Origin of the sequence: Pseudomonas sp. UBA6276, from assembly GCF_002438365.1 — a bacterium.
Classification (GTDB): domain Bacteria; phylum Pseudomonadota; class Gammaproteobacteria; order Pseudomonadales; family Pseudomonadaceae; genus Aquipseudomonas; species Aquipseudomonas coleopterorum.
Genome location: NZ_DJUS01000056.1, coordinates 1 through 50,738, shown reverse-complemented (window position 1 = coordinate 50,738; position 50,738 = coordinate 1). Strand labels below are relative to the sequence as shown.

44 protein-coding genes, 1 tRNA gene and 2 pseudogenes are annotated in these 50,738 nt (G+C 62.9%); 8 read left to right on the top strand and 39 right to left on the bottom strand.

Annotation, left to right across the window (positions count from 1 at the left end):
- Positions 1–138: 138 nt before the first annotated feature.
- Positions 139–741 carry a lipopolysaccharide kinase InaA family protein gene (locus B2V21_RS06610; protein WP_056845335.1) on the bottom strand — a complete coding sequence of 201 codons (603 nt, stop codon included), beginning with the start codon at positions 739–741 and terminating at the stop codon, positions 139–141.
- Between the two features lie 262 nt (positions 742–1,003).
- Between B2V21_RS06610 and msbA the strand changes: the two genes are divergently transcribed.
- Positions 1,004–2,812, top strand: a complete 1,809-nt coding sequence (gene msbA, locus B2V21_RS06605; protein ID WP_049862460.1) for a lipid A export permease/ATP-binding protein MsbA — start codon at positions 1,004–1,006, stop codon at positions 2,810–2,812.
- A 394-nt stretch (positions 2,813–3,206) separates the two neighbouring features.
- Positions 3,207–4,628, top strand: a complete 1,422-nt coding sequence (hldE, locus tag B2V21_RS06600; protein WP_049862459.1) for a bifunctional D-glycero-beta-D-manno-heptose-7-phosphate kinase/D-glycero-beta-D-manno-heptose 1-phosphate adenylyltransferase HldE — start codon at positions 3,207–3,209, stop codon at positions 4,626–4,628.
- Positions 4,629–4,864: 236 nt separating this feature from the next.
- Here the strand turns inward: hldE and B2V21_RS06595 are convergent, their stop codons facing one another.
- From B2V21_RS06595 to B2V21_RS06580, 4 genes are read right to left on the bottom strand one after another with little or no spacing between them, the layout of a single operon-like run.
- Complete coding sequence (locus B2V21_RS06595; protein WP_049862458.1) at positions 4,865–5,830, bottom strand: hypothetical protein; 966 nt, start codon at positions 5,828–5,830, stop codon at positions 4,865–4,867.
- A gap of 41 nt (positions 5,831–5,871) precedes the next feature.
- Positions 5,872–6,684 carry an aldo/keto reductase gene (locus tag B2V21_RS06590; RefSeq protein ID WP_049862457.1) on the bottom strand — a complete coding sequence of 271 codons (813 nt, stop codon included), beginning with the start codon at positions 6,682–6,684 and terminating at the stop codon, positions 5,872–5,874.
- Positions 6,681–7,856 (bottom strand): NAD(P)/FAD-dependent oxidoreductase, encoded by a 1,176-nt coding sequence (locus B2V21_RS06585; RefSeq protein ID WP_286916381.1) that lies wholly within the window; start codon positions 7,854–7,856, stop codon positions 6,681–6,683. The genes B2V21_RS06590 and B2V21_RS06585 overlap by 4 nt, the downstream gene beginning before the upstream one ends.
- Before the next feature lie 42 nt (positions 7,857–7,898).
- Positions 7,899–8,231 (bottom strand): DMT family transporter, encoded by a 333-nt coding sequence (locus B2V21_RS06580; RefSeq protein ID WP_286916380.1) that lies wholly within the window; start codon positions 8,229–8,231, stop codon positions 7,899–7,901.
- 145 nt (positions 8,232–8,376) lie between these two features.
- On the opposite strand from B2V21_RS06580, the gene waaA reads away from it, so the two are divergent.
- Entirely contained in the window at positions 8,377–9,648 is a 1,272-nt protein-coding gene (gene waaA / locus B2V21_RS06575; protein WP_286916379.1) for a lipid IV(A) 3-deoxy-D-manno-octulosonic acid transferase, read from the top strand.
- 63 nt (positions 9,649–9,711) lie between these two features.
- Positions 9,712–9,873, top strand: coding sequence for a YqaE/Pmp3 family membrane protein (locus B2V21_RS06570; RefSeq protein WP_082223739.1), 162 nt, complete (start codon positions 9,712–9,714; stop codon positions 9,871–9,873).
- 50 nt (positions 9,874–9,923) lie between these two features.
- On the opposite strand, the gene B2V21_RS06565 is transcribed toward B2V21_RS06570, so the two are convergent.
- The 8 genes from B2V21_RS06565 to B2V21_RS06530 form a co-directional block, all read right to left on the bottom strand.
- On the bottom strand, positions 9,924–11,753 hold the full coding sequence (locus B2V21_RS06565; RefSeq protein WP_286916378.1) for a S9 family peptidase: 1,830 nt from the start codon (positions 11,751–11,753) through the stop codon (positions 9,924–9,926).
- Positions 11,719–12,879: a pyrroloquinoline quinone biosynthesis protein PqqE gene (gene pqqE, locus B2V21_RS06560; RefSeq protein ID WP_056845284.1), complete on the bottom strand. Its 1,161-nt coding sequence runs from the start codon at positions 12,877–12,879 to the stop codon at positions 11,719–11,721. The genes B2V21_RS06565 and pqqE overlap by 35 nt, the downstream gene beginning before the upstream one ends.
- Positions 12,833–13,126, bottom strand: coding sequence for a pyrroloquinoline quinone biosynthesis peptide chaperone PqqD (gene pqqD, locus B2V21_RS06555; protein ID WP_049862451.1), 294 nt, complete (start codon positions 13,124–13,126; stop codon positions 12,833–12,835). The genes pqqE and pqqD overlap by 47 nt, the downstream gene beginning before the upstream one ends.
- Entirely contained in the window at positions 13,123–13,875 is a 753-nt protein-coding gene (gene pqqC, locus B2V21_RS06550; protein WP_049862450.1) for a pyrroloquinoline-quinone synthase PqqC, read from the bottom strand. Before pqqC ends, pqqD begins: the two co-directional genes overlap by 4 nt.
- Positions 13,876–14,004: 129 nt before the next feature.
- A complete protein-coding gene (gene pqqB, locus B2V21_RS06545; protein WP_286916377.1) occupies positions 14,005–14,916 on the bottom strand; it encodes a pyrroloquinoline quinone biosynthesis protein PqqB in 912 nt (303 codons plus the stop codon).
- A 79-nt stretch (positions 14,917–14,995) separates the two neighbouring features.
- Complete coding sequence (gene pqqA / locus B2V21_RS06540; protein ID WP_008365141.1) at positions 14,996–15,067, bottom strand: pyrroloquinoline quinone precursor peptide PqqA; 72 nt, start codon at positions 15,065–15,067, stop codon at positions 14,996–14,998.
- 130 nt (positions 15,068–15,197) lie between these two features.
- Positions 15,198–17,651 (bottom strand): pyrroloquinoline quinone biosynthesis protein PqqF, encoded by a 2,454-nt coding sequence (pqqF, locus tag B2V21_RS06535; RefSeq protein ID WP_286916376.1) that lies wholly within the window; start codon positions 17,649–17,651, stop codon positions 15,198–15,200.
- A gap of 208 nt (positions 17,652–17,859) precedes the next feature.
- Positions 17,860–18,024 (bottom strand): hypothetical protein, encoded by a 165-nt coding sequence (locus tag B2V21_RS06530; protein ID WP_286916375.1) that lies wholly within the window; start codon positions 18,022–18,024, stop codon positions 17,860–17,862.
- Positions 18,025–18,113: 89 nt separating this feature from the next.
- Between B2V21_RS06530 and B2V21_RS06525 the strand changes: the two genes are divergently transcribed.
- Positions 18,114–18,869, top strand: a complete 756-nt coding sequence (locus B2V21_RS06525) for a hypothetical protein (RefSeq protein WP_286916374.1) — start codon at positions 18,114–18,116, stop codon at positions 18,867–18,869.
- Positions 18,870–19,147: 278 nt separating this feature from the next.
- Here the strand turns inward: B2V21_RS06525 and B2V21_RS06520 are convergent, their stop codons facing one another.
- From B2V21_RS06520 to B2V21_RS06430, 19 genes are all read right to left on the bottom strand, one after another.
- Complete coding sequence (locus B2V21_RS06520) at positions 19,148–20,230, bottom strand: polysaccharide biosynthesis/export family protein (RefSeq protein ID WP_049862447.1); 1,083 nt, start codon at positions 20,228–20,230, stop codon at positions 19,148–19,150.
- A gap of 87 nt (positions 20,231–20,317) precedes the next feature.
- A complete protein-coding gene (locus tag B2V21_RS06515) occupies positions 20,318–21,517 on the bottom strand; it encodes a glycosyltransferase family 4 protein (protein WP_056845288.1) in 1,200 nt (399 codons plus the stop codon).
- Positions 21,495–22,568 carry an acyltransferase family protein gene (locus tag B2V21_RS06510; protein WP_122743274.1) on the bottom strand — a complete coding sequence of 358 codons (1,074 nt, stop codon included), beginning with the start codon at positions 22,566–22,568 and terminating at the stop codon, positions 21,495–21,497. Before B2V21_RS06510 ends, B2V21_RS06515 begins: the two co-directional genes overlap by 23 nt.
- Complete coding sequence (locus tag B2V21_RS06505) at positions 22,565–23,674, bottom strand: glycosyltransferase family 4 protein (RefSeq protein WP_286916373.1); 1,110 nt, start codon at positions 23,672–23,674, stop codon at positions 22,565–22,567. The genes B2V21_RS06510 and B2V21_RS06505 overlap by 4 nt, the downstream gene beginning before the upstream one ends.
- Positions 23,675–23,789: 115 nt before the next feature.
- Positions 23,790–25,070, bottom strand: coding sequence for a hypothetical protein (locus B2V21_RS06500; RefSeq protein WP_286916372.1), 1,281 nt, complete (start codon positions 25,068–25,070; stop codon positions 23,790–23,792).
- Between the two features lie 29 nt (positions 25,071–25,099).
- On the bottom strand, positions 25,100–26,371 hold the full coding sequence (locus B2V21_RS06495; RefSeq protein WP_282348083.1) for a hypothetical protein: 1,272 nt from the start codon (positions 26,369–26,371) through the stop codon (positions 25,100–25,102).
- 22 nt (positions 26,372–26,393) lie between these two features.
- The gene (locus B2V21_RS06490) at positions 26,394–27,632 is read right to left on the bottom strand and encodes a glycosyltransferase family 4 protein (protein WP_286916371.1); all 1,239 of its coding nucleotides are present in this window, start codon (positions 27,630–27,632) and stop codon (positions 26,394–26,396) included.
- Positions 27,629–28,633, bottom strand: coding sequence for a glycosyltransferase (locus tag B2V21_RS06485; protein WP_056845294.1), 1,005 nt, complete (start codon positions 28,631–28,633; stop codon positions 27,629–27,631). Before B2V21_RS06485 ends, B2V21_RS06490 begins: the two co-directional genes overlap by 4 nt.
- Positions 28,634–28,672: 39 nt before the next feature.
- Positions 28,673–29,185 (bottom strand): transcription/translation regulatory transformer protein RfaH, encoded by a 513-nt coding sequence (rfaH, locus tag B2V21_RS06480; protein WP_056845295.1) that lies wholly within the window; start codon positions 29,183–29,185, stop codon positions 28,673–28,675.
- The gene (locus B2V21_RS06475; RefSeq protein ID WP_082484745.1) at positions 29,182–29,967 is read right to left on the bottom strand and encodes a WbqC family protein; all 786 of its coding nucleotides are present in this window, start codon (positions 29,965–29,967) and stop codon (positions 29,182–29,184) included. The genes rfaH and B2V21_RS06475 overlap by 4 nt, the downstream gene beginning before the upstream one ends.
- Before the next feature lie 26 nt (positions 29,968–29,993).
- Complete coding sequence (locus B2V21_RS06470; protein ID WP_049862438.1) at positions 29,994–32,210, bottom strand: polysaccharide biosynthesis tyrosine autokinase; 2,217 nt, start codon at positions 32,208–32,210, stop codon at positions 29,994–29,996.
- On the bottom strand, positions 32,207–32,656 hold the full coding sequence (locus B2V21_RS06465) for a low molecular weight protein-tyrosine-phosphatase (RefSeq protein WP_286916370.1): 450 nt from the start codon (positions 32,654–32,656) through the stop codon (positions 32,207–32,209). Before B2V21_RS06465 ends, B2V21_RS06470 begins: the two co-directional genes overlap by 4 nt.
- Before the next feature lie 7 nt (positions 32,657–32,663).
- Positions 32,664–33,590 (bottom strand): glycosyltransferase family 2 protein, encoded by a 927-nt coding sequence (locus B2V21_RS06460; protein ID WP_286916369.1) that lies wholly within the window; start codon positions 33,588–33,590, stop codon positions 32,664–32,666.
- Positions 33,587–35,119, bottom strand: coding sequence for a lipopolysaccharide biosynthesis protein (locus B2V21_RS06455; RefSeq protein WP_286916368.1), 1,533 nt, complete (start codon positions 35,117–35,119; stop codon positions 33,587–33,589). The genes B2V21_RS06460 and B2V21_RS06455 overlap by 4 nt, the downstream gene beginning before the upstream one ends.
- Positions 35,120–35,156: 37 nt before the next feature.
- Positions 35,157–36,272, bottom strand: a complete 1,116-nt coding sequence (locus tag B2V21_RS06450; protein ID WP_286916367.1) for a DegT/DnrJ/EryC1/StrS family aminotransferase — start codon at positions 36,270–36,272, stop codon at positions 35,157–35,159.
- Between the two features lie 55 nt (positions 36,273–36,327).
- Positions 36,328–37,098, bottom strand: a complete 771-nt coding sequence (locus tag B2V21_RS06445; RefSeq protein ID WP_049862433.1) for a hypothetical protein — start codon at positions 37,096–37,098, stop codon at positions 36,328–36,330.
- Between the two features lie 738 nt (positions 37,099–37,836).
- The gene (locus B2V21_RS06440; protein ID WP_286916366.1) at positions 37,837–38,619 is read right to left on the bottom strand and encodes a carbon-nitrogen hydrolase family protein; all 783 of its coding nucleotides are present in this window, start codon (positions 38,617–38,619) and stop codon (positions 37,837–37,839) included.
- Positions 38,620–38,648: 29 nt separating this feature from the next.
- A complete protein-coding gene (locus tag B2V21_RS06435) occupies positions 38,649–40,331 on the bottom strand; it encodes a flavin monoamine oxidase family protein (RefSeq protein WP_286916365.1) in 1,683 nt (560 codons plus the stop codon).
- Between the two features lie 141 nt (positions 40,332–40,472).
- Entirely contained in the window at positions 40,473–40,928 is a 456-nt protein-coding gene (locus B2V21_RS06430) for an Lrp/AsnC family transcriptional regulator (protein WP_286916364.1), read from the bottom strand.
- Between the two features lie 329 nt (positions 40,929–41,257).
- On the opposite strand from B2V21_RS06430, the gene B2V21_RS06425 reads away from it, so the two are divergent.
- The 3 genes from B2V21_RS06425 to B2V21_RS06415 all read left to right on the top strand — a co-directional run bounded on the left by B2V21_RS06425 (position 41,258) and on the right by B2V21_RS06415 (position 44,249).
- The gene (locus tag B2V21_RS06425) at positions 41,258–42,694 is read left to right on the top strand and encodes a DUF2723 domain-containing protein (RefSeq protein WP_286916363.1); all 1,437 of its coding nucleotides are present in this window, start codon (positions 41,258–41,260) and stop codon (positions 42,692–42,694) included.
- 107 nt (positions 42,695–42,801) lie between these two features.
- Positions 42,802–43,053: a helix-turn-helix transcriptional regulator gene (locus tag B2V21_RS06420; protein ID WP_056845303.1), complete on the top strand. Its 252-nt coding sequence runs from the start codon at positions 42,802–42,804 to the stop codon at positions 43,051–43,053.
- Positions 43,053–44,249 carry a type II toxin-antitoxin system HipA family toxin gene (locus tag B2V21_RS06415; RefSeq protein ID WP_056845304.1) on the top strand — a complete coding sequence of 399 codons (1,197 nt, stop codon included), beginning with the start codon at positions 43,053–43,055 and terminating at the stop codon, positions 44,247–44,249. Before B2V21_RS06420 ends, B2V21_RS06415 begins: the two co-directional genes overlap by 1 nt.
- Here B2V21_RS06415 and B2V21_RS06410 read toward each other — a convergent pair.
- The 7 genes and pseudogenes from B2V21_RS06410 to B2V21_RS21570 form a co-directional block, all read right to left on the bottom strand.
- Positions 44,230–44,367 (bottom strand): hypothetical protein, encoded by a 138-nt coding sequence (locus B2V21_RS06410; protein WP_376787138.1) that lies wholly within the window; start codon positions 44,365–44,367, stop codon positions 44,230–44,232. The two genes, B2V21_RS06415 and B2V21_RS06410, sit on opposite strands and share 20 nt — an antisense overlap.
- Before the next feature lie 40 nt (positions 44,368–44,407).
- The gene (locus tag B2V21_RS06405; RefSeq protein WP_122743257.1) at positions 44,408–45,223 is read right to left on the bottom strand and encodes a formate/nitrite transporter family protein; all 816 of its coding nucleotides are present in this window, start codon (positions 45,221–45,223) and stop codon (positions 44,408–44,410) included.
- 172 nt (positions 45,224–45,395) lie between these two features.
- Positions 45,396–46,244 carry a Brp/Blh family beta-carotene 15,15'-dioxygenase gene (locus tag B2V21_RS06400; protein ID WP_286916362.1) on the bottom strand — a complete coding sequence of 283 codons (849 nt, stop codon included), beginning with the start codon at positions 46,242–46,244 and terminating at the stop codon, positions 45,396–45,398.
- A gap of 2 nt (positions 46,245–46,246) precedes the next feature.
- On the bottom strand, positions 46,247–46,939 hold the full coding sequence (locus tag B2V21_RS06395; RefSeq protein ID WP_192001452.1) for a bacteriorhodopsin: 693 nt from the start codon (positions 46,937–46,939) through the stop codon (positions 46,247–46,249).
- A 299-nt stretch (positions 46,940–47,238) separates the two neighbouring features.
- Positions 47,239–47,315, bottom strand: a tRNA-Ile gene (locus B2V21_RS06390).
- 14 nt (positions 47,316–47,329) lie between these two features.
- Positions 47,330–50,284: pseudogene (locus tag B2V21_RS06385) on the bottom strand (sensor domain-containing protein); the annotation flags it as partial.
- A gap of 367 nt (positions 50,285–50,651) precedes the next feature.
- Positions 50,652–50,738 (bottom strand): annotated as a pseudogene (locus B2V21_RS21570) (RNA polymerase sigma factor RpoD); the annotation flags it as partial.

The window sequence follows — 50,738 nt, the reverse complement described above, 5'->3', positions numbered from 1 at the left end:
CCGCTGCTACAGGGGGTGTGTTCTTGCGGGTACGCCGCGTGCGCCGCTGATGCGGGGGGTGCGGATTTCAGGCGGGCACCGCGATCCCCTGTAGCAGCGGTGCAAGCCGCGTCCGGCCATACTTCGTTGGGCCTGGTGTTATTTCAGAACGGCTTTGTTCAGCTCCGCCAACGGGAAACACGCGGTCAATCGCTCGCGCTCCAGGTAGCGGGAGAAATGCTCCAGATTGCGCTTGATCAAGCGCCTGGACAAAGGCCCTCGCGTGAAGCTCATGTCGGCCATGTCGATCAAGCCCAATGCCCCTTCGGGCGTGACGATCACATTGCCCAGGTGCAGCGAGCGGAAATACACCCCGCAGCGGTGCAGCTGGCGGACCAGGGCGATCAGTGGCTCAAGGCTCTCCTGCCAGGTGAACTCGGCAGTGTCCATCAACTGGCGCAGATTCCTGCCGGGCAAGGGCTCGTACAGCACGGCCGTCATGCCGGGCTTGTCCAGACGGTAGTGCTGCAGCACCTTCAAGGTCGGCACGCCCAGTTGCTGAAGACGCTGGGCATTGGCGATGAAACGCGCCGAATAAGGACGCAGCAACGCCGAGGAAAACAGGCGTTTGCGACGGAACAGCTTGAGGATGTTCCCGTCCGCGAGCAGGTACACTTTCGCGCCATGGCTGTCGGCCTCCAACACCTTGGCGCCAGCGGTCAGCGTGTCAAAAGCGGCCTGAGGAAGGCGGGTGCATTGCATCGTGATAAAGCCTTGATTGAAGAGGGCGGTTGGCATGATGCCCAAAAGCGGCGGCATGTTCTACCGCCAGGCCCACGGCAGTGCCTGGTTCGCGGCCACGGACCGCTCCTACGGGGGCAGTGTTTCTGTAGGAGCGGCCATTGGCCGCGAACCAGGCGCCGCGGTGTGTCAGGCAGACCACAGCGCGCCCTTTGCGGCCACGGACCGCTCATACAGGCCCCTGTGATAAAGTTCCCGTTCTACGCCAACAGTGAGTTAGACGATGAGTGATTCACCGCGCCCAGCGGAACAGGATTCAAGCCTGAAAATCTATTTGCGACTGCTCAGCTACGTTCGCCCCTACGTGGGCATGTTCCTGATCAGTATCCTAGGTTTCGTGATCTTCGCCTCGACCCAGCCCATGCTGGCCGGGATCCTGAAGTACTTCGTCGACGGCCTGAGCAATCCCGAAGCGGTGCTGTTTCCCAACGTGCCCTACCTGCGCGACCTGCAACTGCTGCAGGCGGTGCCGATCCTGATCGTGCTGATCGCCGCCTGGCAGGGTCTGGGTTCCTACCTGGGCAACTACTTCCTGGCCAAGGTATCGCTGGGGCTGGTCCACGACCTGCGTGTGGAGCTGTTCAACAAACTGCTGGTGCTGCCCAACCGCTACTTCGACACGCACAACTCCGGCCACCTGATCTCGCGCATCACCTTCAACGTGACCATGGTCACGGGCGCTGCGACCGATGCCATCAAGGTGGTGATCCGCGAAGGCCTGACGGTGGTGTTCCTGTTCATCTACCTGATCTGGATGAACTGGCAACTGACCTTGGTGATGCTTGCCATCCTTCCGCTGATTGCGGTCATGGTCGGCAGCACGAGCAAGAAATTTCGCAAGCAGAGCAAGAAGATTCAGGTCGCCATGGGCGACGTGACCCACGTGGCATCCGAAACCATCCAGGGCTACCGGGTGGTCCGCAGCTTCGGCGGCGAAGGCTACGAGCAGACCCGTTTCGCCAAGGCCAGCCAGGGCAATACCGACAAGCAATTGCGCATGACCAAGACCGGCGCGATCTACACGCCGATGCTGCAGCTGGTGATCTACACCGCGATGGCCGTGCTGATGTTCCTGGTGCTGTACATGCGTGGCGACGCCACTGCCGGTGATCTGGTGGCCTACATCACCGCAGCCGGTTTGCTGCCCAAGCCGATACGCCAGCTGTCCGAAGTCAGTTCCACGGTGCAGAAGGGTGTTGCCGGTGCAGAAAGCATCTTCGAGCAATTGGACGTTGCCCCCGAGCTGGACACCGGCACGGTGGAACGCGAGCGCGTCAGTGGCCTGCTGGAAGTGCGCAACCTCAACTTCACCTACCCCGGCACTGATCGGCAGGTGCTCAACGACATCAATTTCACTGCCAAACCGGGGCAGATGATCGCTTTGGTAGGGCGATCGGGCAGTGGCAAGTCGACTTTGGCCGGGCTGATCCCACGCTTTTATCATCACAACGAAGGCGAAGTGCTGCTCGATGGTGTGGAGATCGCCGATTATCAGTTGCGCAATCTGCGTCGGCACATTGCGCTGGTGACCCAGAGCGTGACGCTGTTCAACGACAGCATCGCCAACAACATCGCCTACGGTGATCTGGCCGACGCGCCGCGCGAGGACGTGGTGGCGGCTGCGGCAGATGCCTATGCCAAGGAGTTCGTCGATCGCCTGCCCGAAGGGTTCGACACGCAGGTCGGCGAGAACGGCGTGCTGTTGTCCGGTGGTCAACGCCAGCGCCTGGCGATCGCTCGGGCGCTGCTCAAGAATGCACCCGTGCTGATTCTCGACGAAGCCACCTCGGCGCTGGACACCGAGTCGGAGCGGCATATCCAGGCAGCGTTGGACCACGTCATGAAGGGGCGAACCACCTTGGTGATCGCCCACCGCTTGTCGACCATCGAGAAGGCCGACCAGATTCTGGTGATGGACCAGGGCCGCATCGTCGAGCGCGGCACCCACGCCCAGTTGCTTGCGCAGAACGGCTATTACGCCAGACTGCACGCCATGGGCCTGGACGAGCCGGCGAAAACCGACATCACCTGACCCCCTGTTTGCTCTGCCGGGCAGGGCACGGCACGTGGTCTGTGAGAGCGGAACTGTGAGAGTGGGGCTGTGGGAGTTGGGTTGTGGGAGCGAGACTGTGGGAGCGGGTCTCTGCCCGCGAAGGCCTCACCGCGATCTGCCTGCCCTACCGCGTCGTCTTCTTCGCGGGCAGAGCCCGCTCCCACAGGGGCGGGCCGGGCACGGCATTTGGTCTGTGGGAGCGGGTCTCTGCCCGCGAAGGCTTCACCGCGACCTGCCTGCCATACCGCGTCGCCTTCTTCGCGGGCAGAGGGCTCGGCCGCCCGCCCCGCTCCCACAGTAAGGGCAGGGGCGGGCCTATCGGGTGCTTGCGTGTTAATATCGCCGCCCTGTTCATTTTGTATGTGGGTTGCCCATGAAGTTATCCATGCCGCGATTCGAATCGGCCCCTGTATTGGTGGTCGGCGATGTCATGCTCGACCGTTACTGGCATGGCGGTACTTCGCGCATTTCCCCGGAAGCGCCGGTCCCGGTGGTCAAGGTCGAGCAGATCGAAGACCGTCCTGGTGGTGCCGCCAACGTCGCGTTGAACATCGCAGCCTTGGGCGCACCGGCTTCCCTGGTCGGCGTGACCGGGACCGACGAAGCCGCCGACAGCCTGAGCGACAGCCTCAAGGCCGCCGGCGTCACCGCGGTGTTCCAGCGCATTGCCCACCAGCCGACCATCGTCAAGCTGCGGGTCATGAGCCGCCATCAACAATTGCTGCGCATCGATTTCGAAGAAGCGTTCGCCACCGACCCAGCGGCGCTGGCCGCTGAGGTCGACGCGTTGCTCGACGGCGTCAAGGTGCTGGTCCTGTCTGACTACGGCAAAGGCGCCCTGAGGAATCACCAGGCGCTGATCCAGGCGGCGCGTGCACGCGATATCCCGGTGCTGGCCGACCCAAAGGGCAAGGACTTTTCGATCTATCGCGGTGCCAGCCTGATCACGCCCAACCTCAGTGAATTCGAAACCATCGTCGGCGGCTGTGCCGATGAGGCGGACCTGGTGGCCAAGGGCGCCACGCTGATGCGCGACCTCGAGCTGGGCGCCTTGCTGGTGACCCGCGGCGAGCACGGCATGACCCTGTTGCGCCCCGAGCATCCTGCCTTGCACTTGCCTGCACGAGCTCGTGAAGTGTTCGATGTGACCGGCGCCGGGGATACGGTGATTTCCACGCTGGCGGCGGCCATCGCAGCAGGTGAAGAACTGCCCCATGCCGTGGCGCTGGCCAACCTGGCGGCGGGTATCGTGGTCGGCAAGCTGGGGACCGCGGCGATCAGCGCGCCTGAACTGCGCCGGGCGATCCAGCGCGAGGAAGGTTCGGAGCGTGGTGTGTTGAGCCTGGAGCAGTTGCTGCTGGCGATCGACGATGCGCGTGCGCACAACGAGCGCATCGTGTTCACCAATGGGTGTTTCGATATTCTCCACGCCGGTCATGTGACGTACCTGGAGCAGGCCCGTGCCCAGGGTGATCGTCTGATCGTGGCAGTCAACGATGATGCTTCGGTAAGCCGCTTGAAAGGGCCGGGGCGACCGATCAACAGCGTCGACCGGCGCATGGCCGTGTTGGCGGGGCTGGGGGCGGTGGACTGGGTGATCAGTTTCGCCGAAGGTACACCGGAGAACCTGCTGACCCATGTGCGTCCGGATGTATTGGTCAAAGGCGGTGATTATTCGGTGGATCAGGTGGTAGGCGCCGACATCGTCAGTGCTTATGGCGGCACGGTGAAAGTGCTGGGCCTGGTGGAAAACAGCTCGACCACCGCCATCGTCGAGAAAATCCGCAGCCGTTGAAGCGTCGGGTTTTACCGCGTTCCCGCAAATGCACCGCGTCCACCGCCGACGCGGCTCGCGCCGCTGCTACAGAGACCGCATCCACCGCCGGCGCAAGCCGCGGTTTCCTAGGCACACCGCAAGTGCCGCCCCACGGTTCCAGCCCACACCCCCTGTAGCAGCGGCGCAAGCCGCGTCCGGCCACATCGCGGTTTCCCAGGCACACCGCACGACGGTAGCCGGTCGGGACAATGGGATTACTTGTGCAGACCGCTGCGCACCTTACGCACCAATACTCGCGCCTTGACCTTGAATTTCTCCAGGCTGGTACGTGGCTTCTTCGGGATGGCGAGGCCTTTTTCCGCCACCCAGTCACGCCACCGCACACGCTCGTCGCGTACCAGCCAGCCATCCTGTGCGGCGAAGCTCTCGGCCAGATAAACGCCCCGTGTGCTGGCAGCGTGCAGCTTGTCCTTCTTCAACGTGTACAGCTCGGCGACCGGCTGCCCGTCCTTCAAAGGAATCAGGTACAGGTCAGGCTTGCTGCGGCTCAGGCGGGTGATCAATTCGCCCTTTTCCAGCCGCTCCTCGACGTGGAACAGGCTCAGCCCCTTGGCCTGCGGCGGCACTTCCAGACGCAAGTCGTACACCAGCTGCAACGAAGCGGTCGGTACATGCACATACGCTCGTGGCCGTTCGATCAGGTTCAGGCTGCCGCACTTCACCGGCCGCGCCGCACCGGAGCGGGTGCTCAAGCGAAAGGGCAATTTCTCCTGATAGCGCAAGACCTGGTCATACGGTGTCGGCAGCCAGGTATCGTTGAAACGCCCGCCTAGCCAACCTTCCGACGTCTCCAGCAGGCATTCTTCGGCAATTTCCTGAATGGCCGTGTGCAGCGGCAGGTTCACTTCATGAGCCGGCACATAGCCAGAGATCAGCTTGAGCACCACGTCGCCGCGGTCTTCGCGGCGCTGGCGCACCAGCACCCAGTAGTCGCGGCCACGCCAGTTCAGGGTCAGCCGGACCGACACGCCGAGGTTGGCCAGTTCCACGCGAAAGCGTTCGCTGTCATTCACCTCGACCGGTTTGCGCCGCTCCAGGGTCTGGGCAAAATTCAACGGCATGCCCACGGCTTCATAGCTCAGGGCTTCGGGCGTGGCATCGACGGCAAGGGGCAGGGTCTTGAAATTGCCTGGATTCTTTCGGGTCAGGGTACGCGGCATTACGGCTCCTTCTTGCGTCGGGGTCGGCCGCGTCGGCGGCGTCAATTCCTGAGTAGCACGGCAGCGGCTGTCGCTACGTTGTGGGACAGGTGCAGCGGATTTATCGTTCCGACAATAGCACTGGCAACGCCTGGGTGAGCAAACAGCAGCTCGAAGCTGGCGCGCACCGGATCCACGCCCGGAGCCAGGCAGGCATGACCGCTGGCCAACGCCTTTTTCACCAGAATGGCCTTGCCGTGGGCGGCCGCGTAGTCGAGCACCGGGCGCTCGGACTGCTCGTTCAGGTTGTAGGTGACCATGGCGCAGTCCCCGGTTTCCAGGGCTTTGAGCCCGCCCTGCACGGTTTTGCCGGAAAAGCCGAAGCCGCGAATCTTGCCTTCGGCCTTCAGCGCCGCCAACGTCTCGTACACCTCACAGCCTTGGAGAATATCCAGATCGTTACCGTCCGAATGCACCAGCAACAGATCGATGAAGTCTGTTTCCAGGCGTTTCAAACTGCGCTCCACCGAGAAACGCGTGTGCTCGGCGCTGAAGTCGAAGCGTGACTGGCCCGATTCGAATTCTTCACCGACTTTGCTGACGATCACCCAGTCCTGCCGCTGACCCCGCAGCAGCGGCCCCAGGCGCTCTTCGCTGATGCCATAGGCCGGCGCGGTGTCGATCAGGTTGATGCCCAGCTGACGTGCCTGACCCAGCAACATGCGCGCGGCGCTGTCGTCGGGGATGGTGAAGCCGTTGGGGTATTTCACCCCTTGGTCGCGGCCCAGTTTCACCGTACCCAGGCCCAGGGGGGAAACCCGCAGGCCGGTGTCGCCCAGCGGGCGGTGCAGGTCGTGCAGGGTGGGCAGGCTCATGGCAGCAGTTCATCCCAGACAGGTGTGGCCAGGGCCGGCTTGGGCAGCTCTGGCAGGGGAGCATGGCTGTGCGGTGCAATGCCATCGCGCTGCAGGGCAGCGATGACGCGGTCGGCGAAATCCGGCGCCAGGGCCAGCTTGGTCGGCCAACCCACCAGCAAGCCGGGTTGATCGGCCAGAAACGCATTGTCCGGGCGCACCAGCCCGGATTGAGCGGGCTCGGCGCGATTGACCCGCAAGGTGGCCCAGCGCAGCTGGCTTTGATCGACCCAGGGCAGCAGTTGGCCGATTTCCTTCTGGGCAGCGGCGATCTGCTGCGCCGGATCGCGAGCCACGCCATCGGCTTCGGCGATCTCGCCACCCAGGTACCAGACCCATTGGCCGTCGGCCCCCGGATGGGTGGTGACGGTGATGCGCGGCTTCGGCCCGCCGCCCAGGCAATGGGCGTACAAGGGTTTCAGGTTGGCGCCCTTGGCCAGCACCATGTGCAGTGGTCGCCGCTGCATCGTGGGTTGTTCGACGCCTAGTTCCGCCAGCAGGGCCTGGATGCCTTCGCCGGCGCTGAGCACCACGCGCTGGGCGCGAATCACCCGGCCGTCAACGATCAGTCCGGCCAGCCGGTTCTGGTCATACAGTGGCACGATCCGCTCACCCGCCAGCAGCCCATCGCCGGCCAGCTCGGCGAGCCGAGCGACCAGGCTGGGCACGTCCACCACCAGCTCGGCCAAGCGATAGACCTTGCCCTTGAACGCGCGGTCCTGCAGAGCGGGCGGCAGTTGCTCGCCCTTGACCTGATCGACCCGGCCGCGCACGGCCTTGCTGGCGAAGAAGCTGGTGAGGTTGCCCGCCAGGGTGCCCGGCGACCACAGATAATGCGCCTCGGACAGCAGGCGCACGCCCGAAAGGTCCAGTTCGCCCTGGCCAGCCAGTGCTTCGCGCCAGCGGCGCGGCATGTCGGCGATGGCTTCGGAGGCGCCGGTCAGCGCGCCATGCAGGGCGTATTTGGCACCGCCATGAATGATCCCCTGGGCCTTGAAGGTCTGCCCGCCGCCCAGGCGCGCGTTCTCCACCAGCACCGTCGAATAGCCCAGGGCGCGCAGCCGCGCGTTGAGCCAGAGCCCGGCGACACCGGCGCCGACGATGACGATATCAGTGGACAGTTCAGACGGCATTGCAGACCTCGCAGGCTAGGACAGGCGGGGGAGTATACAGCCTCAGTGCCCGGTGGTTTTCGAGAACAGCTGGATCACCACCACGCCCAGCACGATCAGCGACATGCCGAGCATGGCCGGCAGGTCGAGCTTCTGCCCGTAGATGAGCAGGGCGGCGATGCTGACCATGACGATGCCCATGCCCGCCCAGATGGCGTAGGCGATACCCACCGGCACCGTGCGCACCACCAGGGTCAGCATCCAGAACGCGATGCCATAACCGGCCACCACCAGAAACAGCGGCAGCGGTGTGCTGAACCCTTTGACTGCCTTCATGGAGACAGTGGCGATCACTTCGGCGCAGATGGCGATGGCAAGAAAAGCATAGGCGTTCATGGTGGGGCTCCTGTTCGATGCAGGCATTCTAGGCGATGCACGGCCGGCGCGGGTTCGTCCATTTCGAGTGGCCACCGGGCAATCGGTTCGTAGGGTTGCGGCGGGCACTTGGTCAAGGATCATGACCTGAGTACACTTCGCCGCCATGAACAGAACTCTCTACACCTTGCTGTTTCACCTGGGGCTGCCGTTGCTGGCCGTGCGTCTGTGGCTGCGGGCGCGCAAGGCGCCGGCCTACGGGCAACGCCTGGGCGAGCGTTTCGCCTACCGGCTGCCGCCGATGCAGCCGGGGGGTATCTGGGTGCATGCCGTGTCGGTGGGCGAAAGCATTGCCGCCGCACCCATGATCCGCCAGTTGCTGCTGCGCCATCCCGAGCTGCCCATCACCGTGACCTGCATGACCCCGACCGGGTCGGAGCGCATCCAGGCACTGTTCGCTGGCGAGCCGCGCATCCAGCATTGCTACCTGCCGTACGATCTGCCGTGGGCATCCGGCCGATTTCTCGACCATGTACGACCGCGCCTGGCCGTGATCATCGAAACCGAGCTGTGGCCCAACCATATTCACCAGTGCGCCCGGCGCGGCATTCCGGTCGCATTGGCCAATGGCCGGCTCTCCGAGCGTTCGGCCAGGGGCTATGCACGTTTCTCTCGGTTGACCGCGCCAATGCTGGCGGAAATGAGCCTGCTGGCGGTGCAGACGCAAGTCGAAGCAGAGCGTTTTCTGGCATTGGGTGCGCGCCCCGAATGTGTGCAGGTGACCGGCTCGATCAAGTTCGATCTCAACGTCGACCCTGGCGTGCCTGTCCGCGCCGCTCGGTTGCGCGAACAGTGGCAGGCGAGCGAACGTCCGGTCTGGATCGCTGCCAGCACTCACGAGGGTGAAGATGAGGTGATCCTGGCCGCCCATCGTCAGTTGCTCGCCAGCCACGCCGATGCCTTGCTGATTCTGGTCCCGCGGCACCAGGAGCGTTTCGCTTCGATGCATGCGTTGTGCAAGGCCCAGGGTTTCACCACGGTGCAGCGCTCGCTCGATCAGCCGGTCACGGCGGCAACCCAAGTGCTGCTGGGCGATACCATGGGCGAGTTGCTGTTCCTCTATGCCCTGGCGGACATCGCGTTCGTCGGCGGCAGTCTGGTGGCCAATGGAGGGCACAACCCATTGGAGCCTGCCGCGCTGGCCAAGCCGGTGCTGAGCGGGCCGCACATGTTCAACTTTCTCGAGATCGGCGCGATGCTGCGCGAGGCTGGTGCATTGGTCGAGGTCGACGATGCACAGGGTCTGGCAACGGCAGTGCGACAGTGGATAGAACTGCCGCGTGATGCGGTGCGCAGCGGAGAGGCCGGGCTGGCCGTGATGCGCGCCAACCAAGGCGCGTTGAAGCGTCTGCTCGATGCCCTCGACGCCAAGCTTTAGCGCCACGCGGAACGCCGGGGGCGGCCCGAGGTCTGTTATGCATCGACCTCAAGGAGCTGCACCATGGACATCATTCGCATCATTTTCGCCATCCTCCTGCCGCCTGTCGGCGTGTTCATGCAAGTGGGCTTCGGTGGCGCTTTCTGGCTGAACATCCTGCTCACGTTGCTGGGCTACATCCCCGGCATCATCCACGCGGTGTACATCATCGCCAGCAGAAAGTAACAGCGCTGTTACCGGTGGGTTCGTCCTTCGACGAGCGCACCGGCACCCGTTCAGAGCAGGTCGACCAGCCCGCGGTCATCCTCCTGCATCACCTGCAGATAGAACCGCCACTCATGCTCCAGCGCATGTGCAAGGTTCGCGGCGTTGCGAAAGCCATGCCGCTCTTCGGCATAATAATGCGCCTCGACCGGTATGCCGTTGGCCTCCAACGCAGCCACCATGTCGCGGGTCTGCTGCGGCACGACCACCACGTCCAGCTCTCCCTGAAAGAAGATCACCGGCGCGGTGATTCGGTCCGCATGCAGCAGCGGCGTGCGGTCGGCGTAGCGCTGGTGGTCGATGTCCGGGTCGCCGATCAGCCAGTCCAGGTAATCGTTCTCGAACTTGTGGGTGACGCGCCCCAGAGCAGCCGGATCGCTGACCCCGTACTGGCTGGCGCCGGCGCGGAACACCTTGGCGAACGCCAGAGCGCACAACACCGTATAGCCACCCGCGCTGCCGCCACGCACGAACGCACGGTGCGGATCGATGCGGCCTTGAGCGGCCAGGTACTCGACCACAGCGCAGGCATCCTGCACGTCGGTTTCGCCCCAGCGCAGATGCAGGGCGTGTCGATAGGCGCGGCCATGGTTGCTGCTGCCGCGATAGTTGAGGTCGGCGACGGCAAAGCCGCGTTGAGTCCAGTATTGAATGCGCGGATCGAACACCGGATAGCACGCCGACGTCGGCCCGCCGTGGATGAACACCACCAGAGGCGGATGCCGCTCGTCGCTCTGTGCCGCGTAGAAGAAGCCGTGTGCCTGCTCGCCGCCGCTGGGGTAGCTGAGCGGGTGCGGCAGGCTGACCTGCTCGGCCGGCAATGGCGAATAGCCGCCCGCCAGGGTGCGTACGCTGTGGTCGTGGCGGTCGATGGCGATCACCGCCGATGGCTGCACCGGCGAGCCAGCGATGGCGTAGAGGTGATCGGCGTCTATGGCCAGCGCGCGAAAGCGGGTGTACTCGCCGGTGTAGTCCACGCATTGGCCTTGCCCATCGCACAGGCCCAGACGCCCGAAGCCTGCTTCGAACCAACTGCTCAGGTAGCCTTGATCGCTCGTCGGCAACCAGGTGCAGGCACCCAGTTGCCAAGGGGCCGCAGCGTGATCGGCCTGGGCGGCGGGCAGTGGCGCCCAGTCGTCGCCGACCTCGGCCCAGGGTTGCCAGAAGCCCTGCGCGTCGGACAGGCAGTACAGCCGCCCCTGTTCGTCGAAGCGCGGCTGCTGCAGGCTGAAACCACTGGCCACGCATTCCGGGACAGCCGCCAGTTCGCTGCACATCAGGCGCGTTTGCGTCCAAGGTTGATGGGGCCGATCCCATTCGATCCAGGCCAGGCGGGTGCCGTCCGGGCTCAGCGCCGGTGATGCGTAGAAGTCGGCGCCTTCGGCCAGCACGCGATGGCGCTCGCTGGCCAGGTCGATGGCCACCAGACGATGGGTGTCGCCGTCTTCCTCCACCGCCAATACCTGGCCTGCGGCATATTCCAGCCCTCCGTAGCGCATCTGGCCGAAGCTCAAAGGCTGCGGCAGGCCACCGGTCACCGGCTGACGGTACAGCTGCTGGTCGGCCTCGTTGACGAACACCAGTTCGTCATTCGCCAGGCAGAACGAGCCACCACCGTATTCGTAGACGCGGCTGCGCACGCTGTAACCGATGGGTGTCAGGCACGTTGCTATGCCGTCGTGCTCGGTCCACACACGGCAGGCGCCATCCTGGGGGCGGAACTCGTTCCAGAACACGCCGGCGGGGCCGACCCGAAGCTCGGCGAAATCGGTCCCGGCGGCGACGGCCTGGGAGGCGCTGAAGCGGTCATGCTTTGGCGATGATGCGAGAGTTTCGTTCATTGCGGAAGGCCAGTTGTTCGATCGTCTGGGTGGCGTGTTCCGCTTCTTCGCGAGCCCGCAGAATCACGCCATGGTGGGGTGACTTGCTGCACACCGGGTCAGCATTGGCAGCGTCCCCGGTCAGCATGAAGGCCTGGCAGCGGCAGCCACCGAAGTCCTTCTCTTTCTCGTCGCACGAGCGGCAAGGCTCGGGCATCCAAGCATAGCCGCGGAAGCGATTGAAGCCAAAGGAGTCGTACCAGATGTGTTGCAGGCTGTGATCACGAACGTTGGGGAATTCCACAGGCAACTGACGCGCGCCGTGACAGGGCAGAGCGGTGCCGTCGGGGGTCACGGTGAGGAAAATGCTGCCCCAACCGTTCATGCAGCCCTTGGGGCGCTCTTCGTAGTAGTCGGGCGTGACGAAGATCAGCTTGCAGGCGCTGCCGGCCGCTTCCAGCTTGGCGCGGTACTCGTTGGTGATACGCTCGGCGCGTACCAGTTGCTCACGGGTGGGCAGCAGGCCCGCACGGTTCAGCTCGGCCCAGCCGTAGAACTGGCAGGTGGCGAGTTCGACGAAGTCGGCCTCCAGAGCCACGCATAGCTCGATGATGCGGTCAATCTTGTCGATGTTGTGCCGATGGGTGACGAAGTTGAGCACCATCGGATAGCCATGGGCCTTCACCGCACGGGCCATTTCCAGCTTCTGCGCGAAGGCTTTCTTCGAGCCGGCCAGCAGGTTATTAACCTGCTCGTCGCTGGCCTGAAAGCTGATCTGGATGTGATCCAGGCCGGCGGTCTTGAAGTCGGCGATCTTCTGCTCGGTCAGGCCGATGCCCGAGGTGATCAGGTTGGTGTAGAACCCCAGCCGCCGGGCTTCGCCGATCAGTTGTGCAAGATCCTGACGCACCAGCGGTTCACCACCGGAAAAACCGATCTGGGCCGCGCCCATCTCGCGGGCTTCGGCCATCACCTTGAACCACTGCTCGGTACTCAATTCCTTGCCTTGGGCTGCGAAGTCCAGGGGGTTGGAGCAGTACGGGCATTGCAGCGGGCACCGGTAGGTCAGCTCCGCCAGCAGCCAAAGCGGCAGGCCGACTTCAGGCGTGGGTGGCAGGCTGGGCAAGTTCGATCCAGTGCTGTGCACGGGCGACCTCCATGAATTGCTCGATGTCCTCGGCCAGTTCGGGCACGCCGGGAAACTGTTCTTCGAGCTGGGCGATGATAGTGGCCACACTGCGCTGACCATCGATCAGCCCGCCGATGGCGCTGGCACTCTCGTTGAGTTTGATCATGCCTTCGGGGTAGAGCAGCACATGGCCTTTCTGCGCGGGCTCGTATTGGAAACGGTAGCCTTGGCGCCATTTCGGCGTGCTTTGACGGTCGAAGCTCATAGGGCGATCCCCTTATGCCAGACGCGCTGGTCGGTGACGCTGTGATAGGGCGGGCGGTTCAGCTCGTAGGCCATGCTCATGGCATCGAGCATGCTCCACAGGATGTCGAGCTTGAACTGCAGGATTTCCAGCATACGCTGCTGGCCTTCGACCGTCGTGTAGTGCTGCAGGGTGATGCTCAAGCCGTGCTCCACATCGCGCCGGGCCTGGCCCAGGCGGGTGCGGAAGTATTCGTAGCCGGCCGGGTCGATCCACGGGTAGTGGGCGGGCCAGCTGTCCAGGCGCGACTGATGGATCTGTGGTGCGAACAGTTCGGTCAACGAGCTGCTGGCCGCTTCCTGCCAGTTGGCCCGCCGCGCGAAGTTGACGTAGGCGTCCACGGCGAAACGCACGCCGGGCAGGACCAATTCCTGGGAGCGCAACTGGTCGGGATCCAGGCCCACGGCCTGGCCCAGGCGTAGCCAGGCTTCGATGCCGCCGTCTTCGCCAGGGGCACCATCGTGGTCGAGCAGGCGCTGGATCCACTCGCGACGAATCTCGCGGTCCGGGCAATTGGCCAGGATGGCGGCATCCTTGAGGGGGATGTTGACCTGATAGTAGAAGCGGTTGGCAACCCAGCCCTGAATCTGCTCACGGGTCGCGCGGCCTTCGTACATCGCCACGTGATAGGGGTGGTAGATGTGGTAATAAGCACCCTTGGCACGCAAGGCCTGCTCGAACTCGGCGGGGGTCATGGGGGTGTCGGACATGGTGGTTCTCCCGGGGAATGTGTTGTCAGTGCCGGCCTCTTCGCGGGCAGAGACCCGCTCCCACAGAGTTTGATTCAGCCCCTGTGGGAGCGGGTCTCTGCCCGCGAAGAGGCCCTCCCTGACACGCCGCTACAACTCGATGCTCATCCCATCGAACGCCACTTCGACACCGCGCCGGGCCAGTTCGGCCCGCTGTGGCGAGTCTTCGTCCAGGATCGGGTTGGTGTTGTTGATGTGGATCAGCACCTTGCGCTGGCGCGGCAGCCCTTCGAGCACTTCGAGCATGCCGCCCGGGCCGTTCTGCGCCAGATGGCCCATTTCGCGTCCGGTGCGGGTGCCAACACCGCGTCGCTGCATTTCGTCATCATCCCAGAGGGTGCCGTCTACCAATAGACAGTCCGCGTCCGCCATGCGTTCGAGCAGGGCATCGTCCACCTGGCCCAGACCCGGCGCATAGAACAACGTGCCACCGGTACGGGTGTCTTCCACGATCAAACCCAAGTTGTCACCCGGATGCGGGTCGAAACGGTGGGGCGAGTAGGGCGGCGCGGCGCTGCGCAACGGCAGAGGGGTAAAACGCAGGTTCGGACAGGCCGGAATCACGAAGCTGCCTGTAAGTTCGATGCGTTGCCAGTCCAGTCCGCCATTCCAGTGGCTGAGCATGTTGAACAGCGGAAAACCGGTGCTCAGGTCCTGATGCACCATGTCGGTACACCAGACCTGATGCGGGCAGCCTTCGCGCAGGCTGAGCAGGCCGGTGGTGTGATCGATCTGGCTGTCGAGCAGGACGATGGCTTGTATCCCGGTGTCACGCAGGGCACGGCCCGGCTGCATGGGCGCAAAGCTCTGCAGTTGCGCACGGATGTCCGGCGAGGCGTTGCACAGCACCCAGTTCACCCCGTCGGCGGACAGGGCAATGGACGATTGCGTGCGCGCATGGGCACGCAGGCTGCCATCGCGAAAGCCACTGCAATTGGTGCAGTTGCAGTTCCACTGGGGAAAGCCGCCGCCGGCGGCGGAGCCGAGAATCTGGATATGCATGGAGAACTCGCAGCATCAAGCCTGGAAATGAAAACGCCCCGGTCATTGGCTGGCCGAGGCGTTGCGTTGCAACTGAAGCTTAGCGGCTGGCGAAGTACATGGTGACTTCGAAGCCGATGCGCAGATCAGTGTAAGCAGGTTTGGTCCACATAAGAGATCTCCTTCTGGGTTGATGGGCTTGTAGCATTAGTCCGCCCCGACCGTAGGACGTTCAATGCTCCTTGGGGCGCTATGTTACTAAATAAGAAAGCCGCCTATGGGTATTTATTCGATAAAGTCCGTTACCTGCCCGGTAACGATCGCTGGGCCGGCACCCACGAAGGCTCCAGCGCAGGTCCCGTCGCCAGGCACAGCCAGCCGCCGGTGCCGCTGGCCAATTGCTGCGCGGCTTGGTGCAGATCGCCCGGGCGCAGCTCGCGCACGGCTCGCTGCAGGGCACTCAGGTAGTCGGCACCATGGCCGGCCTGACAGGCTTGCCAGAGCAACTCGGCCAAGGGCAGCAGGTCCATCTGCGAGCGCTCGTGGCGACTGGCGAGCTCTTCGCGCTGAGTGTCCAGCGCAGCGGGTTTCAGGGTATCGATCAGGGTTGGCAGGGTTTCGATGAAGGTCTGCACATGGCCCAGGATATCGGCCAGCGGTGCCTGGGGCGACTGGACACCGAACACCAGACCCGTACGGCCAGCCATCTGGCGCAGGCCACTGAACACGGCGTAGCCCAATTGCAGCTCGACGCGCATGCGCTGGTAGAACGAGGTCTGGCACAGCTGCGCCAGCAGGCGCCAGGCGGCTTCGTCGGCGATGCTCTGGCTCGGCACCGGGCAGAACAACAGCAGCGCCTGTTCGCTCGACTGGCAGGGCACATGACTCCAGCTCCGCCCCGATTGAGCCGGATGCGGTTGAGCCCGCTGCGGGCTGGCGGTGCCGGGCATCTTGCGCAACGCATTGTTCAGGGCGCTGCGTTCACCGTCGTTCATGCCGACGGCCAGGCCGTCCCAGCGCGCTGCGCCCCACAGCTTCTGCAAGGCCAGTGGGCGCAGGTCTTCGTCGGAGGTGCGGCTGTGGAAATAGCCCAGGCTGTGGTCGGGCAGGCGCTTGAGCAGTTCCTTGATGGGGGTCAGGGTGGTACTGGCGGATTCCTGCCCGGCCTGGTGCCAGACCTCCGGGGCCGGTATGGCCAGCAGCTCCAGGGCTTGCTCCAGCAGCGCCGGGATGGGCGCCTGCACGCCGCTCAGCTTGAGTTGCCAGTCGTCGCCCAGGCTGCTGAAGACCATCTGCACACCGGCCTGGCGTGCTTCTTCGGTGAGTTTGCGCAGGCTGTCCCGCAACGTACGGAACAGTCCCTGATGGCGCGAGGCATTGACCCGCCAGCGCAGGTACAGAGCGGCTTCATGGCTGTGCGCCGAAGCGCCGTCCCGATAGGCCAGACCTTGCGGATCCGGTACGGGATGGTCCGGGCGGCGGCTGGGGCGCAGAAAGCGGTTGCGCGGCGGCAGTCGCCAGCGACCGGCCAGGTCGCGTTCCGGACCGGCTGCCAGTGGATGCAACAGATGCTCGGGACGCAGGTGTTCGAGAATCTCGCGCAACGCCTGCAGGGCCTGTCGGCTCAACTCGCACGGCGTTTCATCGCTGTGGTGGCGAGCCAGCTCCAAGGCGCTGGCGACCTGCAAGCGGCGCTCGTTGAGCAGGCGGAATTCCTCGCGCAGGCCTTGCCAGTCGTCGTGCGCCTGGAAGAACTCCAGCCAATCGAAGCACAGCTGGCCGATCAGCGCGGTCGCCGTTTCGCCTGCTGGCGTGAGCTTGAATTCGATATTGATCAGGGCCTGGTCGGCGAAGGTATAGAACGTGCTCAGTTCCAGGGTCTGCACCAGTTGCCGACGGCGCAGCTCGGCCAACAAGCCGCCGTGCTGGCTGGCGCCCAGCCAGGTGGCGAGGAACTCCAGGGCCTGGGTGGCGCCGCGGGGCAGGTTTTCGCAGGCGAACAGCAGGTTGAAACGGCCTTTGTCCGGCGGCTCGACCGCTTCGCTCGGCGTGCCCACCAGCGGTGGCGGGGCGATCTGTTCGGCGGTGTCGCCGGGGCGCAGCGCACCCGCCGCTTTTTCTGCCATGGCACCCAGCTGCTCCAGCGGTTGCGGGCCGACCAGGCACAGGGTCATCTGTCCGGTCTGGTAGAAGCGCCGGTAGAAGCTGCGCAGGTCCTGCTGGAACGAATCGCGCGGTACCGGCAGGCTGTAGCGATTGCCGGCGTGGAAGGCCCGCAGCGGATGCTCGGCGTCCAGCGCGCTGGTCAACCATTGCTGGTGGCGCGCCTCGGGGTCGCGCGACCAGGCGACGAATTCGGCGTGCAGCACTTCGCGTTCGCGCAGTTGCTCGGCCTGGGTCATGCGCGGATGACCAAGCATGTCGCACAGACGTTCCAGCGCACCGGCGAAGGCATTCACCGGCACTTCGAAGAAATAGTCGGTGCACCGCTCGCGGGTGCTGGCGTTGATCTGCCCGCCGTGGTTCTGCACGAAGGCCATCAGCCCGTGGTCGCCGCTGTGGCGTTCGGTGCCGAGAAAGAACAGGTGTTCAAGGAAATGGGCCAGACCAGGCCAGGCGGCGGGTACGTCGTGGCTGCCCGCGGCAACGCGCATGAAGGCGGCGGCACGCTTGAGACGTGGCTCATGATGCAGGCGCACGTGCAGGCCGTTGTCCAGCACCACGTGTTCGGCGGCCGGCAGTGAAGGTTGAGGCATGTCAATTCCCTTTGAGCGGTCAGGCTGTAGGGCGTAATCGTAGCGGATTTGGGGGTAGGCGGGGGAGCCGTTCGCACTGGGATTTTCCAGACGAAACGAGCTTTTTTGCGGATTGCGGAGAAATACACATCTTGGGAGGCGATGTGGCGGCCGCCGACATGAACCGGCACCGCCAGACCACGGTCTTCAACTCAGCTCACAGACAGGCTCAAGCCTTGTCATCCTGCTCGTCCTGCTGCTCGTTGTCGTGCTTGAGCGCCGGCTTCATGCCTGGCTGTGGCGCGTGCTCGGCGTTGGGTGCGATCTCTTCGCCGTGGTTCTTCTTTTCCTGCTGGACTTTCTTGTCGTGGGCAACGTTGCGTGGGTCAGTCATGGGAATTCCTGGTGTGGGCAGATGATTCGAATACCCGTCGACGCGAAACGCTGGCAATGAGCGCCCGGGCAAGACTTGGAGTGGAGCGCTTGCCCAAGCGTTCAGTGCGTCTGATCGCTAGTAGCAGGCTGATTCAAAACGTTACCGACCTGCAGGCCAGGAACGACGCTGGCCCGAACGATGAGCGAGCTCAAGCTGGAGGGTTCAGAGTCCCCCTTGCGCGCAAATTTCAGGATTGGATTCGGTTAGCATCAAGGTTTGACACTGCTCTAGGAGCGAGCTTGAAAAAATATCAGGTAGATTCGATTCAGGTCTGGGACGACTTCGAGCACGCGGGAACACGTTACGCCATGGGCCATTTGTCATGCCATGCGGTAATGTTCAAAGGCGAAAAGCTTTCGCCGGAATTTGTGGTTACCTACGGACTGCATTGCTTCACCGATGACAACAGCGAGTACGCCATAGCCTTTGCATACCCCGATGGTCGGCACGAACGCAGGGTATGTCTGGAACGCTATGAAGCGTCCAAGAAACTCAGGGGCTTACTGGAAAAGCTTGATCAAGGCGCCCTTATTCATCAAACCAGGGATGAGCGCTTCTTTACGATGAAGATGCTCAACAGTGCTACCGGCAAGCTTGAGCTCTACAAGATCTGTCTGGCTTTTTTTCACGAGCACCGGCTATTGAGAATGCACGTGACCAGTGCATTTTTCGCCCGTAGGGGTGAAGGCGTCGACTTCCCAGTCAACAGGAAGGGTTTCAATATCTTCAAGATCGCAATGCAGACCAGAAGCAAACCTAAGGGGCTGTGTCCCAAAGAGGTCAGAAATCGACACAAGAAATGACCAGGCCAGAAACAGCGATCCCCTCTCGAGGAGGGGATCTCAGCTACCGAACAGCGTGCGTTGCGGTAGGGCAGGTCGCTGTCGCCTCGTCATGGACGAACTGCTTTGCAGCAGCAGCGGGGTGCGATCCGAAGATCCCTGTAACCACCCTGAGCGCGACCAGGTCGCAAAATAAGTATGCAAGGATCGGCAAGCGTACACAAGCCATTCAGCACTCTGGACGTACCCAGCCAGAAATCAACCGTTGTGCACGTACTTCATAGTGGTTTCTCGCCCGATCACTGACTCAGCGCATTGCCAGTAGCGACCACGGACGCCGAGGGCAGCAGTTGGCTGATGAAGCGGTTCCAGCGGGTGATGTCCGAAGGGCCGACGAACACGACGTCCGAGGCTTGCAGGTCGAACTGGCGGGCGAGCAGGAAAGCGGTTGGCTTCTTGGCGTTGAGGTAGAACACCGTGGCGGGTTGCTGGGCGCGCTCCTGGGCGCCGCGGATCACGTAGATGGCCTCGGCGTTGGCGGTTTCCTGGGACAGGCCGCCGGCGTTGCCCAGCGCTTCGAGCAGGGTGAAGGTGCTGGTGCCGTAGGTCATCACCTGGGGCGAATTGACTTCGCCGAGCACGTAGACCTTGTTCGCCCGGTTGTTGCCCAGGTGCAGCTGGTCGCCGTTCTTCAGGTAGATGCCGTTGAGCTTGGAATCCTTGCGGTTCAGGGTGTCGATGTCGAGCAGGTACTCGTGACCGTCGCGCTTGAGGATCAGCCCGGCCAGGTTGCCGCTGCCATCGTCGCCACCGGCACGGCTGACCGCTTCGATCAGCGACAACGGCACGTTGTTCAGCACCTGGGGACCTGCGTTCTTGAACGAGCCGGAAAACACCACGCGCTGGCTGGCGTAGTTCTGCACGTTGACGTCCACCTGGGTGTCGGTCAGGTAGCGCGAGAGGGCGCGTTGCAGGTCATTGCGCAGTTCGCTGACGGTCTTGCCTTCGGCCTGGATGGAGTTGATGAACGGGTAATACACGGTGCCGTCGTTGCGCACGATCTGCGTGCCCTGGGCGCGCGGTTCCTGGTTGGTCGGCGAGTTCAGCTCGACGTGGTCCCAGACGGTGATCTGCAGACCGTCGCCGGCGCCGATGCGGTAGTCGCCTGGCTTGTAGGCATACAGCGCGGCCGGTACGGGTTCGGGCCGGTACTGGTTCTGATGCTGGGCGACGGTCTGCGCGTTGATCGGCAGGACCGTGACCGGTCCGGTTTCGCCGATGTCATCGGCGGCATCCTCGGGCGTCATGTGTTGCCCTGGGGAAAACACACATCCTTGCAGCAGCACGGCGAACAACGCGACTACGAATACAGTTCGTTTCATTGCAATCTTCCTTGGAGAATCGGACTTCTCACACGGTATTTGGGAGGTTCGGAACAGCGGTGTGGCGGTGAAGTCTTTTCGTGTGGCCTAGAGCTTCTGGGCCGCGGCGAGCAGCAGACCGGCGTCGGCCAGGCCCAATACGGGGTTGCAATCGAAGGCGTCACCCAGGCGCGCCTCGTTCCAGCGGTTCTCGACGAACTGGCGCATTTCCCGTTCGAAGCGCTTTTCCGCGAATTGCAGGGCGTTCTCGCGGCAGGCGCGGGGGTTGAAACGCGATGCCTGGCTTTCGAACGTCTCGATGGCGGCGGTGAGCGCCGCCACGGTCTGCTGGTAATAGAACACCCCGGTAGGGTTGTCCTCGTTGAGCCCGCGTACGGTTTCCAGGGTGCCGCCGCGGCCGAAGGCGATCACCGGCGTGCCGCAGGCCTGGGCTTCCACCGGGCTGATGCCGAAATCCTCTTCGGCAGCGAAGACGAAGCCGCGGGCGTTCTGCATGTGCTCGCGCAGCACTTCGAACGACTGGTAGCCCATCAGCGTGACGTTGGGGCCGCACACCGCACGGCACTTGTCCATTTCCGGGCCGTCGCCGATGACGATCAGGCGCTTGTCGGGCATGGCGCTGAACGCCTCGACCATCATCGGCACCTTCTTGTACGGCACCATGCGCTGGGCGGTCAGGTAGAAGTCCTGCTTCTCGGTCTGCAGGTTGAAACCGGTGGTATCGACCGGCGGATAGATCACGGTCGAGGGACGGCGATAGGCCTTGTCGATGCGTCGGCCGATGAACTGCGAGTTGCTGATGAACTCGTCGACACCGGCGGCGGTGCGCTGGTCCCACATGCGCATGTAATGCAGGATCATCCGTGCCACCTTGCTCTTGATACCGGCCAGCAGATTGGCCTCGCGCAGGTACTGGTGCTGCAGGTCCCACGCATAGCGGATGGGCGAATGCACGTAGCTGATGTGCAACTGGTTGGGGCCGGTCAGTACGCCCTTGGCCACCGCGTGGCTGCTCGACAGGATCAGGTCGTAGCCGGACAGGTCCAGTTGCTCGATGGCCATGGGCATCAAGGGCAGGTATTTCTGGTAGCGCGTACGGGCCTTGGGCAGGCGCTGGATGAAAGTGGTGGTGGCACGCTTGCCGCCCAGGTGCACGCGATCTTCGTCGCTGAGAAAGTCGATGACCGAGAACAGATCGGCGTCGGGCCAGATCTTGAGCATCGAGGCCAGGACCTTTTCGGCACCGGCGTAGGTGACAAGCCAATCATGGACGATTGCTATTTTCATAGGGCACCTGCAGTTCGGGAATGAGGGGCGCTCTGGGACGAGCACGGGTGTTGAGTCGTTTGCTCAACTGGATAAAAGGCAGTTCGACGAGGCGATAGCTCACGTGTGCGGCCAGCAGCGACAGCGCGGTGGCAAGCAAGGTGACCGACAACGAACGACCGGGAACGCCCAGCAAGTAACGGCACAACAGCTCCATGCTCGGGTGCAGCAGGTACAGTGAATAACTGATGGTGCCCAGCCACAGCAACAACGGTTGATGCAGGCGAATGCGCTGGGTCAGCAGCATGAAGCTGCTGATGGCCAACAGGTAGGTGAAGCAGTAGCGAAACCAGTACTCGCCGTTGCCGGCATCGAAGCCGTAGGCGGCGTAGAAGGTCGGCGGCAGGGCCACGGCATAGGCCAGCAGCAGGCCTTTCACGCAGCGCCGCACCTGGGCATCGGCCTGGCCGAGCAGGCAGTCGCGCCAGATCGAACCGAACAGCATCAGCGACAGGCCCAGCGGCAAGGCCACCGGCAGCTTGCGTTCGAGCAGCATGCGCATCATGCCCATGCCCACCGCAGCGGCCAGCAGGGCCAGGGCACAGGCGGCGCGGAAGCCGGTGCTGCGCAGGCGACCGATCAGCATCAGGCCCAGGCACAGCGCATAGAACAGCCACTCGATGAACAGCGTCCAGTACAGCCCCATCACGTCTTCGACGCCCATGGCCGCCTGCAGCATGGTGACGTTGGCCACTACGCGCTGCCAGGTCGGCAGGGTTTCACCGGTCAGTGCCAGCATGCTGATGTACAGCGCCAGCGACAGCCAATAGGCCGGGTACAGGCGCAGCACCCGCGAGACGATGAAGCGACGTGCGCCGCCGGGGCCAGGGTGCAGGCTGAACGGGATCACCACACCGCTGAGCAGAAAGAACCAGATGACGCCCAGCTTGCCGATGTCCAGCCAGAAATGCGGCAGCGCACCGGGGCCCAGCAACGGCTGCCACAAGTGACAGACCACCACCAGCAGGGCGGCAATGCCGCGCAAGGCATCCAGATACCCCAGGCGAGTCATGAGTGCTCCTTGCCGGGCGACGGCTGGGTCAATGCGGCACTGCGCGGACGTCGTGCCTGGACCGTGTCGATACGGTCGCTGATCAGCCGGGCCGACGCCTCCCAGCTGAACCGCGACACGTTCTGCAGGCCCAGGGTGCGCAGGTGCTGGCGGATGGTCAGGCTGTTCAAGGCCAGCGCCATGGCCCGGCTGATGTGTTCGACGTCCAGTGGATCGAAGTACAGCGCGCTGGACTGCAGCACCTCGGGGATCGAGGCGGCATTGGCCGCCAGCACCGGGCAACCGCACGCCTGCGCTTCGAGCGGCGGAATGCCGAAGCCTTCGTACAGCGAAGGAAACACGAAAGCCGCCGCGCCCTGGTATTGCTCGATCAACTGGGCGTCGGTCAGGCGCCCGAGAAAGCGCACCCGTGGATCGCTGTTGGCCAGGGCTTCCAGGTTCGGGTCGGAAAACACCGCGCCGCCGCCACCGACGATGCGCAATTCCACCTGCTCGAAGCCCTTGAGCTGCAGGAACGCCTGGATCATGCGGCTGAAGTTCTTGTGCGCACTGGGCGAGGACACTGCCAGCAGATAGCGCGGACCGGCCTGCAACGGTTCACCGGGTTGAAATTCTTCACCCACGGCGTTGGGCACCACGAGGATCTTCTGCGCCGGAAAATCGTAGAACTCGCCGATCTCGCGCTTGGAAAACTGGCTGACGGTGATCAATGTCTTCAGACGCTTGAGCAACAGCGGCGTCATCAGCCGATAGGCCGTGCGGAACTGCCAGGTGTAGCTCTGTGGATGACGCACGTAGGTGATGTCGTGGTGCGTGGCGATCTGATTGCCATAGAACAGCGGCGCGGTGGCGCACAACGACAGCAACAAGGGATTGCCCTGGCTGCGCAGGTAGCGCGGCAGGTCGAGCTGCTCCCACAGGTGGCCGGTACGCGTCCCTACGACCTGGGCGTCCAGCAGCCGAGCGGTCTCGTGCATGCGCACACCCGGCGAAGTGACGAACACCAGGTCGTCACGTTGACGCTTGAGGGCCAGGCAGGTCTGCTCGGCGAACCGTTGCACCCCGCGCAGCTCCTGGGTCAGAAAACGTGCATTGATGACAATCATCGGAACATCCTTGGCTCACGCGCTTGCTAGAGGTAGTGCCGCGTCCAACGGTCGCGGTCGAAGGCGGCGCAAGGTGCACCGCAATTAAGGCCCGCTCCTGCGGGCGTCGCGTTTTCTACTGGGTGAACAACCAATTGGCTTTGCCCAGGCTGATGATCTTGGGGAACTCGGAGGCGGTCACCACGGTGGTGCAGTAGTGCTCACCGCAATCCCACGGGTTCTCGCTTTCGCGCATGCCCACCCCGGCCTGGCGTGTGTCGATCAGCCGCGCGCCGCCCTGCAGCAGGGCGCTGGACTGGATCCGTACCGGCCGCGACTGACCCACTGCCCAGACCACCAGCACCTGCTCATCACCCTTGGCGAAGCGCAGTTGGTACAGCGTGTCGCTGATCACGCTGTGCTTGGCGTCGTAGCGGTACTGGGTCAGGTACGGTGCAATCGCCTTGAGCGTGGTGTACGCCGGCTTGGGGTTCAGATCGTTGTCGAGCAGGCCGAAGTTGTGTTCGCGCTCCTTGGGATCGCGGCCGTCGTTGAGCAGGTCGTACCACCACATGCCCTGGATCGCCGGATGAATCCGCGCCAGGAAAAACCCTCGCGCCAGGTACGCGGCCTGGGTGGTTTCGCTGACCCCGCAAGGCTCGTCGGCGCTGGGCCAGCTCATTTCCGTCAGGTACAACGGCACTGGGCGCTCGGCCAAGGCGTCGAGGCGGCTGGAGATGTCGCTCAGCCACTTGATCCAGCTTTCCGGGGTGTTGCCTGCATGGTCCTTGCGGCAGTGGACATACGGGTGCAGCGACAAGCCGTCCAGATCGTCCATCACACCGGCGTCTACCAGCCGGTCGGCGAAGCCTTCCTGCAGGCCCTGAGTGGTTACCGCGCCGGCCACCAGGCGCACGTCTGGGTCGTTGCTGCGCACCAGCGCGCTGGTTTCCTTGATCAGCGTGGCGTAGTCCTGGCTGAAGGCTTCGCTGGTCGGGTCTTCCAGGTCCCATTCGTTCCAGATCTCGTAGAAGTCCACCTGGCCACGCAGGCGCCGGCTGATGAAGTTCACGTAATTGGCGAAGGCATCGCGCACGAACGGGCTGCGCGGTTTCGCATCTTTTTCATACCACTGGTTGCCGTAGCCCAGGATGAGCATGTTGCCGATCTGCCGTTCGCGCAGGGCCTGCAGATAGCGCTGCCAGCCCATCGGAAAGTTCAGGCGCTTGGGCTCCAGTTCTACTGTTGACCAGAACAGGTCATCGCGGGCCGAGGTGATGCCAGCCTCTTTCATGAGCAAGGTCGGCCGTGCCACCGGCGCGCTCGAATGAAGCAGATGGGTACCGACCCCGACGATGAAAGTGTCGGCGGCCTTGGTGTTCGCATGGGTGAACAGCCCCAGCAGTAACCAAACCATACGTTGCAGCAATCTGGGCATAAAAAGGTTCACGTCAGTTGAAGGCCATCGGGGTAGTCATCACGGTTGCTGCGACGTCGCTCGGTAATCAACCACTGCACAGGCATGGCCTTGCGGCGCAGGGCATGGGCGATGGCCATGCCCAGAAAGATCCCGCAGACCGGCACTTCCAGCACGTCAGTCGTCCAGCCCACCACCACCACGCACAGGGAAATGCTCAACAGGGCGCGAGCCATCCAGCTGTTCTTGCTACGCAGTGTCATCAGCAGCGGCAGGAGCAGCGCGTAGAGCATCGGGCCCATGACGCCGAAACTGGCCCACAGGTACATGAACAGACTGTCGGCCACGGCCGGGTACTTGACGTTGTCCACGGGAAACATGTTCACCGCGCTGCCGACCATGCCCAGGCCGCCGCCCGTCCAGCTCCAGTCGCGGCGGGCCACTTCATCGGCCAGGCGCGGCCAGGTGTTGATCATGCGGTCGTACAGCGACACCAGGCTGCCTTCGGCGCCACTGGCGGCCAGGCTCGGATCCAGCGGCGTCCACAGGCCAACCAGCGGCAGCACGGCGCCCATGCCCACCAGTACGACGAAGGCCACTCGGCAGAGCAGGCGCTGGTTGTAGAACGGCATCACCAGCAACACGGCGATGAGCGCCACGGCGGTGGACTTGTTGGTGGTCACCAGAATGGTCACGAACGCCACGCCCAGCAAAGCAAGCAGCAGCACCTTGGAGCGGGTGAAGGCGCACAGATACAGGGTGAAGACCGCGGTCAGGGTGGCGGCGGTGGTCGACATCCGCGCGAAACCTGCAGGTCGGTCGATACCGTCGGCTGCCCAGGTCATGTTACCGGTCAGCTCCTGGTCGCCCAGGTTGTAGCTGTAGCCTTTCCAAGGCACCGAAAACAGGCTGTCGGCGTACACACCGAGGATGGTCGCCAGCAGGCACAGGCCGATCGCCCAGCCCAGCAGCTTGCGGCGCTGTTCCAGATGTTCCCCGCAGACCAGCCCGAACAACAGCGGAATGTAGCCGAACAGGGCGAACAGCGGGTTCACCAGGGCCGCGCCGTGGAGCATGCCCAACCCGGCCGAGACGACTAGGCCCAGCAACAGGATCCAGAACAGGCGGTGGGTCTTGAGCGTGGTCAATTCCAAGGCGAACAAGCCCACGCACAGCACCTTGGGCAGGTACAGCAAGGCCGAGATGCCGGCCTGGTCGAAGTAATAGCGCAGCGCACCGGAAAACGTCTCGACCAGCAGCAGGGCGATCGCGGTCCAGACCACCAGCGTCGACTTGTTCATCGCAAGTCGTGTCGCCGGTGCCTCAAAGCGACTGAGTGACAGGGCTGATTTCATGATGGACATTTCTTCTTTGCAGAACATCGAGGAACAGCTGTTGATAACTGTCGAGCATCCGTTCCTGGTCGAGCAGGTGCTCGACGCTGTTACGCGCCTGGGCGCCCAGGCGTTCGCGCAGCTCGGGGTCGCGGTACAGCTGCAGCATCGCCAGACCCAGGGTCTGTGGCTCGTCTGGGTTGCACAGCAGGCCGTTGACGCCGTCCTGGATGATCTCCGGCAGGCCGCCGCGGGCACTGGCGATCACCGGCACCGAGTGGGCGCAGGCTTCCACCGCCACCAGGCCGAATGGCTCGTTCCAGATCGAAGGCACGATGGCCACGTCGATCTGCCGATAGAAGCTCTCCGGCGACTGATAGCCGACGAAGTGGATGTTTTCGCCGCTGGCTTCAAGCTTGAGCACCTGCTCGTAGTCCAGCTGCCCGCGCCCGGCGATCTGCAAGGTGGCGTTGAACGGCAACCGTTTGAACTGATCGATCAGCCAGCGCAGGCCCTTGGGTTCGGACAAGGTGCCCAGGTAGCCGAAGCGCAACGGTTCGCCCTGGTCCATGCGGGTGAAACGCGACGGTGCAGGGTCGATCTTCGGGCTGGCGTTGTAGATCACCTGCTGCGAAGCGTTGCGGAAGAAGCGTGCGTCGGTGAGCTTGCCCAGCAGGTGCTGGCTGACCCCCACCACCGCGTCGACCTGGGCCGAGCGTTCGGCATGGCCCTGGCGGAAGTGCCTGCACAGCGTGCAGGGCACCTTGCAGGCGGCGTTCTTCTTGAACATGTTGCTGCTGGGGCACATCAGGTACATGTCGTGCAGCACCTGCACCAGCGGCAAACCGGAGGCGGAAATCTCGTCCCACGCCGACACCGACCAGCCACTGAGGTTGTGGCACACCACCAGGTCGACGTGCTCGGCGGCCAGCACTTCGCGCAGGTAGCTGCGCATGCCCATGTTGTACTTGTCGCGCAGATGCCAGCCCAGCCGGGCCAACGCGCCTGGGCGCTGCTCGCTGAAGTGCCAGTAGGTGTTGAGCAGCCCGGCGCGGTAGACCTTCACGCCCTTGACGTATTCATGCTTGAGGCCCGCATCGGGGCCGGTGCTCAGCACGCAGACCTGATGGCCACGCTGCTGCATGCCCTCGACCGTGCGTTGCAGAACGATTTCAGCACCGCCACCGATATGCGGCGAGTACAGGCTGCTTAGGAACAGTATCTTCATAGTGGGTAGGATTCATGAATGCCCAGACGACCCGATTCCCCGTCACGCATGGCTTGTTCGAGCAAGCCCAGGCGTCGGTCCGAACCGCTCCTTTTTGCGAAATAGCGCAGCAACAGCAGAAACACCGAGCGATTGAGCCGATACAGCAGCGTCGAGCCAGCCCACACGTGCTTGTCGAACCAGGCCTGATTGCGCGCGGTGTAATAGGCGCGCAGGTCCGAGTTGCCGAGCAGGAAGCTCTCGAAAATGTTGTTGGTGCGGGCCTTGGCATTCCACGACTCTTCCAGGTCGTCGAGCAGCGCCTCGGTCACCAGGAATATCTGCCCGCCGCTGGCGGTGATGCGCCAGGTGTATTCGGTGTCGTCGGCATACAGCAGCAGGTCTTCGAGCGGCAGGCCGATGCGCTGGAACACGCTGCGGTGCGCGAGCAGACCGCCATAGGTGGTGAAGGGCAGTTGCACCAAGGGCTTGCTGGCCGCCTTGCGCCCAGCCGGTTTTCCCCAGGGCGTACGCCGCCACAGCTTGTAGGGCAGTTGGGCAATGTGGAAACCGAAGCAGCTGGAGCGCAACTGGATCGCATAGCGATGCGGCACTCCGGCGGCGATGTCGGCCTGGTGGTTGGGGCGAAAACCGATCACGGCCGCCTTGTCCACGCCCACGATGCGCTCGCACTCGTGCAGCCGCTGGTGCAGGGTCTCGACAGCGCCGAGGGTGGGTGCATTGTCGTCGTCCATTAGCCACAGGTATTCAGCGCCCTGTTGCAACGCCGCCTCGATACCGACCTTGTAGCCATTGGCCGAACCGGTGTTGCTGGGCAGCTCGATCACGGTGATCTGGGTCGGCCATTGCGTGCGCAACGAGTTCAGATCGGCGCGCGACGCGTTGCTCACCACCACCACCCGTTCGATGTGTGCAGAGGCCAGCGAACGCTCGATCAGCGCTTCGAGGTAACAAAGGCGGTCGCCGTACGTCAGTGTCACCAGGGTGGTCTTGGCATTCATCGAACTACTCTCCTGAAGCATCGTATGTCTGTGCGCCGCTCAGCAGGCGTGCGCGGTAAGCCGCTGCAGGCTGCTGCGCGGCAGGCTGATACGCTGCTCGCGTTGCAGCAGGTTGAGCAGGATCACGGCGCGTTCGTCGCCGTCCTCGCAGAGGAAAATGGCCTGCACTTCACTGTCGCCGGTGCGCACTCGCACCGCTTCGCCTTCGGTGAAACGCACCGCGTTCGCGGCGCTTGCCTGGGTGCGCTGGCGAATGCTGGCGATCAGGCTGTCCGGTACCGGGCACGGCATGCCGCCGAAGGCGACGACGCGGCACACGCCACGGGTGGAGCGGATCGGGTACCAGTTGTCGTTGCAGTCCAGGCGGATGAACAGGTAGCCGGGGAACAAATCCTCGTCGGCCACGCGGCGGCTGCGGGTCAGGGCAGGGGCGGCGCGCAGCGGGCGAAAGCACTCGTATTGCTGACGCAGCAGATGTTCTTCGGCACGGGCTTCCTGCCGCGGTTTGGTCTGGATCAGGTACCAGTTGGCATTGCTGTCGAAGTCGTTCATGAGCGCATCTCGATGGCGTGGACGGAAGGACTGGTGGCCACCCTGCGGGTGTCCTGTGCAGCGCTCGGCTTGAGCGTGCTGTAGCACGGCAGCCATTGGCGAATCCGTGATACGGGGTTGAACATCAGCACGTCGATGATCGACAGGTTGGGCACGAACGGGTCTTTGAACTGTGTGTAGCAAAGCTCGTCCATGCGGTGGAAGCGCAGCTCCAGGTCGTGGCGGGCGAAGTACTCTTCGTCGTACAGCGCCGTGCCGCCGATAGGATTGAGGTAGCGCTGCGCGCCGAAGTGGCGGGCCAGCTTCACCACGCGGTCCTGCTTGTCCTGCACCTGGCGCTCGTCCACCGGCAGGGTGGAGGCGACGTGGATCGGCGTGTCGATCTGCAGGTATTCGCAGACCTTGCGCAGCGAGTACTCCAGGTACAGCGCCAGGTTGCGTTCCGGGCAGGTCATCAGCGGCTTGAGCAGCGCCAGCACGTCGTCGCGGTAAGGCGCCCGGGAGTAGCTCATGGCAATCGTCTTGAGCAGCTTGCCCAGCACCTGCGGGGCACTGTCGCTGAGCTCGCGCTGGTTGATCGCCAGGTCCGAGCGGTCCTTCTTCAGCGGCAAGGTGAACAGGGCCGGCGCGCCACAGCTCAGCAGCCGGTTGCGGTTGACCCAACCCGGATGTACGTACTGCAGGTTGTCGCCGAGCACAAAGGCATCGGCGCCGGCGATCAGCTGGAAATAGCCGAAATAGGGAAACCAGTAAGGCTGCATCATTGCAACGGTGCGGGGCATCGGGAGACTCCTGCCTGGATCGGCGATCACTTCTTGCTCGGCGAATAGTCGTAGCCGTAGGCAGCGCAGTCGTACTCGGCGGTGGACGCCTTGCGGATCACGCCGTTGAATATCGCGCCCTTGACCAGCACGCCGTTCTGCGCAAGACGACGCTTGCTGACCTCGATCTCCTTGACCGAACTCTGGCCGAAGCGAGCGACCAGCAGGGTGGTCCCGGCCTGGCGCCCGATCAGGCTGGCGTCGGTCACGGCAATCACCGGCGGGGTGTCGATGATCACCAGGTCGTAATGCGGCGACAGCTCGCGCAGCAGCTTGCTGAAGTTGTCATGCATCAACAGTTCGGAAGGGTTGGGCGCGGCAAAGCCGCAGGCTATCAGGTGCAGGTTGTCCACTTCGGTGGCATTGATCACCTCGGTGTTGCCCAGGCGCGCGGCCAGGGCGTCGGACAGCCCGTGCTTGGGCTGCAGGCCGAAGGATCGGTGCAGGTAGCCCTTGCGCATGTCGCCGTCGATCAGCAGCACGCGCTTGCCGGCCTGGGCAATGATCACCGCCAGGTTGGCGCTGACGAACGACTTGCCCACGCCGGGCATGGGGCTGGTGATCATCAGCACGTTGTTGCGTGCTTCCATCATCGCGAAGTGCAGGCTGGTGCGCAGGCTGCGCAACGACTCGATGGCCAGCTCGCTCGGCGCGGCCACGCTGAGCAAGCGCGATTCGCGGTTGGTCACACCCTTGCCACGTTTCTTCTGCAAACGTTCCTGCTGGCGCGACAGCGGCAGCGAGGCGTACACCGGCATGCCCAGGCTCTCGATCACCTCGGGGTTTTCCACGCCGCGGTAGAACGCCTGGCGGATGAAGATGATGGCCACGGCGACCAGGGTGCCCAACAGCATCGCCACCAGAACGATGACCGCGCGCATCGGCTTGACCGGCTCTTCGATGTTGCTGTCGGCCTTGTCGATGATGCGCACGTTGCCGATGTTGCCGGCGCGGATGATGTCCTGCTCCTGGCTCTTGTTCAGGACCAGGGTGTAGGTCTGGGTGGTCACCTGCATGTCACGGGTCAGGCGCAGCAATTCCTGCTGAGTCTCGGGCAGGCCCTTGATCTGCGCTTGCAGGGAGGTCTTCTGCGACTCGATCTGGCTGATCTGCTGGCTCAACGCTGCCGACGCGGGATGCTGACGGGTGTACAGGCGATCCAGGTCGGTGCGCTTGAGGCGCAGCTCCGACAGTTGGGCGTCGTAGGCGACCATCTGGTCGAGCAGGGCCTTGGTCTCAAGGGTGATGTCCACCGACTTGGTACGCATCTGGAAGGCGTGCAGGGCTTCTTCGGACTTTTCCAGTTCCTTGCGCACCACGGGCAGTTGCGAGCGCAGGAAATCCAGGCGCTGGGCCGCTTCGGCCGAACTGCGTTCCACGTTCTGGCGCACGTACAGGCGGCTGACTTCATCCAGCACGCGGTTGGCCTGGACTGGGTCGGTGTCGTTGATGCTCAGGTAGACGATCCCCGAATCCTTGCCCGACTCGGCTACGCGCAGACGCTGCTGATAGTCCAGCGAGGTGTTGAGCAGGCGGTTCTTCACCAGGCGAAATTCAGTGCCGGGGCGAGCGGTGAGCTCGGCCAACTGCAGGGTCACGCCGTTGCCCTGGCTGACCTCGCCGACACGGCCGCTGAGCAGTGGCGCGCCGTCGGTACCCACGAGGCGATACGTGCCGTTCGGCCCGGCGATCAGGGTCAGGCGCTCGCCCAGCAGGTTTGCCGGCACGTCCAGGTTGAACACGTCGATCTTCTCGCCGCCCCAGGCGAACGCCTCCAGACCGAACAGCGGCGCGGCCAGTGTCTGGTTGCCGGTCGGGGTGAATTCGCGCGCCATGTAGCGCCCGATCGCCGGGAAGTAGCGCGGCGTGGCCACCACGTCCAGCTTGAGGTCGCTGACCACCTGGCCCAGCACGGTACGCGACTTGATCAGCTCGATCTCGGTCACCGCTTCCGATACCGAGGACGGCTTGGTGTTGAGCTGTGGGGTCGCATCCAGACCGACCTTCTTCGGTTCGATCTGGATCATGGCGTTGGCCTGGTACACCGGCGTGGCGACCACGGCGTAGAAAGCACCCAGCAGCGTGAACAGGGCCACGACCCCGGCAATCAGTTTCTTGTGATCGAACAAGGTCCGTAGAATCGTCGCGAGATCGATCTGGGTGTCCTTGTAGTACTCCAGGTTTGAACGGTTCATCGCGGTCATCTTTGTCGATCCTCGGAACTCAGGTAGGGCAGCCAGCCTTCGATACACCGAGTCAATTCGGTGTAGGTCCTTTGAAAGGCGGCAATGGGGCGGCGATAGGGATCGTCGATTTCGAAATTGTCGAGCCACTTGCCGATCAGAAACGTTTTGCCGCGCGTGTGCGGGGCCTTGTCGGTGATGCTGCGCAACTGGCGCTGGTCCATGACCAGAATCAGATCGGCCCAACGCACCTGCTCGTCGGTCAGCTGGCAGGCAGCGTGCGCCGGCCGTGGCACTTGGTTGTCGGCCAGTACCTGTGCGGTCAGGCTGTCCATGTCTTCACCAACACAGGCCCTCAGGCCCGCCGATTCAACCTGCAGGTGCGGCGCGTGGTGACGCAACAGCGCCACTGCCATGGGGCTGCGGCAGATGTTGCCGATGCAGATCACCAAAACCTTGTTGATCATCTCGTCTTCAGCCTCTCGCCGCGGCCGGCGTCAGGCGCCGTATCAGGTTGCGGCTGACGTTGCCCGACACATGCAGCAGGGCGCGGAATTTCTGTACCGGACGGATCGCCGCCACACACATGCCGGACACCTGCACCAGAAAGTGCTCGTAGAGCACGCGGTCGCCCTGGCGGAAGTAGTAGTTGGCCAGGCACGCGTAGGTGTGCAGGGTCATCTGCAATTTGTTCTGGCCCGGGCGCTGGGAAAAGATCCCGCCAGGGTGCAGGCGGTAGCGTGCCGGGGCGATGTCGGCCAGGTACTTGCCCTTGCCGTGGGCACCGAGCATCGACCACCAGCACAGGTCCAGCACCGGCGCTTGCGCAAGCTCGCGGGGCAGCTCGTGCAGCACGTTGCGAAAGCAGGTGGTCAGGGTCGAGATCGGGCGGGCCTTGAGCAGGTCCATGGCGCTGGCATCGGCCTGGTACTTGCCGATCAGTTGGATACCCCGTTCACCTTCGCTGTCGAACGCCATGGCGTCGTGGTAGGTCAGCACGTAATCGGCGTTGGCTTCGAGGAAGTTCACCTGCTTCTGCAACTTGAGCGGGTCGATCCAGTAATCATCGCCCTCGCAATAGGCGATGTACTTGCCGCGGGCCCTGTTGAACAGCGCTGGAAAGCACCAGCGTCCCAGCTGGTATTGGTTGTGCTGATGAATCACCGGCTTGATGAGGTTCGGGTACTGCTCGGCGTAGCGCTCGATGACGTGCGTCGTGCCGTCGCTGGAGGCGTCGTCGTTGATCAGGATCTCGAAGGCGAACGTGGTGCGTTGCGCCAGAAAGCTGTCCAGGGTCTGCTCGATGTACTCGACCTGGTTGTAGGCCGGGCAGGTGATCGACAGCAACGGTTCCTGCCCCTGTGGCCAGGCCTGCATGATCTGTTGTTCGGTCCGCTTCATCGTTCGGCGCTCGCTCTGCTCAACTTGAGGAAGACCCGCAGGGCCAGTGGTTTGTAGGTGGCGGCCACCAGGGCCAGGGTCAGCACGCCACACACGGCCAGGGCGGCGAAGATCACCAGTCGGTCGCTGGAGCCGCCGGCAATGGCCTTGAACAACGGATGGGTCAGCAGCACGCCGAACACGGTGCTCAGGCTGATGCGCAGAATGTCGTGCAGCCAGGGCCGGTGCAGGCCTGGCGCCAGGCGCCGATGCACCACTTGTGGCCACAGCGCGAACGACACCAGGCGCAGCGTGAACCAGGTCACGGCCGCGCCCAGGGCGCCCCAGCCGTACACCGCGATGATCATTGCCGGCACGCTGATCACGGCCGACACCACGCTGTAGCCGATGTGCAGGCGCATTTCGCCGTAGGCGTATTGCAGGTGGTACTGGAACGCGCTGACCGCCAGGATGGCGCTGCCCAGGGCGTACCAGAACAGGATCGGCGCCCCCCACTGAGCGGCTTGTGTATCACCGCTCCAGGCAAACAGCAGCGGCTCGGCATAGAACGCGATGATCGCCGCCAGCGGAAACAGGAAGGTGCTGACGAAGCGGCTGGCACCCAGGTACAGGGCATGCATGTCGCTTTCGCGGCCTTCGGCGACCTGTACCGTCATGCGCGGCAGCAAGGTCTGCACCAGTGGGTTGATCATCATCATGATGCCGGTGGTCAGCAATGCGACCAGCGAGAAGTAACCGTATTCGGCCAGCGGCAGCACTTTGGACAACAGCACCTTGTCCAGCTGGGTCAGCACGATCCAGACCACGGCGGTCAGCGATACGCTGGCCGCGAACGGCAGGATCGGCTTGACCAGCGCCCAGTTGAACCCGCTCAACGGGGTCGGTGCAGGCAGGTGGCGGTAGGCCTTGGCAGCGAAGATCAAGGTCTCCACCAGCGCCACGAACAGCTGGAATTCGAAGAACACCTGCGCGTCCTGCGACACCCAGGTCACCAGCACCAGGCCGCCGAAGTAGCGCAGCGTGGCGATGAGCACGTTGGCGTTGTTCAACCAGGCGTGCATCTCCAGGCCTTGCAGGCCGCTCTTGTACAGCGTGGCGAACAGGCGAAGGCCAACCATCACCCCCATCAGAATCACGCAGTTGACGATGGTCTGCGGCTCCAGTGCTTGGGCCTGCAGCCAATGGGCGGCCATCCAGTCGCTGGCCAAGTACACACCCAACGCGCACATCAGTGCCATGGGCAGAAACACCAGCTCGAAGGAGCGCATCAACCAGCCGCCGATACGCTTGGCCGCCGCGCTGTCGCTGCTGCCCTGGTGATGAGCGATCTGGCGCACCAGCGAGGGCGACACACCGGCGTCGAGCAGCAGCAGCCAGGCCTGCATCACAGCATAGAAGCCGATCAAGCCATAGGCCTCGGCGCCCAGATGGCTGAGGTAGAACGGCATGATCAAGATGCCGATCACCAGCGCATAGGCCTGGCCCAGGTAGCTCAGGGCCGTGTTGTGGATGACCGAAAGCTTCTTCATCGACGCGTGCCCTGGTTCAACGAATTCATGCCTGTTTTCATACAGCGGTGGCCCATGAAACGGATTGTGGGTAACTCAGTTCGTGGCCGCGCAGCAGGGTGTCGATGACCTGGTCCTGAGTCGCCCGCGCCAGGCCGGGGTAGATGGGCAGGCAGAGCACTCGCTCGCTCAGGCTGCGCGATTGGTACTGGACCGCTTGCGGCTGCAGATATTCGAGAGTGTCGAGCGAAGGGTAGAAATAACGCCGTGGATTGATGCCGCCGGCTTGCAGTTCGGTGCGCATGGCCAGCACCTGGGTTTCGTTCTGCAAGGCCACCGGGAAATAGCTGTAGTTGACCTGGCTGTCGTCGGCCTGGCGTTGCAGGTCCAGATAGCCACCCAGGCGCTGGCGGTAGTAATGACCCATCTCGGCGCGACGCTCGAGGATGTTGTCGATGTCGTCGAGCACGCTCAACCCCATGGCGGCGCAGAATTCGTTGAGCTTGGCGTTGGTGCCCAGGCCCTCGATCTTGTCCACGTCGGTGATGCCGAAGTTGCACAGCTTGCGCACCCGCGCCGCGACTTCATCGTCGTTGGTGACGATCGCGCCACCCTCGATGGTGTGGAACAACTTGGTGGCATGGAAACTCAGGGTGCTGGCATCGCCCCAGTGGTACACGGACTGACCGGCGTGCTTCACGGCAAAGGCGTGGGCGCCGTCGTACACCACCTTGAGGCGATACTGACGAGCGATCGCTTCGATGCGTTCCACCGCGCAGGGGTTGCCGAACACGTGGGTGGCGACGATGGCACTGGTGTCGGCCTGCAGGCTGCCTGGAATCTGCTCCGGGTCCAGGTTCCACGTATGCGGGTCGATGTCGGCGAACACCGGACGAATACCTTCCCAGTGCAGCGAGCTGCTGGTGGCCACGAAGCTGAACGGCGTGGTCACGGCGCTGCCGGAAAGGCCCAGGGCGCGGTAGGCCACTTGCAACGCCAGCGTGCCGTTATTGGTCAGGATCAAGTGGCGCACGCCCAGGTAATCCTTGAGGCGCTCCTCCAGCTCGCAGCACAGCGGACCGTGGTTTGTCAGCCAGTGGGACGCGTAGATACGGTCCACATAGGCCTTGAACTTGTCGATGTCGCCTAGATAGGCCTTGGTTACGTTGATCATTCGCTGCTCCCTGGCGGCTCGCCATTCCCGTGGTATCCAACACGTTATTGTCCGCTCAGGACGCCTGACTTTTGCTGCGGGCGACTGCGCGTCGGGCGCGGTGCTGGTTGAGCCGCAGGATCATCCGTGTGGTCAGGCTGCCGGCATGAGGGTCACCGTAGTGGAACAGCGCAGTGGCACGCCGGTGCGCCGGATCGCACGGCTGGTTGGCATGCAGCGAACGGTAGCCCCAGAAGAAATACACGTTGCCAGGCTTCATGCGCAGCAACAGCGGCTTGAGCCAGCCGCGCTCGATGCACCAACCCATCAGGCGTCGGCACAGCGGGTTCTGATACAGCACTTTCTCGGCAGCGTTGAACAGCACGCTGCCCCGCACCTTGCGCAGGTTGGGAAACAGCACCAGGTCGCCGCGATCCTTGCCCTGCTCGGGGATGAAGATCGGCACCAGCATGGTCAGCAGGGTGGCATCGAAGTGAAACGCGTTGGATTCCTTCAGGCCGCTGTGGCCTTGCACGCAACGCAATACCGGGAACACCTGGTCGCTGGGCGCAGCATGGCCCTGGCCCTGCTCATGCAGGCGCGCCAGGTGCTGGCGAAACTCGCTCGACATCGCCGTGGCCGCCAAGCGGCTGCCCACCAGCGGCGCATTGCCGTGATAGGCGAAGTACTGATGGTTATGGCGCGCGGCCTGGTCATCCACATAAGCACGAAGTTCTTCCAGCACGTAGGGCGCCAAAGCGTTTTCCAGTACGGCATAGCCCTGTTCATTCATGTCGACCGCCAGGCGGTTCGACGTGCTTTCATCCAGGTTGAACAAATGTGACATGAGGAAGAACCCTCCTTGGACACGCGGTTGATTGAACGCCATAACTAACGTTCTCTGTGTTTGGGCAAAGCTACCGCCCGGTTCGTACTTGACGATCCTTGAAATGTGCAACTTCCAACTTCGCGTACTGCAATGAACATGACGGACTGCACAGGCCAGAGCACACGGCGCGGACCGCTCATTGAGGTCAGCGCTTACAGGGCAATGGGGTAGTCGTCGGGTCTGCGCGACACTCTTCGGCGTCGCTGCAACTGCTGTGTTGGCGGCAGATGCGGTGATATATCGGCTTTGGCGGGAGGACTGTCAATTGCTTTCGTCAAAAATAGCGCGCCGATTAGAATCGCCTTGATATAATTGCATATGCCATTGATTTATAAGGTAATTTATTTTTGGCGCTGGCATATTGCTGCTTTCTTTGACGTTTTTGAAGTTTTCCAGCTGGGGAGCCCGTCAGTGGACCGCAAACCCGCGCAGTTACTGGGCCCGATCATTTCGCAAGCGGCGTAAAACAGTAAAATCCACACAAAAGCCGACTATTTACCGTCGTCAAAAAAAAACCACCATGGGCAACAAAGCACGCCCATGATGGTTTATTGACATCACTCACTCACTCGCCCGTCCCGCCACACCCCCCATCCCAGTAGGAGCGGTCAGCGGCCGCGAAAAGACACTCCGGTGTGTCAGACACGCCCCAGTCAAGCTTTCAGGGTCCAAGACCCCGCCTACAAATCGGCAACATCAATAAAGCTCGGTCCGCCTGTCGTTCAGATAGGTGAACGCACTGCGCGCCGACGCCAGGGAGGCCTTGTCCAACGTGCCGACGATCAACGCCTCATCCCGACCTGCCTTGGCAATCTGCTGCCCATCGGCACCGGCAATGCTGCTCAGCCCGCAGTACTCGAACTCCATCTCGTTGCCGCAATAGTTGGCATACACCACGTAGCACTGATTCTCGAACGCCCGACTGCGCACGGTCACCTCGGCAATGAAGCCGTAGGGGACCATATTGGCGGTAGGCACCAGAATCAGCTCCGCCCCAGCAGCGGCCAGCCGACGCGCGTTTTCCGGAAACTCCAGGTCGTAGCAGATCAGCAGGCCCAGCTTCCAGCCATTGAGCTCGAGCACCGCAGGTGCCTGTTCGCCTGCGCTGAACATGGCGCGATCGGCGTCGCCGAACAGGTGGGTCTTGCGGTAGTTGCCCAGGCGCTCACCGGTGCGGTCGATCAACTGCACCGAGTTGTACACGTTGCCCTGTTCATCCAGCTCTGGGTAGCCGTACACAATGGCCAGGCCGAATTGCCGAGCGATCTGCGCGACCTGTTCGGCGTTGGCACCGTCGCTGGCCTGGGCCAGGTTGCGGGCCACGCCCGCACCGATGTTGTAGCCGCTCAGAAACATCTCTGGCAGTACCAAGAGTTCGACATCCCACTGTGCAGCTTCACGGGCGCGCGCCTGCAAGCGGGCAAGGTTGCCCTCGACGTCGAGCGGTTGGGACGGGCATTGGTACAAGGCTATGCGCATGCGGGCTCCTGTTGCGATCAAGGAAGCGGTCAATCCGACAGGGCAATGGGCCCCAATTCATCGAAAACATCCCCAGGCCCGGGGTTTTCCGGGTGAGTGTAGCCGTCGAAGTGGGTCATGATGCCCCACACCGCGTTCAGCGACGTCTGCACCGCGCCTTCGACCCAGGCAGGCGTCCACGACACGTCGTCACCGGCGATGAAGATACCGCGTTGTGCATCAGGCAACGCGCTTTGCATAAAGTGCGCATACATGCGCTGGTTGTAGCGGTAGTGGCCGGGCAGGGCGCCCTTGAAAGCGCCGAGGAAATACGGATCGGCTTCCCATGACACGGTGATCGGGTCGCCGATGATGCGCGCGGCGATGTCGACCTTCGGGTAGATCTTCTTCAAAGCATCCAAGGCCAGCTTGACGCGCTTCTCCACGGGATGGGGAAGCATCTTCAGAGCATCGCTCATCCAGGCATACGACAGGCAGATCACCCCCGGTTTGTCGTCGCCGTGGTCGAACAGGTAGGTGCCACGGGTCAGGCGGTCGGTGAGGGTCATGCTCATCAGATCGCGGCCGGTCTCGGGGTCTTTGTCCTTCCAGAACGGTCGGTCGACCATGACGAAGGTCTTCGAGGACTGCATGTAGCGGGTACGGTCCAGGGCCATCCACATCTTCTGCGAAAACAGCGTTTCCTCGCATTCGATCTGAGTGGTCAGCAACCAGCTCTGGCAGGTGGTCAGCACGGCCGCGTAATGGCGCGTGTCGTCCCAGTGATCGGTGACCGCAAAGCGGCCGTCGGCGGCCCTGGCGATCTTCTTCACGCCACCGCGCGGCGCGCCGCGGTGCAGCGACGCCAGGCTGGTGCCGGCAGGCCAGTGGACACAGCGCTCAGGCACATGCTTCCACAAACCCAATGGCACCTGCTCGACGCCACCGACCACCAGATGCTGGTGATCGTCGCAGTTGGTCATTACCACACGGAAGATTTCCAGCATCGAATTGGGAAAGTCCGAATCCCAGCCGCCGGTGCCGAAACCCACTTGGCCAAACACTTCCCGGTGATGAAACGACAGCTGGGCAAAGGCCTTGGACGTGGCCACGAAATCATAGAAGGTGCGGTCGTCCCACAGCGGCACCAGGGTGTTCCACAGCTCCTTGAGGCGCGGCACGTCGCGGTCGCGGATCGCCTGCTGGATATCGCCGAAACGGGCGCCTTCTTCCAGCGCGTCGGCCCAGGCGTCCGCGACCTCCTGAAACAGTGCTGGCAGGTCGGCCAAGGTCTGGCCGTAGTAGGTCTCGCCTTCCAGGTCGATCACCGTGCTGCCCGAGGCCGGGGTCAGCGGGTTGGGGAAGGGCTTGGTCTGCAGGCCGAGCTTGTCGACGTAGTGGTAGAACGCGGTAGACGACACCGGAAAACGCATCCCGCCCAATTCGGCGACGATATCCTCGGTGCCTTCGAACTTCTGCGAGCGCAGCCGTCCGCCCATTTTCGACGCCTCATAGACCACGGGCCGCAGCCCCAGCTTCATCAGCTCGTAGGCCGCCACCAGCCCGGCGATCCCGGCGCCGACGATGGCCACTTCGGCGCCATGGTGGTGTTCGGGGATCACCCCCAGCCCGGCCGGATGCTCGATCCAGTCGTCGAAGGCGAAGGGAAAATCCGGACCGAATACGGTGACGGGCTTCTTGCCGTCGGCGGGGTGACGCGAAGTTGGGCTCATGGCGGGACCTTGGCTGAACGAGGAAAACGCAGGTTCATTCTAGGCAAGGGTGATGAGGTTAATAAGACACAAAGTGTCGTCGATCTGACGTTTTATCGGTCGTAAAGACGTGTCGGCGCTGCATTGTGCAAAGCGGGGGGTTCAATCCCGGCGGTCGACCTTGTTGCTGAGGATGATCGACGTCGTGGTTTTCTCCACCCCGTCGACGCTGCCGATCTGGTCCAGCAGTTGGTCCAGTTGCTCTGGCGAGTCGGTGCGCAGCCATGCCACGTAATCGAACTCGCCACTCACCGCGCACAGTTGCTGCACCTGCGCCATGCCACTCAGGCGTCGTACCACGTCCTTGCCCGAGCGTGGCTGCACGGTGATACCGACATAGGCCTGCAGGCCGCCGTCCAACGCGTGCTGGCCGAGCCGCACACCGTACCCGCTGATGACCCCGGCGCTTTCCAGCCGAGCGAGCCGCGCCGTGACCGTCGTGCGCGCGATGCCCAATCCGCGCGCGAGCATCGCCACACTCTCGCGGGCATTGAGCTGCAGCGCGGCAATCAATTGGCGATCTATGGCATCCAGGGCAAGCGGGTGGCGGTCGGACAAGGCGGGGGCTCCATAGGTAAGTCAGTGGGGCGCATTAGGCCATTTATCGACGCCCGGCTCAAAGCAATGTTGCCAAGGGCGATCCTTCAGGTCTTTCAACCGCTGTTGCTCCTCGTTGCGTTAGTTGAATGGAAAGTTTGACGCAACGGATGAAAAGTCCGCTGCAACTTGCTGTTTCTGGCGTCAGGCGAACGACAGGCCGAGTGCAGTGGATTGATTAAATTGAAGTGGCAAAACAATTAATCCCTCTATAGTTCGCCTGCCGAACAGAGCCCCTTTCATACCCTGACCAAACAGTCCGCTGCTCGCGGCCATGGAGAGCAAGGAACATGAGTTCAACCCGTGGCATGCACCTGCCCACCGTAGTGGCCGGTCTGATGCTGGCCTGCGCCGTGATCGCCAGCTTTCTGGCCAGCAGCGGCCCGATTCAGTGGATGGACAACGGCCTGATGCTTGCCGAGGCCGCCGATGCCTCGTTCTTCAGCACCTCACTGGGGCCGGTCAGTCATCCGTTCCACGCCCTGGTGAGCCGTGTCGTCCACGCGCTGCTGGGCATGCACCTGCTCAGCCTGCTCAACGCCATCCTGTTGCTGCCACTGGCGCTGGTCGTGCATGGCCTGGCGGTCAGTGTCGGCGCTGCGCGCCACCTGGCGCTGCTGTCAGCCACGGCAACGGTATTGGCCCACGCCGTGTTCTGGGCGTCCACCAAGGCCGAGCCCTATGTGCTGCATGCCGTGCTGATCATTGGGGCTTACTGGCTGTGCTTCGCCACACCCGCGCGAATTGGCGCCACAGCGCGCCTGCTGGCCATCGGTGTGCTCAGTGGCCTGGCCCTGGCGATACACCCGTTGACGCTGGTGGTGCTGTTGCCGATGTACGTGCACCTGGCCATTCAGCACAGACTGCGCCTGCTGCTCGTCCTGCCTGCAATTGCGCTGGGGTTTGCACCCGCTTTGCCCGCTGTCATCTGCGATCTGGACAGCGGCATGAGCCTGTTCGAAATCGCTCGCCGTTACCTGGCCGGTCCCGACCAGTTGGCGATCATTCCCGGCGGCCGCAACGACACGCTGTGGCGTTTCGACGACATGTGGCACGAAAAGAACGCCGTGGTGCTGCTGGGTTTGTCATTGATCGGCCCGCAACTCATTGGCCTGCTCGTATGGCCGAAAACCCGCGCCCTGCAAGTGCTGTGGGCCGCGCTGCTGCTCAACTTCCTGTTCGCCGTGTCCTACGGCGTATTCGACCGCTTCACCCTGTTCCTGCCCGGCATCGCCCTGGCCAGCATCCTGGGCGTCGCTCACTTGGCCAGGTACCTGCCTGGCAATCGTTTCGGCGTCGCCGCGCTCTACCTTTCGGTCGTGGCCGGGCCGGCGGCCCTGCTGTCGATGTGGGGGCTGTACGCCAATGGCTGGGTCAAGCTGCCGACCCACACCGAAGCGTTGCCGTTTCGCAACGACATCCGCTACTACCTGGTGCCCTACCTGCAGGACCGCTCCGCAGAACAGTTCGCCCGCACCTACGAAACCCTGGTGCCCCCGGGCGCCCTGGTCGTCGCCGACCTGACCCCACTGGGCGCCCTGCGTTCGGCCCAGGCCAACGGCGCGCTACGCGGCCGCATCCTGCAAGGCTGCGAACAGAGCACCAACATCCCGCCCTACCTGAACGGCGCGGGCGCGTTCCTGCCACGCACCAGCTTTTGCGGGAACATTGGCGAGCAGTACCGGCTGCAGGAAAATTTGCTGGGGTTTCGCCTGCAGGCCAAGTAAGTGCTTCCGGAGAAGCCTGAAGGCTGCACTTTGTGTCAGGCGAAGCTTTATTTTCACAAGGGTTAGGTATACGTTACATTGACCTCAATTTGTCACGTATACAGAACATGGATTACGAGCTCATTGCTACCCGTCTGGGCGCGCAAATCCGGCAACGCCGCCTCAATCGTGGCATGACTCAAGCCGGGCTCGCCGCATTGGCTTTTGTAACTCGGCAGAAGGTCATTGCGATCGAGAAGGGCGACCACTCGGTCGGCATGACTGCCTATGCACGCGTGCTCGCTGCGCTGAATTGCGAACTCACGGTCAAACCTGCCGTGCTGCCCACGCTGGATGAAATTCACGGGATATTCGACTGATGCCGTCCCTACTGCAGGTTTCAACCCCGGAAGGAGAGAGCGGAAGAGTGATGCGCAGCGAAGATGACTACATCTTCCGCTATCGCCATGACGCTAGTGCCCACAGGGCGATCAGTTTGCTCATGCCCCCGCGTATGGATGACTACCGCCATCGCGAACTTCATCCCATCTTCCAGATGAATCTGCCTGAGGGTTACGTGCTGGAGCAGCTGCGTAATCGCCTGGCCAAGGTGACAAACGTCGATCCAATGCTACTCCTGGCACTTTCAGGCAGCAGTTCGCCCATCGGGCGAGTCGCAGTCAAATCGCCGGAAGTCGATGCGCTGTTGCAACGCCAACAGTTCCCCGGAGAAAGGCTGGATGAGATCCTCGCTTGGGATGGTGCCGAGGACATCTTCGCCAGCCTGGTTGATCGGTACATCCTACGTGCCGGCATCTCAGGGGTGCAACCCAAGGTGCTGGTACCCGAGCATCAAAACCACGCTCCGCAGCGATTCACTTCGAAAACGTCGGAACTGATCATCAAGAGCGGCCGAGATGAATTCCCTGGCCTGGCGATCAACGAGTTTCTCTGCATGTCCGTGGCCAAAGCAGCCGGCATCGTCGTGCCGGAATTCTACTTGTCCGATAACACCAAACTGTTCGTCATGCGCCGCTTTGATCGGGACGAGCAGCTCAACCCCATTGGCTTCGAGGACATGACAGCCCTCATGGGCCTAGCTGCCGAACAGAAGTACAGCAAGAGCTACTCGTCCATTGCCAGAGCTATCCGGATGTTCTGCGCCCCTGACCGGATAGAGCATTCACTGTCTCAGCTATTCGCTATCGTGACTCTCAGCTGCATCGTCGGCAACGGCGATGCTCATCTGAAAAACTTCGGACTGCTCTACGCCAATCCCGCCCTAGGCGATGCACGACTTGCACCCGCCTACGACATCGTCAACACCACAGCCTATATCCCTGACGATGTATTGGCACTGGACCTGATCGGCAACAAATCCATGTTTGCCTCGCGGCAGGGGCTGCTGGAGTTCGCCCAGCTCTGTGCTGTAGAGCAGCCGCAAGAAGTTATCCGCACGCAACTGCAGGCGTTGGAGCAGGTGCTGGCGAGCTCGGGTGAGGTGACGGAGCAAGCGCAGCACGTGGTCACTGCAATACAGAAAAGTGCCGATCCGTTCAGGCAAACATTTGGGTAGTTTGCCTTTCGATGGGGAGCTTGGCCCATGGCGATTTGAACAGCGTGATCAGCAACAGCAGCGGGAGCGCCCAGCTCAGCGTTCCCCAGAGCTGGGCGATGACAGGTGTGAAGTCCATTTCTCAACCTTGATGACAGTACTGATCCAGCCTGGCTGGATTACTTCGGCGTTTGCGCGCCACTGGCCGTGGACGACGCTTCGGAGCCGGTTGCCGTCTTGAAGTACGCCACATGATAGGCCAAGCCGACGAAGACCGCGCCGCCCACGGCGTTACCCAGGAATACCGGCACGAAATTATCGGCGAACTGCGCCCAGCTCAACGCCCCGGCAAAGATCGCCGCCGGTATGACGAACATGTTGGCAACAACGTGCTGGAAGCCGATCGCGACAAAAGCCATCACCGGAAACCACATGCCCACCACCTTGCCGACCACATCCTTGCTCGCGTAGCTGAGCCACACCGCCAGGCACACCAACCAGTTGCAGCCAATACCGGAGATGAACGCCTGCTCGAAACTGGCCGACACCTTGGCATTGGCGATAGCCACGGTCTTGCCCATGAAGGCGCCTTCGGTCAGCCCGACCAAGTGCCCGAAACAGTAGGCGACGAACAGCGCGCCCATCAGGTTGGCTAGCGTCACCAGCGCCCAGTTGCGCAGCAGTTGGCTCAAACCGATACGCCCGGCGAACAGCGCCATGGGCAGGCTCATCATGTTGCCGGTCAACAACTCGCCGCCGGCCAGTACCACGAGAATCAACCCCACCGGAAACACCACAGCGCCCAGCAGGTTACCCAGCGACGCCCAATCACTGGGGATCATGGTGCTCACATGAATGTCGAGAAGAAATCCGAAGGCGATGAAAGCGCCCGCCAGAAATCCAAGGATCATCAACGAAGAGAGGCTCAGATGGGCTTTCTTGAAGCCGCTTTCGACGGCAATTTCGGCAATTTGCTGCGGGGTATTCAAAGACATGGCGGGCTCGTGCGTGATCGTGGGCTGAGCAGGGGGAACGACAAGCTCAGACGGTGCGCGCATCTGTCGCACCGGGTGGTTACGTTACGGAGGGGGGCGGGAAATGGCCAATCGGCTGTTTTGATGGGGTGATTGAGGGAATCGATGATGCCTTCAATGCTCTGCCGGAAAGCTATCTCCCGACGAGTCGAGTTCCCTCACCGGATTGGCCAGCAGTGCCAGTTGCGGGCAAAAAGCGCGGCAGGATAAGCATGTGTGGCACTGCAAAGGCAGTCAGCACAGCGAACAAGGCACGGGTGCCAGTGTGCTCCTGGAGGAGGAAGAGCAGGCCGCCACCCAAGGTGAACAGCGCTGCGCCCAATAGTATTGGCCAGGTGAGCCGTAGATAGGCCGCTAAATCAGGTACGCCCAGCATTCGTTGACGAACCCGGGTCTGGGGCGCGGCATGCAATAGATAGAAACCCAGCGCAAAGCCTACTAGCGGTGGTGACAGCACTACCCCGAGCAAGGTGGTCGCCAACCAAAGACAGCGTCGTCGGCAGGAAACCAGCAGCAGTATCGGCAGCGCCACGCTGCCAACTGCGGCGAGTAACCACGTCAGCCACTCTGCGAGGGCATTGGATTCGCCCAAGCCCATGCTCAACGCCAGCAACCGAGTGACCTCTGCCTCGTGTATCACCGCCGGGCCACCGACAATGAAAACGCCCAATGCCAGCGAAGTCAGCCGATCGTGAAACACTTCATCCTCGTGGGCAAAATGCCAGACCGAGAGCAGCAAGAACAGCAGCAGAGCCGTCCTGCTTGCGAGTTGCCAAAAGACCAGGCAGCCCAGAGCCACCGCCAGATAAGCGCATAAAAAAACCCAGCGCCGGGCCGGTGCCACAAGGTGTAGGTCGCTGACGCCGTGCAAGAGCCCCAAGCCCAGCCCTACGGCCAGCGCAAACGTCAGCTGTCCCGCTCCCCCGCCTACGCTGGCCATTGCGGCGGTCAACAGCAATGCCAACCAGCCGCTTCGGTTCATTCTCAGGCGCCGGAATGAACAAGCGCCGCGCGCAGATTGCGCTCGGAGGTAAAGGCGTAGACAACCTTGGCCAGCACGTCGAGTACCAGAATGATCCAGAGGGTCGCTGCATCGCTGATCGCCCAGATGCCTTCCGGTCCGACGGCAAAGACAACGGGGTAGATCAGCCAGAGCACGGTGAGAAAGCCACTGTTTTTACGATAGGCCGCGCCGATTGCCGGAGACGCGTCGGAAAGCGCCGCCAATGGCTTCCAGATCAGATAGAGCACGCCGACGAATGCGACGCATGACCAAGCGAAGAAGACCCATTTGATGGTGCCATAGAGCGCCAGGGAGGCAACCAGGCCTGTCACTATCATCATTACGTCCAAGGTCACGATGGACGCCACGAAACCGGCCTGACCATCACGCTCGCGAGCCCCCAGATACGCCGAGCTGACAACGCCTGCCAACAGCAGGGGCGTGGTCAGGAGCCAATCGAAGTAGCGAGCGACATAAGTGATGCTGTCGTCCGGCTTGATCAGATTGCCGACACCCAAGTACATGGCGAGATACGCCGTAGCGGCGATGAAGGGCACAGCTGCATGGATCAGCGTATGGCCGCGCAGTGGCCCGCGATGAGCACCTTTGGCATAAATAGCCAAGGAGGCAAGCGACATGATGACGAAGCCGATGAGCAGAGGTGTCTGTGTCATGGGGATTTATCCAAATGGTCTATGAGATCGCATCGGCAGCCGCGTCCTTGAGAGAACAGGACGTTTGCTGGCGTTACAGTCCAGATAGAGGAGTCAACGGATAAATTGGTTCAGGATGTTTCAGCGGTGTCGAAAGCTGCGCTCGCCGATTTGATCAAGGGATCACAAGTCGAAAATCTTTCATGAATCCTCCTCTATGCTGGATCGAGAATTCACCTTGCAGCGTTGCACTACGGGACCGTATTGGAATGATCTCGCCAGAAATAAAAAAAGCCGCGCAAAGCGCGGCTCCAAAATCTTGGTGGGCCCAGCAGGACTCGAACCTGCGACCAAGGGATTATGAGTCCCCTGCTCTAACCAACTGAGCTATAGGCCCCAGAAGGCCGCCGATTATAGCGATGGATTGCAGGGAGTGCTATCCGAAAAATCCGTAAGGCGCATACGAAGAAAGGTCGCGGCGAATCGGTCGGGGGGCAGGGGGAGGCTGACGAGGTAGCCCTGGATCTGCTCGCAGCCTTCGCGGGCCAGGAATGCTTGCTGTGCGGCGGTTTCCACGCCCTCGGCGATAACGGTCAGTTGCATGCTTCGGCCCAAGGCGATGATGGCGCGTACGATCGCGGCGTCGTGGGGGTCGTCGGGCAGGCCGCGGACGAAGGACTGGTCGATCTTGAGGATGTCCAGCGGCAGGCGCTTGAGGTAGCTCAGCGACGAGTAGCCGGTGCCGAAGTCGTCGATGGCCAGTTGCACTCCCAGACGCTTGAGCTGATGCAGCACCACCAGCGCTTCCTCGGTCTGGCTCATGATGAAGTTTTCGGTGATCTCCAGTTGCAGCGATTGCGGGCGCAGATCGCTGTCGGCCAGCAGGCCTTCGATGCGCTTGAGCAGGTTGGGTTGGCGCAGTTGCGCGCCGGCCAGGTTGACCGACAGCGGACCGAACTCGTGGTAGAGCTGTTTCCACTCGCGCAGCTGCCGACAGGCCTGCTCCAGCACCCAATCGCCGAGCTGCAGGATCATGCCGTTCTCTTCGGCCAGCGGAATGAATTGCTCGGGCGGCACGTCGCCGAAGTTGGGGTGCTTCCAGCGGATCAGCGCTTCGGCACCTACCAGCAGATCCGAGTCGATGCTGAACTTGGGCTGGTAGCTCAGGCTCAGCTCATCGCGCTCGATCGCCCGGCGTAGCTCGTGCTCCAGCGCGATGCGCATGGTCGCCTGAGTGGTGAGGTCGCGGGTGTAGCTCTCCACGCGGTTGCGGCCCTTGGCCTTGGAGCGGTACATGGCGGCATCGGCGTTCTTCACCAGGGTGGCGACGTCGGTACCGTCCTGGGGATACAGGCTGGTGCCGATGCTGGCACTGGTGAAGAACTCATGGTCACCGGCCTGGAAGGGCGCAGCGAAGCAGGCCAAGACCTTGGCGGCAATGTGTTCCGCATCACTGGCGTGGGCCAGGCCCGGCAGCAGAATGATGAACTCGTCGCCCCCCAGGCGCGCCACGGTGTCGATGTCGCGCACCTGTTCCTTGAGGCGCTGGGCGATGCCTTTGAGCAGCAGGTCGCCTACAGGGTGGCCGAGGCTGTCGTTGATGTGCTTGAAGCGGTCCAGATCCAGGAACAGCACCGCGCCCTGGCCACCGGCTTCGTTCTGGCTGGCCAAGGCGGCGGCCAGCCGGCTTTCGAACAGGGTTCGGTTGGGCAGGCCGGTGAGCGGGTCGTGGTGCGCCTGATAGTCCAGCCGCGCCTGAGCGTGCTTGAGGCTGGAGATGTCGGCGAACACGGCGACGAAATGGGTGATGGCCTCTTCGCTGTTGCGTACCGAACTGATGGTCAGCCAACTGGGGTACAGCTCGCCGTTCTTGCGCCGGTTGCAGATCTCGCCCTGCCAATGCCCCTCGGCGGCCAGGCGATGCCACATGGCAATGTAGAACGCACTGTCGTGCTGGCCCGAGGCGAGCAGGCGAGGGGTTTCGCCCAGCACTTCCTGTTCGGAAAAACCGGTGATCTCGGTGAAGGCACGGTTGACCATGCTGATGCGTTGCTGGGTGTCGGTGATCAGCACGCCCTCGGCCGTGCTCTCGAACACCGTCGCGGCCAGGGTCAGCTTGTGCTGCATCTGCTGGCGCTCGGTGATGTCCCGGGCAATGGTCAGCATGCAGGCGTCCCCACCGATCGGCAGCGGCCGCACCGACACCTCACACAGGCGCACCTGGCCATCGATACGCCGGATGCGGCAGACGAAGTCACGAACGAAGCCTTGCCGCTGCAGCTTGTCCAGCAGCCGCTTGCGCTCGTTGGGATCGGCCCAGATGCCCAGTTCGAGGGTCGAGCGATCCAGGGACGTCTTGCTCTTGTGCCCGGTCATGATGCTGAAGCCTTCGTTGACCTCGATCAGCAGCCCATCGCTCTGACGGGTCAGCAGCATGCCATCGGGCGAGGCGTGGAACGCCTTGGCGAATTTCTCTTCGGAAATCTGCAGGCGCTGCTGGGTCTGCTTGAGTTCGCTGATGTCGCGCACCACCACGACCATTGCCGCCGTGGTTTCCAGCTGGAGCGGTTCGGCCGAGAGCAGGCCGGTGAAGCGCTGGCCGTTGTCGCGGCGAAAGGTCATCTCCAGGTTGCGGATGCTGCCGCCCTGAAGGCGCTTGAGCAGTCGCGGCGCGACGCCGTCCACGCCCCAGATGTCGAGCTCCGCTGCGCGCCGTCCGACCACCTGTGCCGCCTTGAGGCCGATCTGTTCCTCGAAGGCTTCGTTGACCTCAAGCAGGCAGCCGTCGCTGAGCCGCGCGATGACCAGAATGTCGGGACACTGTCGAAACACCGAGGCGAACTTCTGCTCGGACAGGCGCTGGGCTTCTTCGATCTTCTTGGTTTCACTGATGTCGATCATCAGGCCGCGCATCACCGGTCGCTGGTCATGTTTGATCAGGCTGACGATATCGCGCACCCACAGGCTGCGACCGTCCGCAGTAATCACACGGTATTCGAGGGAGTGCCCCACACCTGCAGCGGTTTGCTCGGCGCAGTATTCGCGCGCCCAGCTCGCGTCCTCCGGGTGCAGGATGCGCAGCCAGAAGCCGGGCTCCAGCCAGCTCTGCAACGGGTAACCCAGCAACGCCTCGGCATGGGGTGAGACGTAGCTGTAGGTGTAGTCGGTCGTGTCGGCTTCCCAGGCGATGGCCGAAAGGCTCTCGATCAGACCGCGGTAATGGTATTCGCTGCTGCGCAGCTCACGTTCCAGAGCGATGCGTTGGCTGATTTCCGACGTCAGACGCCGGTTGATGCGGATCACCACGCCCAGGGCAATGACCAGCATGACCAGGCCGGGCAGGCCGTAGATCAGGGCGGAGTACCAGTCACGGGCGGGCGCAGCATTGGCCGACGAGGCTAGCTGCGTCGTTGGCACACTGGCGTCTGGCGCCGCGGCAAGCAGGGGGCGCGCCTCGGCCACACTCGCGAGCAGAGGCGGATGTTCAACTAGCCCAAGCGGGTAACCAGCGGGAGAAACAGTGTCGGCGATGGCTGCCCCGGCGAGCGAAGTCAGCAGCACAAGTGCCGGCAGTCGATGCATGGCAGCCTCGTTGGACCATCGCAGGAAGGGCCAGTGTAGTCGGGCGCGGCAGCCAGCGGGAAGAGGGGGGCGAACAAACTTTGGGGTCATGGGTCCATCACGCAAAACCCCCGGCAAGGCCGGGGGTTCTGGTGGTGCTCGTCGCTGAGGCTTATTCGTCGAGGAAGGAGCGCAGGTGCTCGCTTCTCGCCGGGTGGCGGAGGTTGCGCAGCGCCTTGGCTTCGATCTGGCGAATGCG

What these genes read in the sequence shown, in the direction of transcription:
- B2V21_RS06610 (WP_056845335.1), bottom strand. Translation starts at nt 741, where the DNA reads ATGCAATGCACCCGCCTTCCTCAGGCCGCTTTTGACACGCTGACCGCT.
- msbA (WP_049862460.1), top strand. Translation starts at nt 1,004, where the DNA reads ATGAGTGATTCACCGCGCCCAGCGGAACAGGATTCAAGCCTGAAAATC.
- hldE (WP_049862459.1), top strand. Translation starts at nt 3,207, where the DNA reads ATGAAGTTATCCATGCCGCGATTCGAATCGGCCCCTGTATTGGTGGTC.
- B2V21_RS06595 (WP_049862458.1), bottom strand. Translation starts at nt 5,830, where the DNA reads ATGCCGCGTACCCTGACCCGAAAGAATCCAGGCAATTTCAAGACCCTG.
- B2V21_RS06590 (WP_049862457.1), bottom strand. Translation starts at nt 6,684, where the DNA reads ATGAGCCTGCCCACCCTGCACGACCTGCACCGCCCGCTGGGCGACACC.
- B2V21_RS06585 (WP_286916381.1), bottom strand. Translation starts at nt 7,856, where the DNA reads ATGCCGTCTGAACTGTCCACTGATATCGTCATCGTCGGCGCCGGTGTC.
- B2V21_RS06580 (WP_286916380.1), bottom strand. Translation starts at nt 8,231, where the DNA reads ATGAACGCCTATGCTTTTCTTGCCATCGCCATCTGCGCCGAAGTGATC.
- waaA (WP_286916379.1), top strand. Translation starts at nt 8,377, where the DNA reads ATGAACAGAACTCTCTACACCTTGCTGTTTCACCTGGGGCTGCCGTTG.
- B2V21_RS06570 (WP_082223739.1), top strand. Translation starts at nt 9,712, where the DNA reads ATGGACATCATTCGCATCATTTTCGCCATCCTCCTGCCGCCTGTCGGC.
- B2V21_RS06565 (WP_286916378.1), bottom strand. Translation starts at nt 11,753, where the DNA reads ATGAACGAAACTCTCGCATCATCGCCAAAGCATGACCGCTTCAGCGCC.
- pqqD (WP_049862451.1), bottom strand. Translation starts at nt 13,126, where the DNA reads ATGAGCTTCGACCGTCAAAGCACGCCGAAATGGCGCCAAGGCTACCGT.
- pqqC (WP_049862450.1), bottom strand. Translation starts at nt 13,875, where the DNA reads ATGTCCGACACCCCCATGACCCCCGCCGAGTTCGAGCAGGCCTTGCGT.
- pqqB (WP_286916377.1), bottom strand. Translation starts at nt 14,916, where the DNA reads ATGCATATCCAGATTCTCGGCTCCGCCGCCGGCGGCGGCTTTCCCCAG.
- pqqF (WP_286916376.1), bottom strand. Translation starts at nt 17,651, where the DNA reads ATGCCTCAACCTTCACTGCCGGCCGCCGAACACGTGGTGCTGGACAAC.
- B2V21_RS06530 (WP_286916375.1), bottom strand. Translation starts at nt 18,024, where the DNA reads ATGACTGACCCACGCAACGTTGCCCACGACAAGAAAGTCCAGCAGGAA.
- B2V21_RS06520 (WP_049862447.1), bottom strand. Translation starts at nt 20,230, where the DNA reads ATGAAACGAACTGTATTCGTAGTCGCGTTGTTCGCCGTGCTGCTGCAA.
- B2V21_RS06515 (WP_056845288.1), bottom strand. Translation starts at nt 21,517, where the DNA reads ATGAAAATAGCAATCGTCCATGATTGGCTTGTCACCTACGCCGGTGCC.
- B2V21_RS06510 (WP_122743274.1), bottom strand. Translation starts at nt 22,568, where the DNA reads ATGACTCGCCTGGGGTATCTGGATGCCTTGCGCGGCATTGCCGCCCTG.
- B2V21_RS06505 (WP_286916373.1), bottom strand. Translation starts at nt 23,674, where the DNA reads ATGATTGTCATCAATGCACGTTTTCTGACCCAGGAGCTGCGCGGGGTG.
- B2V21_RS06500 (WP_286916372.1), bottom strand. Translation starts at nt 25,070, where the DNA reads ATGGTTTGGTTACTGCTGGGGCTGTTCACCCATGCGAACACCAAGGCC.
- B2V21_RS06495 (WP_282348083.1), bottom strand. Translation starts at nt 26,371, where the DNA reads ATGAACAAGTCGACGCTGGTGGTCTGGACCGCGATCGCCCTGCTGCTG.
- B2V21_RS06490 (WP_286916371.1), bottom strand. Translation starts at nt 27,632, where the DNA reads ATGAAGATACTGTTCCTAAGCAGCCTGTACTCGCCGCATATCGGTGGC.
- B2V21_RS06485 (WP_056845294.1), bottom strand. Translation starts at nt 28,633, where the DNA reads ATGAATGCCAAGACCACCCTGGTGACACTGACGTACGGCGACCGCCTT.
- rfaH (WP_056845295.1), bottom strand. Translation starts at nt 29,185, where the DNA reads ATGAACGACTTCGACAGCAATGCCAACTGGTACCTGATCCAGACCAAA.
- B2V21_RS06475 (WP_082484745.1), bottom strand. Translation starts at nt 29,967, where the DNA reads ATGCCCCGCACCGTTGCAATGATGCAGCCTTACTGGTTTCCCTATTTC.
- B2V21_RS06470 (WP_049862438.1), bottom strand. Translation starts at nt 32,210, where the DNA reads ATGACCGCGATGAACCGTTCAAACCTGGAGTACTACAAGGACACCCAG.
- B2V21_RS06465 (WP_286916370.1), bottom strand. Translation starts at nt 32,656, where the DNA reads ATGATCAACAAGGTTTTGGTGATCTGCATCGGCAACATCTGCCGCAGC.
- B2V21_RS06460 (WP_286916369.1), bottom strand. Translation starts at nt 33,590, where the DNA reads ATGAAGCGGACCGAACAACAGATCATGCAGGCCTGGCCACAGGGGCAG.
- B2V21_RS06455 (WP_286916368.1), bottom strand. Translation starts at nt 35,119, where the DNA reads ATGAAGAAGCTTTCGGTCATCCACAACACGGCCCTGAGCTACCTGGGC.
- B2V21_RS06450 (WP_286916367.1), bottom strand. Translation starts at nt 36,272, where the DNA reads ATGATCAACGTAACCAAGGCCTATCTAGGCGACATCGACAAGTTCAAG.
- B2V21_RS06445 (WP_049862433.1), bottom strand. Translation starts at nt 37,098, where the DNA reads ATGTCACATTTGTTCAACCTGGATGAAAGCACGTCGAACCGCCTGGCG.
- B2V21_RS06440 (WP_286916366.1), bottom strand. Translation starts at nt 38,619, where the DNA reads ATGCGCATAGCCTTGTACCAATGCCCGTCCCAACCGCTCGACGTCGAG.
- B2V21_RS06435 (WP_286916365.1), bottom strand. Translation starts at nt 40,331, where the DNA reads ATGAGCCCAACTTCGCGTCACCCCGCCGACGGCAAGAAGCCCGTCACC.
- B2V21_RS06425 (WP_286916363.1), top strand. Translation starts at nt 41,258, where the DNA reads ATGAGTTCAACCCGTGGCATGCACCTGCCCACCGTAGTGGCCGGTCTG.
- B2V21_RS06420 (WP_056845303.1), top strand. Translation starts at nt 42,802, where the DNA reads ATGGATTACGAGCTCATTGCTACCCGTCTGGGCGCGCAAATCCGGCAA.
- B2V21_RS06415 (WP_056845304.1), top strand. Translation starts at nt 43,053, where the DNA reads ATGCCGTCCCTACTGCAGGTTTCAACCCCGGAAGGAGAGAGCGGAAGA.
- B2V21_RS06410 (WP_376787138.1), bottom strand. Translation starts at nt 44,367, where the DNA reads ATGGACTTCACACCTGTCATCGCCCAGCTCTGGGGAACGCTGAGCTGG.
- B2V21_RS06405 (WP_122743257.1), bottom strand. Translation starts at nt 45,223, where the DNA reads ATGTCTTTGAATACCCCGCAGCAAATTGCCGAAATTGCCGTCGAAAGC.
- B2V21_RS06400 (WP_286916362.1), bottom strand. Translation starts at nt 46,244, where the DNA reads ATGAACCGAAGCGGCTGGTTGGCATTGCTGTTGACCGCCGCAATGGCC.
- B2V21_RS06395 (WP_192001452.1), bottom strand. Translation starts at nt 46,939, where the DNA reads ATGACACAGACACCTCTGCTCATCGGCTTCGTCATCATGTCGCTTGCC.